The 57,671-nt window shown below is 32.1% G+C and carries 53 protein-coding genes (1 of these 53 running past the window's edge); 39 read left to right on the top strand and 14 right to left on the bottom strand.

What is annotated here, in order from left to right; translation table 11 throughout:
• From BMZ09_RS14890 to BMZ09_RS14880, 3 genes are all read right to left on the bottom strand, one after another.
• Positions 1-58, bottom strand: partial view of an L-threonylcarbamoyladenylate synthase gene (locus tag BMZ09_RS14890; protein WP_090842075.1) — the beginning only. It extends 563 nt beyond the left edge of the window; 58 of the gene's 621 nt are visible here — the first part of the coding sequence; it begins with the start codon at positions 56-58; its stop codon lies off the left edge, out of view.
• Positions 59-75: 17 nt separating this feature from the next.
• A complete protein-coding gene (locus BMZ09_RS14885) occupies positions 76-2,415 on the bottom strand; it encodes an ATP-dependent helicase (RefSeq protein WP_090842073.1) in 2,340 nt (779 codons plus the stop codon).
• 79 nt (positions 2,416-2,494) lie between these two features.
• Positions 2,495-4,063 (bottom strand): hypothetical protein, encoded by a 1,569-nt coding sequence (locus BMZ09_RS14880; RefSeq protein ID WP_143067836.1) that lies wholly within the window; start codon positions 4,061-4,063, stop codon positions 2,495-2,497.
• 206 nt (positions 4,064-4,269) lie between these two features.
• Here BMZ09_RS14880 and BMZ09_RS14875 point away from each other — a divergent pair, with 206 nt between their 5' ends.
• On the top strand, positions 4,270-5,823 hold the full coding sequence (locus tag BMZ09_RS14875; RefSeq protein ID WP_090842145.1) for an FMN-binding glutamate synthase family protein: 1,554 nt from the start codon (positions 4,270-4,272) through the stop codon (positions 5,821-5,823).
• Positions 5,824-6,075: 252 nt separating this feature from the next.
• Here BMZ09_RS14875 and BMZ09_RS14870 read toward each other — a convergent pair whose 3' ends face one another.
• On the bottom strand, positions 6,076-7,833 hold the full coding sequence (locus BMZ09_RS14870) for a carboxypeptidase-like regulatory domain-containing protein (RefSeq protein ID WP_090842069.1): 1,758 nt from the start codon (positions 7,831-7,833) through the stop codon (positions 6,076-6,078).
• Between the two features lie 303 nt (positions 7,834-8,136).
• On the opposite strand from BMZ09_RS14870, the gene BMZ09_RS14865 reads away from it, so the two are divergent.
• Complete coding sequence (locus tag BMZ09_RS14865; RefSeq protein ID WP_090842067.1) at positions 8,137-8,655, top strand: DUF7935 family protein; 519 nt, start codon at positions 8,137-8,139, stop codon at positions 8,653-8,655.
• Positions 8,656-8,742: 87 nt separating this feature from the next.
• On the opposite strand, the gene BMZ09_RS14860 is transcribed toward BMZ09_RS14865, so the two are convergent.
• Both BMZ09_RS14860 and BMZ09_RS14855 read right to left on the bottom strand, forming a co-directional pair.
• Positions 8,743-9,660 carry a patatin-like phospholipase family protein gene (locus BMZ09_RS14860; protein WP_090842065.1) on the bottom strand — a complete coding sequence of 306 codons (918 nt, stop codon included), beginning with the start codon at positions 9,658-9,660 and terminating at the stop codon, positions 8,743-8,745.
• A gap of 1 nt (position 9,661) precedes the next feature.
• Entirely contained in the window at positions 9,662-11,719 is a 2,058-nt protein-coding gene (locus tag BMZ09_RS14855; RefSeq protein WP_090842063.1) for a M1 family metallopeptidase, read from the bottom strand.
• Between the two features lie 791 nt (positions 11,720-12,510).
• On the opposite strand from BMZ09_RS14855, the gene recG reads away from it, so the two are divergent.
• The 18 genes from recG to BMZ09_RS14765 all read left to right on the top strand — a co-directional run bounded on the left by recG (position 12,511) and on the right by BMZ09_RS14765 (position 31,871).
• On the top strand, positions 12,511-14,613 hold the full coding sequence (recG, locus tag BMZ09_RS14850) for an ATP-dependent DNA helicase RecG (RefSeq protein ID WP_090842143.1): 2,103 nt from the start codon (positions 12,511-12,513) through the stop codon (positions 14,611-14,613).
• 4 nt (positions 14,614-14,617) lie between these two features.
• Positions 14,618-15,688 carry a flavin monoamine oxidase family protein gene (locus BMZ09_RS14845; RefSeq protein WP_090842060.1) on the top strand — a complete coding sequence of 357 codons (1,071 nt, stop codon included), beginning with the start codon at positions 14,618-14,620 and terminating at the stop codon, positions 15,686-15,688.
• 1,423 nt (positions 15,689-17,111) lie between these two features.
• Positions 17,112-17,693: a MiaE family protein gene (miaE, locus tag BMZ09_RS14840; protein ID WP_090842059.1), complete on the top strand. Its 582-nt coding sequence runs from the start codon at positions 17,112-17,114 to the stop codon at positions 17,691-17,693.
• A 70-nt stretch (positions 17,694-17,763) separates the two neighbouring features.
• Positions 17,764-18,417 (top strand): thiaminase II, encoded by a 654-nt coding sequence (tenA, locus tag BMZ09_RS14835; RefSeq protein WP_090842057.1) that lies wholly within the window; start codon positions 17,764-17,766, stop codon positions 18,415-18,417.
• Positions 18,405-19,217: a bifunctional hydroxymethylpyrimidine kinase/phosphomethylpyrimidine kinase gene (thiD, locus tag BMZ09_RS14830; protein ID WP_090842055.1), complete on the top strand. Its 813-nt coding sequence runs from the start codon at positions 18,405-18,407 to the stop codon at positions 19,215-19,217. The genes tenA and thiD overlap by 13 nt, the downstream gene beginning before the upstream one ends.
• A 134-nt stretch (positions 19,218-19,351) precedes the next feature.
• Positions 19,352-20,461, top strand: a complete 1,110-nt coding sequence (locus tag BMZ09_RS14825; protein WP_090842053.1) for a serine hydrolase domain-containing protein — start codon at positions 19,352-19,354, stop codon at positions 20,459-20,461.
• Positions 20,462-20,551: 90 nt separating this feature from the next.
• Positions 20,552-21,124, top strand: a complete 573-nt coding sequence (locus BMZ09_RS14820) for a hypothetical protein (RefSeq protein ID WP_090842051.1) — start codon at positions 20,552-20,554, stop codon at positions 21,122-21,124.
• Positions 21,125-21,252: 128 nt separating this feature from the next.
• Entirely contained in the window at positions 21,253-21,675 is a 423-nt protein-coding gene (locus BMZ09_RS14815) for a hypothetical protein (protein WP_090842049.1), read from the top strand.
• Between the two features lie 185 nt (positions 21,676-21,860).
• Positions 21,861-23,519: an erythromycin esterase family protein gene (locus tag BMZ09_RS14810; protein WP_177183549.1), complete on the top strand. Its 1,659-nt coding sequence runs from the start codon at positions 21,861-21,863 to the stop codon at positions 23,517-23,519.
• Positions 23,520-23,616: 97 nt separating this feature from the next.
• The gene (locus BMZ09_RS14805) at positions 23,617-23,994 is read left to right on the top strand and encodes a VF530 family protein (protein ID WP_090842046.1); all 378 of its coding nucleotides are present in this window, start codon (positions 23,617-23,619) and stop codon (positions 23,992-23,994) included.
• Between the two features lie 11 nt (positions 23,995-24,005).
• Positions 24,006-24,425 carry a hypothetical protein gene (locus BMZ09_RS14800; RefSeq protein ID WP_090842044.1) on the top strand — a complete coding sequence of 140 codons (420 nt, stop codon included), beginning with the start codon at positions 24,006-24,008 and terminating at the stop codon, positions 24,423-24,425.
• Between the two features lie 83 nt (positions 24,426-24,508).
• Complete coding sequence (locus BMZ09_RS14795) at positions 24,509-24,871, top strand: hypothetical protein (protein WP_090842042.1); 363 nt, start codon at positions 24,509-24,511, stop codon at positions 24,869-24,871.
• Positions 24,872-24,949: 78 nt separating this feature from the next.
• Complete coding sequence (locus BMZ09_RS14790; protein WP_090842040.1) at positions 24,950-26,176, top strand: autotransporter outer membrane beta-barrel domain-containing protein; 1,227 nt, start codon at positions 24,950-24,952, stop codon at positions 26,174-26,176.
• Positions 26,177-26,443: 267 nt separating this feature from the next.
• A complete protein-coding gene (locus BMZ09_RS14785) occupies positions 26,444-26,854 on the top strand; it encodes a hypothetical protein (protein WP_090842039.1) in 411 nt (136 codons plus the stop codon).
• 405 nt (positions 26,855-27,259) lie between these two features.
• Complete coding sequence (locus tag BMZ09_RS14780; protein WP_090842037.1) at positions 27,260-27,793, top strand: hypothetical protein; 534 nt, start codon at positions 27,260-27,262, stop codon at positions 27,791-27,793.
• Between the two features lie 130 nt (positions 27,794-27,923).
• The gene (locus BMZ09_RS14775; protein WP_090842035.1) at positions 27,924-28,862 is read left to right on the top strand and encodes a HamA C-terminal domain-containing protein; all 939 of its coding nucleotides are present in this window, start codon (positions 27,924-27,926) and stop codon (positions 28,860-28,862) included.
• A complete protein-coding gene (locus BMZ09_RS14770; RefSeq protein ID WP_090842033.1) occupies positions 28,859-31,105 on the top strand; it encodes a DEAD/DEAH box helicase in 2,247 nt (748 codons plus the stop codon). Before BMZ09_RS14775 ends, BMZ09_RS14770 begins: the two co-directional genes overlap by 4 nt.
• A gap of 121 nt (positions 31,106-31,226) precedes the next feature.
• Entirely contained in the window at positions 31,227-31,871 is a 645-nt protein-coding gene (locus tag BMZ09_RS14765) for an SLATT domain-containing protein (protein ID WP_090842031.1), read from the top strand.
• 83 nt (positions 31,872-31,954) lie between these two features.
• Here the strand turns inward: BMZ09_RS14765 and BMZ09_RS14760 are convergent, their stop codons facing one another.
• The 3 genes from BMZ09_RS14760 to BMZ09_RS14750 form a co-directional block, all read right to left on the bottom strand.
• Positions 31,955-33,163 carry a TlpA disulfide reductase family protein gene (locus tag BMZ09_RS14760; protein ID WP_090842141.1) on the bottom strand — a complete coding sequence of 403 codons (1,209 nt, stop codon included), beginning with the start codon at positions 33,161-33,163 and terminating at the stop codon, positions 31,955-31,957.
• A gap of 108 nt (positions 33,164-33,271) precedes the next feature.
• Positions 33,272-34,030: a hypothetical protein gene (locus BMZ09_RS14755; protein WP_090842029.1), complete on the bottom strand. Its 759-nt coding sequence runs from the start codon at positions 34,028-34,030 to the stop codon at positions 33,272-33,274.
• A gap of 1 nt (position 34,031) precedes the next feature.
• Entirely contained in the window at positions 34,032-34,235 is a 204-nt protein-coding gene (locus BMZ09_RS14750) for a hypothetical protein (RefSeq protein ID WP_090842027.1), read from the bottom strand.
• 252 nt (positions 34,236-34,487) lie between these two features.
• Here BMZ09_RS14750 and pheT point away from each other — a divergent pair, with 252 nt between their 5' ends.
• From pheT to BMZ09_RS14730, 4 genes are all read left to right on the top strand, one after another.
• Complete coding sequence (pheT, locus tag BMZ09_RS14745) at positions 34,488-36,917, top strand: phenylalanine--tRNA ligase subunit beta (protein ID WP_090842024.1); 2,430 nt, start codon at positions 34,488-34,490, stop codon at positions 36,915-36,917.
• Positions 36,918-36,919: 2 nt separating this feature from the next.
• Positions 36,920-37,129: a hypothetical protein gene (locus BMZ09_RS14740; RefSeq protein ID WP_090842022.1), complete on the top strand. Its 210-nt coding sequence runs from the start codon at positions 36,920-36,922 to the stop codon at positions 37,127-37,129.
• 12 nt (positions 37,130-37,141) lie between these two features.
• Positions 37,142-37,339, top strand: coding sequence for a hypothetical protein (locus BMZ09_RS14735; protein WP_090842020.1), 198 nt, complete (start codon positions 37,142-37,144; stop codon positions 37,337-37,339).
• A 166-nt stretch (positions 37,340-37,505) separates the two neighbouring features.
• Positions 37,506-37,730: a putative signal transducing protein gene (locus BMZ09_RS14730; RefSeq protein WP_090842018.1), complete on the top strand. Its 225-nt coding sequence runs from the start codon at positions 37,506-37,508 to the stop codon at positions 37,728-37,730.
• Between the two features lie 82 nt (positions 37,731-37,812).
• Here the strand turns inward: BMZ09_RS14730 and BMZ09_RS14725 are convergent, their stop codons facing one another.
• Entirely contained in the window at positions 37,813-39,435 is a 1,623-nt protein-coding gene (locus tag BMZ09_RS14725) for an ABC-F family ATP-binding cassette domain-containing protein (RefSeq protein ID WP_090842016.1), read from the bottom strand.
• Between the two features lie 225 nt (positions 39,436-39,660).
• Here BMZ09_RS14725 and BMZ09_RS14720 point away from each other — a divergent pair, with 225 nt between their 5' ends.
• Positions 39,661-41,016: a TlpA family protein disulfide reductase gene (locus BMZ09_RS14720; RefSeq protein WP_090842014.1), complete on the top strand. Its 1,356-nt coding sequence runs from the start codon at positions 39,661-39,663 to the stop codon at positions 41,014-41,016.
• 76 nt (positions 41,017-41,092) lie between these two features.
• Here BMZ09_RS14720 and BMZ09_RS14715 read toward each other — a convergent pair whose 3' ends face one another.
• From BMZ09_RS14715 to BMZ09_RS14700, 4 genes are all read right to left on the bottom strand, one after another.
• The gene (locus BMZ09_RS14715; RefSeq protein ID WP_090842012.1) at positions 41,093-41,449 is read right to left on the bottom strand and encodes a heavy-metal-associated domain-containing protein; all 357 of its coding nucleotides are present in this window, start codon (positions 41,447-41,449) and stop codon (positions 41,093-41,095) included.
• A 20-nt stretch (positions 41,450-41,469) separates the two neighbouring features.
• Positions 41,470-43,704, bottom strand: coding sequence for a TonB-dependent receptor (locus tag BMZ09_RS14710; RefSeq protein WP_090842010.1), 2,235 nt, complete (start codon positions 43,702-43,704; stop codon positions 41,470-41,472).
• Between the two features lie 2 nt (positions 43,705-43,706).
• Complete coding sequence (locus BMZ09_RS14705) at positions 43,707-44,426, bottom strand: heavy-metal-associated domain-containing protein (protein WP_090842008.1); 720 nt, start codon at positions 44,424-44,426, stop codon at positions 43,707-43,709.
• A gap of 70 nt (positions 44,427-44,496) precedes the next feature.
• Positions 44,497-44,907, bottom strand: coding sequence for an HYC_CC_PP family protein (locus BMZ09_RS14700; RefSeq protein ID WP_245741154.1), 411 nt, complete (start codon positions 44,905-44,907; stop codon positions 44,497-44,499).
• Between the two features lie 131 nt (positions 44,908-45,038).
• Between BMZ09_RS14700 and BMZ09_RS14695 the strand changes: the two genes are divergently transcribed.
• The 14 genes from BMZ09_RS14695 (at position 45,039) to BMZ09_RS14630 (ending at position 57,444) form a co-directional block, all read left to right on the top strand.
• Positions 45,039-45,830 (top strand): DUF3108 domain-containing protein, encoded by a 792-nt coding sequence (locus BMZ09_RS14695; RefSeq protein WP_090842005.1) that lies wholly within the window; start codon positions 45,039-45,041, stop codon positions 45,828-45,830.
• A 6-nt stretch (positions 45,831-45,836) separates the two neighbouring features.
• Complete coding sequence (locus tag BMZ09_RS14690) at positions 45,837-46,166, top strand: FUSC family protein (protein ID WP_090842003.1); 330 nt, start codon at positions 45,837-45,839, stop codon at positions 46,164-46,166.
• A gap of 127 nt (positions 46,167-46,293) precedes the next feature.
• Positions 46,294-47,853: a M28 family peptidase gene (locus tag BMZ09_RS14685; RefSeq protein ID WP_090842001.1), complete on the top strand. Its 1,560-nt coding sequence runs from the start codon at positions 46,294-46,296 to the stop codon at positions 47,851-47,853.
• Positions 47,854-47,885: 32 nt separating this feature from the next.
• The gene (locus BMZ09_RS14680) at positions 47,886-48,395 is read left to right on the top strand and encodes a DUF6896 domain-containing protein (RefSeq protein ID WP_090841999.1); all 510 of its coding nucleotides are present in this window, start codon (positions 47,886-47,888) and stop codon (positions 48,393-48,395) included.
• Positions 48,396-48,426: 31 nt separating this feature from the next.
• Entirely contained in the window at positions 48,427-48,744 is a 318-nt protein-coding gene (locus BMZ09_RS14675; protein WP_090841997.1) for a hypothetical protein, read from the top strand.
• A gap of 166 nt (positions 48,745-48,910) precedes the next feature.
• Positions 48,911-49,438 carry a hypothetical protein gene (locus BMZ09_RS14670; RefSeq protein WP_090841996.1) on the top strand — a complete coding sequence of 176 codons (528 nt, stop codon included), beginning with the start codon at positions 48,911-48,913 and terminating at the stop codon, positions 49,436-49,438.
• A 448-nt stretch (positions 49,439-49,886) separates the two neighbouring features.
• Positions 49,887-50,981, top strand: a complete 1,095-nt coding sequence (locus BMZ09_RS14665) for a hypothetical protein (RefSeq protein ID WP_090841994.1) — start codon at positions 49,887-49,889, stop codon at positions 50,979-50,981.
• Positions 50,982-51,376: 395 nt separating this feature from the next.
• Positions 51,377-52,408: a hypothetical protein gene (locus BMZ09_RS14660; RefSeq protein WP_090841992.1), complete on the top strand. Its 1,032-nt coding sequence runs from the start codon at positions 51,377-51,379 to the stop codon at positions 52,406-52,408.
• Between the two features lie 161 nt (positions 52,409-52,569).
• Positions 52,570-53,115 (top strand): hypothetical protein, encoded by a 546-nt coding sequence (locus BMZ09_RS14655; protein WP_090841990.1) that lies wholly within the window; start codon positions 52,570-52,572, stop codon positions 53,113-53,115.
• Positions 53,116-54,082: 967 nt separating this feature from the next.
• The gene (locus tag BMZ09_RS14650; RefSeq protein WP_090841988.1) at positions 54,083-54,589 is read left to right on the top strand and encodes a hypothetical protein; all 507 of its coding nucleotides are present in this window, start codon (positions 54,083-54,085) and stop codon (positions 54,587-54,589) included.
• Between the two features lie 161 nt (positions 54,590-54,750).
• Entirely contained in the window at positions 54,751-55,392 is a 642-nt protein-coding gene (locus tag BMZ09_RS14645; RefSeq protein ID WP_143067834.1) for a hypothetical protein, read from the top strand.
• Positions 55,393-55,529: 137 nt separating this feature from the next.
• On the top strand, positions 55,530-56,165 hold the full coding sequence (locus tag BMZ09_RS14640) for a hypothetical protein (RefSeq protein WP_090841984.1): 636 nt from the start codon (positions 55,530-55,532) through the stop codon (positions 56,163-56,165).
• A 116-nt stretch (positions 56,166-56,281) separates the two neighbouring features.
• Complete coding sequence (locus BMZ09_RS14635) at positions 56,282-56,809, top strand: hypothetical protein (RefSeq protein WP_090841982.1); 528 nt, start codon at positions 56,282-56,284, stop codon at positions 56,807-56,809.
• A gap of 176 nt (positions 56,810-56,985) precedes the next feature.
• Positions 56,986-57,444 (top strand): hypothetical protein, encoded by a 459-nt coding sequence (locus tag BMZ09_RS14630; protein ID WP_090841980.1) that lies wholly within the window; start codon positions 56,986-56,988, stop codon positions 57,442-57,444.
• Positions 57,445-57,671: the final 227 nt, after the last annotated feature.

The raw sequence follows: 57,671 nt of genomic DNA, 5'->3' as shown, positions 1-57,671 counted from the left end.
CCTTTTTAATCTCCTTTGGATTTGGGTTTTCTTCGTAAATCCTGATAAATTCTGCCATAATATTTAGTTTTATGTTTATCCTATAAGCTGAAGTTTTGCAAAACGTAATAATAATTTCTTTTTACCACCAAACTGAAAATTGATTTCTGCTTTAACATCCGCACCTTTGCCTTCAATGCTAAGGACATCGCCTCTACCAAATTTTAAGTGTTTTACTATATTACCTACTGCTAATTCTCCTTCAATTAAGTTAGCCTCTGCTGATGGAACTACTTCTGAAGCTTTTTTTAATTTTTTTGGTACACTAATTTCGAAATTTACTGGGTCTTTCTTCTTTGCCACTTTCTTTTGTAATTTAGGTTGTATTGCTTTTTTAAATCTAATTTTGTTTGGTGGTGTATCTCCAAAAATATCTGCTGATAACATTGGATTAATACGCCTTTCTTCTATTGGAGTAATTATGTCTAGAAACTGATCGTCTATTTCTTCAATAAAACGACTAGGTTCTGAGTCTACTAATTTTCCCCAACGGTATCTTGATAATGCATAAGTTAAATATGCTTTTTTCTCCGCTCTTGTTAATGCTACATAAAATAAACGACGTTCTTCTTCTAGTTCACTACGTGTATTCATACTCATAGCACTTGGAAACAAATCTTCTTCTAATCCAACGACAAAGACATTACTAAACTCTAATCCTTTAGACGAGTGAATAGTCATTAACGCCACGTGATCCGGATCTCCTTTATCGCCATCTAAATCTGTTGCTAAGGCTACATCTTCTAGAAACTCTGCTAAATCATCTTTTGAATCAGCAATTTCTAATTGGCCTTCAACAAAATCTTTAATACCGTTTAATAATTCTTCGACATTCTCCAAACGCGTCACGCCTTCAGGAGTACCATCTTTATTAAACTCTTTGATTAAACCACTTGTTTTAGTTACATATTCTGCTAAATCAAAAGCATTTGCTGTTTGATTCATTACTTGATAACTTTTAATAAGCGTTACAAAATCTCTAAGCTTATTTTTAGTTCCCGAATTTATATTTATGTCTACGGTGTCAATATTTTCTAATAAACCGAAAATAGTTTTACCACTCTCATTAGCAGCAACCATTAAACGATCAATAGTTGTTTGACCAATACCACGACCTGGATAATTAATAACACGTTTTAAAGCTTCCTCATCAGAAGAATTTAAAATCAAACGTAAATACGCGGTCACATCTTTTATTTCTTTTCTTTGATAAAAAGACAATCCTCCATAAATACGATACGGAATACTTCTTTTACGCAAAGCTTCTTCCATTGCACGAGATTGCGAATTGGTACGATATAAAATAGCAAAGTCACTGTTAGGTACGTGATCTGTCATTTTTGTTTCCCAAATAGCACTTGCTACAAAACGACCTTCGTCACCATCCGTTAAACTACGGTGCACTTGTACTTTTGGACCTTCATCATTTGCTGTCCAAACGATCTTTTCTAATTTTGTCTGGTTATGTTCTATTACTGAGTTTGCTGCACCAACAATGTTTTTTGTTGAACGGTAGTTTTGCTCTAAACGGTACATCTTAACATTATCATAATCCTTTTGGAAATTTAAGATATTACTGATGTTTGCCCCTCTAAACGCATAAATACTTTGCGCATCATCCCCTACGACACATATGTTTTGAAAACGGTCCGCTAACGCACGAACGATTAAATACTGACTATGGTTTGTATCTTGATACTCATCCACCAAAATGTATCTAAACTTATCTTGATATTGTGCTAAAACCTGAGGGAATCTTGTTAATAACTCATTGGTACGTAAAAGCAAATCATCAAAATCCATTGCTCCTGCTTTAAAGCAACGCTCTACATAAGCCTGATATATCTCTCCCATTTTTGGACGTCTAGACATCACGTCCGCCTCCATTAATTCTGGATTATTAAAATAAGCCTTGACAGTAATCAAACTGTTTTTGTAAGATGAAATCCTGCTGTAAACTTGTTTTGTTTTATATAAATCTTTGTCTAAGCCCATTTCCTTTATGATAGATCCCATCAATTTCTGAGAATCTTGGGTATCATAAATAGTAAAATTACTTGGATATCCTAAATGATGCCCTTCAAAACGAAGAATTTTAGCAAAAACGGAGTGAAATGTTCCCATCCATAAGTTTTTAGCCTCACTAGCTCCAACTATTTCTGCAATCCTACCTTTCATTTCCTTAGCCGCCTTATTGGTAAAGGTTAAGGCTAGAATATTAAATGAGTCAATACCTTTGCTCATTAAATAGGCTATCCTGTAGGTAAGTACACGTGTTTTACCCGATCCTGCACCTGCGATAATAATCATAGGTCCATCTACTTGAACGGTAGGCTCGTACTGTGCTTCGTTTAACTGACTTAGATACTTTTCCAAATTGCTTGTTTTTTTAAGGTTACAAAAATAGTTAATGTAACCGTTTTAACCCCTTGTATTTGTTAATAATTATAAACAATTACTCATCTTTTGTACCATCTCCTGCCATAGCAGAGATTAAACCTGCTTGTGTGTTTTTCCAAACAAAATTAAAAATAGACTTTGTACTATCTCTAGTCACTGTTTTAGTATCGCTATCTCTAAAGTTATCCGGCTGATTACTACTGTTTTTAGATACAAAAAGATTAATTATTCCGGAAAGCAGCTTGTTTTTCTCTTTCCCATTATCTTTAAGAATGATAATATCAAAATTAGTATACTTCGTCTTTAAATTTACTGTGGATGTGTTAGAATTTCCATCAATGGTGAAATAAGTCTTAATCAAATCACCTTCTAGCTTTAAATTTAAATTGGGTTGCATAAACGGATTTAAGTCGGCAGCTTTTAGTTTTCCCAATTCTGCTTTAAACACAAAATTGTCAGTTTTATTAGCAACATCAAAAGCCCAATTAACAGCAAGAGGAGTGCTTTCCATGAAAATACAATCTAAAGCAATTGTTGTTTGATTTGGCAACTGATAACCATTGCCTACGTTTTTTAATTGCCCATTAAAACGTTTAAAGTGCAATTGACCCGCATCATGATCCTGTTTTACTTTTTCTTCATAAATGATTGCACCATCTACTATATCCACTTGCTTGACTTGTAACTTAAAGTCCAAATCTCTTAACATTTTACTGTACAGCGGTTTTAGCGTCAAATCATCAACAACCAATTTATCACGGTAAATATTAAATACAGGCAAGTTAATAACTAATTTATCACTTGAAAACCCATTGATTTTTTTGTTTTCAAACGTAACCTTTTGGTTCTGAATTTCTATTTTTGGGATTCTCAAATCAAAATGATCACGTTCTGTTGTAATCACTTTAGACAATTCTTCTTTTGTATAATTCGTCTTTAGACTAAATCCTTCTATGCTAACATTGTTATTATCTAGTGTAAAGTCGTCCACAGTAATTGTTTCAAAAACACCTGCTTTATATTTTAAGTTAGTACCATTTAAAATTGAATTGTTAAATACAAAAGGTACTTTGGAGTCAGAGTTTGGGTCCATTACAAATTCTGTAATAGCAAAATCAAGTTTTTCTGCTTTAACAATTAACGAATCATTAGCGCGATCAAAAATGACTAGATTAGCATTACTTATGGTCAAATTATCTGCATGTAACACCTGCTTTAAATTATCCATTACAGATTGACCTCCTATCTCAGTACTCACTAAAGCATTATGATAATACGTGATTTTTGGATCTTTAAAATCAATAGTTTTAACCGCTATTTTATTGTTAATCATATAATCCCAATAACTAAACCCAGAAACAGAAAACGCCGTCATAGCAATTGTAGCATTGACTTTACCTGTTGTTTTTCCTGTAACTTTAAGACTAGGAGCTTCCAAATTAATATGCCCAGTTAAAAGGTTTAACTCTATATCCTGATAATCTAAAGCCATAGATTCTGGTAAATTAACGACAGCAGCTTTTATTTTGTTTTTTACTATTGCTTGCCCTACAAACAACAAAACTGTTGAAACTAAGATACAAAGGGCTATTATTAGTGTTATTTTCTTTCTTTTTTGACTCATATTATAAAGATAACCGATAGATCCTAAATACCAATTTTTTACAAATATCTTAACATCAGTAGTACCTACCGTCTACTTAAGGGATTATAATCCTCTAAAACCAGAGTAATAAAGTGTTAAAACAATGGTCCTTTACTATTTTATAAAACTAATTGGCTTGTAATTATAGATAATCCTTATTTTTGATGAAACCTTTGATTAAAAATATGGATACATTTATAAACTTAATTTCAAATATTTCTTGGTGGCTTTGGATAATTATAGCACTTGTTCTTGTTGCTGTACGAGACATTTTTCAGAAAAAACACACCATTAGTCATAACTTTCCAATAGTTGGTCATTTTAGATATATACTGGAAAAAATTGGTCCAGAATTAAGACAATATCTTGTTGCTAACAACAGGGAAGAGCTGCCATTTAACCGTATTGAACGTGGTTGGATTTATGCTTCTGCAAAAAAAGAAAACAACTATGAAGGTTTTGGTACAGACCGCGATATTTATGCACATCAACACATATTTATAAATAATGCCATGATGCCTTATAAGGTTGCAGACTCGCATCCACACGCTACAGATAAATCGTTTTTACCTTGTGCTAAAGTTATGGGAGAACATAGTAAACGTAAAAAACCGTTTAGACCGGGTTCTATAATTAATGTCTCAGCGATGAGTTTTGGCTCGCTTTCCGCGAAAGCGGTAGAATCTCTAAACAAAGGGGTTAAAATAGCAGGCGCTTACCATAATACTGGAGAAGGTGGTTTATCTCCTTATCACAGTCATGGTGGAGATGTCGTGTTTCATTTTGGAACAGGTTATTTTGGTGTTCGTGCAAAAGACGGTGGTTTTTCTATGGAGAAAATGGTAAAATTAGTCGAAGACAATCCTTTTGTTAGAGCTATAGAAGTTAAACTATCTCAAGGTGCAAAACCTGGAAAAGGTGGCGTATTACCTGGTGCCAAAATAACACCAGAAATTGCAAAAATTAGAGGTGTTGAAGTTGGAAAAGACGTCCTATCGCCTCCTAATCATAAAGCGTTTTCTAACGTACCTGAATTAGTAGATTTTATTGAAGCTATTGCAGAAAAAACAGGACTACCTGTTGGTATTAAAGCTGCTATTGGAAAGCTAGAACAATGGGAAGAATTAGCAGATATTATGGTTAAAACTGGAAAAGGTCCAGATTTTATTACCGTTGACGGTGGTGAAGGTGGTACTGGTGCTGCCCCTCCAAGTTTTGCCGATCATGTTAGTTTACCATGGGTGTATGGTTTTGGGGATTTATATAAATTATTTCAGAGTAAAGGCTTAAGCGAGCGTATTGTATTTATTGGTAGTGGTAAATTAGGTTTCCCTGCCAAAGCAGCAATGGCATTTGCAATGGGTGCCGATTGCATTAATGTAGCACGTGAAGCTATGATGAGTATTGGTTGTATCCAAGCGCAAGTTTGCCATACTAACACGTGTCCAAGTGGTGTTGCTACGCAAAGTAAATGGTTACAAAATGGTATTGATCCGACTTTAAAATCCGAACGTCTAGCACAATATTTTAGCACATTTAGAAAAGAGTTTGTCGAAATTACGCATGCTGCTGGATATGAGCATCCATGCGAATTTAAAATGACTGATATTGAAGTTAATGTAGATGATCACAATTTATCAAAAGAATTGGATAGTACTTATGGCTACACCAAAACAGTAGTTCCGTTTAACGGAATACAAAGTTTAAAAGATTGTAAATATTTAGGCGGAAAAGCTTAAATCAAACTATTACAAACTAAAAAAGAGGCTTCAACTGAAGCCTCTTTTTTTTTTACATAAATTTGAGTTTTATTTTTAATTTATCGACTATCCTTTTCTTAATTTATTTACAATTAGACTGTCATCTTAAAAACAGCCAAAGGGTTATTATGTTTAACTCTTTGAAAGGTTTCGACTACGCTCAACCTGACATTGCGGTTTTAATTTAATTATAATAATTATGTTATTATTAAATAAACTCAAACTATAACACTAATTATCTCTTAATACATGTATGGCTGCGGATAAAGATTTAACTAAGCCATTATTATCTGTATAACTTCCTGTAATTGTAATATCTATATACTGTCCTACTGTTCCAAAATTTGTAATTGTAGATGCTAATGTATTCGGCACACCGTGATCTATATTCAAACTGTTTAGCTCAATTCCAATATATGAAGGACCATTATCTGGATGCGTCCCTAAAGTAGTTGCACTTCCGCTTATTAAAATACTTTCTCCAATATCGTTCTGACCACCAATACTTACAGAAGTCGAACTCCAAGAATCTGCAGTAATATTACTTAAAAAGTAGTCTACAGGATCATTATCTACTTGAAGTGTAATATATTCTGACACTGCGTTACAAGCTATTATATTTCCAACATCGGCACTTCCAAAATTATACGAGATAGTATCCGTTTCTTGAAATGTATCGTAGTCTACACCTTCTAAACTAAAACTTGTTAAGGCAGCACACTGAATAACAGATAACGTAAAATCTCCATTAGTTACAGGTACCGATGCTAATTGATTGCCATAAATTATTGAGGCATAACCATTAGTTACATTTGTGTTTGCACAGTTAACTAAAGTACCACTAATTACAGTTGCTGTAACAGAAGGTAATACTAAACTATAATTAGTATCTGCTGCAAAAGAACCGATGTTAGACGAAAACACCTCAACACCACATGGATCAAATGCTTTTAAAGTAAAGGCTTCGTTTATTGGAACAAAACCACAAATATTACCATCGCCATTAGTAAAAGCCGTTCTTCCATTAACTGCATTACTTTCAATAAGTTTAATATCAAGATTAGCTAATGGATTATTATTAGCATCCACAGCGTTTATACATAAAATTACCGCAGGAAATGGCGCATCCCAGTTCCACCATGAAAAATGAGAAACTTCTCCTTGATACTTTCCGCCAACTAATGTTGCTTCTCCATCTTCCATCCAGACACCAGAAACCTCATCAAAATGCCATAATGGAATTGTTGCTGGTGCTACTCCGTTTTGTGCAGGATTTATAGGTAACTCTATTTGTGCCACACTTCCATCTGCAATATTCAATTTTTCCCCTGAAGCCCCTTTTAATTCAACATTTAACATCCCGTAAGACACTAAAACACGTTCTTCCCCATTAGCATTTTCAGCTTGCAAGTTTCCTGGCATAATTGCTTCGATCGCAGGGTTAGACGTTTCTAAGTGATACATATAAACATCTACATTTCCTGAATAAGCATTCCCGTTTTCATCTTTAAAAGCACCATCAAAACTCACTTTAGCGCCATTACTTAATGTAACCTCACTACTACTACCCGATGCTACTGTGCTTACTAGAGTTTCTGCTACAAGCATAATATTAATCATATTGGTTCCCGAAGTTGGCACTACAGATCGCATTCCTTTTAAATAACCAGGTTTTTGCGCGGTAATAAATCCCAATCGCTCTTTAACAGAAACATCATTAATTACAAACATTCCATTATTATCTGTAATTGCTGTTTTATTACCTATTGTAATATTTACATTATCTAAAGGTATAGAAGACTGATCTACAATACGTCCCATAAAATCTCGTTGAATATTAGAACCAAAATCTATTTGAGAATTCCCTGACGTACCTTCTGGCACTTCTGGCATATCAACAGATTCGTTAGGATTACAAGATGTCAATACCATCATTAGCATGACCATTACACCAAGTATTAATTTAAAGTTTGCGTTTAAAGTTTTCATAATTTAAAGTTTTAACTGTTTAGAATTTATCATTTATATAGTTATATAAACTGATATTGATTTCTGTTACCCCTTGAGACCATGTTTTTATGATTTATTTTAAAATAAGCACCTAGACCTAACAGCTAACCTATTGTAAAACAGAAACAACAATTCAAAAATAGCTGACAATACTTTTTTTAAACCCTGCTAATTTATTATCGACCGTCTTCATTCCATTAAAAACAGTTTTGATTCCATTATCTGTTTTCTTGTACAATAATTTAAAAGACATTATGTTTGTTATACTAAACCAAACAACTTATGGAAGAACAATTATTAAACGTCGTCATGTATTCTGTCCCTTCAATCATCACAGGGGTTATAGCTTATCTTTTTTTTAGAGAACACATGCAGAACGAAGAGGAACGTCGTAAATTTAATATTGTAAAAACCCTTAGTAAAGAGTCTTTACCGGTAAGACTTCAGGCTTATGAGCGTTTAGCATTATTTTTAGAACGTATATCTCCAAACAAATTATTACTACGTGTGGCACCACTGTCATCAGACAAACAAGCATATGAAGATTTACTAATAAAAAGTATCGAGCAAGAATTTGAACACAACCTATCACAACAAATTTATTTAAGCGACGACTGCTGGACTATAGTAACCGCATCTAAAAGTGCAACTATACAATTAATTAGAAAAGTAAGTATGAGCGAAAAAATAGACTCTGCAAGTAAACTTAGAGAAGCTATTTTAAACGAAATGCTTGACAAAGCAGCACCAAGTAATGCCGGTTTACATTATATTAAAAAGGAAGTTGCGGAAATCTGGTAACCAAATTTTACAAAAAAATAAAAAAGCCCTATCAAACTATAGGGCTTTTTTTATGTACATAGTGCATCAATACAATGCATTTACACTTTATTTTATAGGTACAGTAGAGCTATACTCATCATGATTTTCATATTTACCTTGCGCATACAAATACCCTTGTAACCACCACTCTTCCATCAGTTTCTTATTAAAAATCAATGAGTTTTCTGTTAACTTAGTTGGTGTATAATATAGGTTTAGCTTCACATTTCTGTGTTTTGCAGCCAATTTTCCAATTGCAATATCCCCTTTTTCTACTTGATCTAATAAATGCCCAAATAGGTTAATCATTAACGAAAACGGGTTTTTGCCCAACACCTTGTTGTATTCCAAATTTTCGCTTTCTAAAACTATAGCATCCACTTCTGTAGCGCCACGCAAAATAGCTTCTCTTATTGGTATTACACAACCTAAACCACCATCTGCATACTCAAAACCATCTTTTATTGCCAATGACATAAACGGAATATAATTGCACGAAATCCAAACCCACTCGCAAAACTCCTCGTAGCTATAATCGTTAATAGACTTATACTCCACTCGGTTTTTAGATAAATTAGTAACCGTAACCACAACATCTTCTTTAGTGGCTTTAATTGTATCATATTCAGCTTTAGTAAAATGCTCTTTAATATGTTTTTTTAGGTTTTTACTTTCTCCAAAAGTTCGTTTTCGTTTAATAAATTGTAACGCCGTATTAAAATAGTTAATCGACACATACTCTCTATCGCCTTTTTTCTTAACCACAAATGGATTAATACTAAAAATCGAATTCTGATTAACATGTGTATAAATATCGTAAAGCTTACCAATATTGCCGGTAGCCAAATGCGGAATTAACAAACTTCCTGTAGATGTTCCCAAAAACATATCATACTGTTTTCCTTCTTGTTCAATTAAATGTTGCGCAACACCACCTGCAAATGCACCTTTACTTCCTCCTCCAGATATGACTAATGCTTTCAAATTATTGTTTTTGGTTATCCTGCAAATTACTAATTATAGATTTATATTTTTCATTTTCAGATAACAAATCTACAAGTTGCTTAGCAAAACTCTTGAAACGCCAATTATGGTGCTTCGTCGCCTCTACAAGATTTGTCAAAGCAGCGGGATTAAACACACCCAAGCTAGACAAAGTTTCAAAAGCATTTTGTCGTCTTGAAAAGGGTTGCGTAGGATTTGTATAACCTACTAATTCATTAAAAAAAGCTTCCGTTTTATCTTGCTCATACTCTGGTGTAGCAATAGCTAGAGCCAACCATAAGATTCTAATATTATAATTATTAAAACCGTAAATCGTCTTTGTTTGCTCTAAATATAGGTTTCGCTTACGCGGAAAATTGGCCCATAGGTTATACAATGCTGCTTCAATGGTAATATAAGAAGCATCATTAAGCAACCCTTCATACTGCTTTTGATATTTTAAAGGAACCGTTCTCAAGCCTAAAGCCAAAGTTTGTCTTAACTGAATTTGGTCCGAATTAAATGCCTCTAAAATTAAATCGTCAGAAGTAGGATACTCTGGTTTTGATAACGCTTCCTCTAAAACCGAAACCTGAATAGCATGAAACCCTTCAGGCAAAGTTGTAATTAAGCTAAACGGAATGTAATTATCATCCGCATCAGTCCTGTAACTTAAATATGGATTAGTCTGCTTGGTTATTAAAAACGAAGCGGTTTCATTGTCTTCTAAACTGGCTATCATTTGTCCCTCCAACAATACAGGCGATTTTAACCAACGGTCCACAAATAACGTTAAGTCTTTTCCCGATTGTTTTTCTACTTCAGTTATAAAACTAGAAGTCTCAACATTTTTAAACGCATAACGGGTTAAGTAATCCTCTACAGCCTTTTTAAAGGCTCTGTCACCCACTTTTTCTCGTAAAACATGTAAAGCCCAAGCACCCTTTTTGTAAAACGTTGTACTGCTAGATTTTGGATTTAATAGCGCAGTACCATCTCCTGCTTCATCTTGTGCTTTTAATTCTACATAATACTCATAAAGCCTATTGTAGTAATACGCGTCTCCAAATAGATCTCGTTCTGCCAAAAGGGCGTAATACGTTGCAAAACCCTCCTGCAACCAATGGTGCGACCCCGAAGTTTCCGTAACCAAATCTCCAAACCATTGGTGCGCCAATTCATGCGCATTAACATTAACGTAGTTTTTATCTATAAAACTAGTGTTGTCAATCATAAAATCGTCACTAAAAATAGTGCAACTCGTATTTTCCATTCCTGAATACAAAAAATCTTTTACCGGTACTTGCTTATAGTTTTGCCAAGGATAAGGTACACCAATTTCGTTTTCTAAAAAATCAAACATTTGTTTGGTATAGCGGTATGTCGGCTCAATTTTAGCAGAATCTTCTGGATAATAATACAATTGTATAGGTATTCCGCTTTGAGATGTAATTACCTTTTGTTCATATTTGCCAATAGCCAACGCGACAAGATAACTTGACATTGGTTTTTGCATGTCGTAGTGCCAAGTGGTTGTTGAGTCGTTACTAATTTTATCGATTAATGCACCGTTAGCAATAACCTGATAGTCTTTATCATAAGTAATTGACAAGTCAAATTCGATTTTATCATTCATATCATCAATACTAGGTAACCAATGACTTGTGTACTTACCTTGTCCCTGGGTCCAAATTTGATGAGAGTTTTCTTTTTCAGTAAAGTAGAGCGCTTTTTTAGGCTTTACTGTATACTCGATATTTAACTCATGATACGAATTAGCTTCAAATTGTGGTTTATATATAATTTGCTTTCCGTCATACTCAAAATCAAGATCGTAATGGTCATCATAAAAATTGGTGATTTCAATGTTTACAGCGTCAATCATTAAAGAATCAAACGGCTTCAAGGCTTTATAAATATATTTAGCTTTCCCTTTAACAGTATTGTCTTTTTCAAAACTAACTTCAGCTTTAATAGATATAAAATCAATAAATTCAGTTTGTTGCGCTTTCGCGGAAAGACATAAAAACGTAATAAATAGCACTAAAAAGTATCTCATAAATAAATTTAAACAAGGATTAGACCAAAATACAATTTTTTGTAACGTGTTAACTCCTCTTTCTTTTGATTTCCTTTAAAGAGGAAACAAAATTCATTCATCTCTTTACAAAAAGAAGAAAATTGATTTGCAGCAAGATCTTTATTGTATTCATTGATCTTGTCCTCTTTTTTTGAAAACAACCATCAGTTCGAGTGCCTTGACGAAGGAAAGGTGTATCGAGAACTCTACTTTCTTACAAATACTTCTCGATACAATTTGCTCATGCTTCACAAATCACTCGAAGTGACGCTACGCAGTAAAACACACAATAACAAGCACAAGACGTCAGTTCGAGTGCCTTGACGAAGGAAAGGTGTATCGAGAACTCTACTTTCTTATAAATACTTCTCGATACAATTTGCTCATGCTTCACAAATCACTCGAAGTGACGAGACGCAGTAAAACACGCAATAAAATAAGCATAACACAAAGCACAACGCGTCAGTTCGAGTGCCTTGACGAAGGAAAGGTGTATCGAGAACTATACTTTCTTATAAATACTTCTCGATACAATTTGCTCATGCTTCACAAATCACTCGAAATGACGCTACGAAATAAAATAAGCATAGCAATAAAAAGCACAACGCGTCAGTTCGAGTGCCTTGACACAGGAAAGGTGTGTCGAGAACCAAACACTTTCTAAACTTTTATAAAAACCAACAATTCCTTAAACCAAAATCAACTAAAGCAAGACAATGCCAATCGATTTAACTTTCTCTTTAAATCAAAATGCATTAATTTCGTTGTCTATGAGTACTAACTTACAAACTCCAATAGATTACCTAAAAGGCGTCGGACCAAATCGTGCAGATTTATTGCGCAAGGAGTTGGGTATTCACACCTATCAAGATTTAATAAATCTGTTTCCAAACAGATATTTAGATCGTACAAAATATTACAAAATCAACCAATTATTACCCAATGCTGCCGAGGTGCAAATTATTGGTAAAATCACAAAATTTGAAGAGATTGCTCAGAAAAGAGGCAAGCGATTAGTTGCTACTTTTAAGGACGAAACTGGCACCATGGAATTGGTATGGTTTAGAGGTCAAAAATGGATTAAGGAAGCTTTAAAATTAAACGCAACTTATGTCATTTTTGGAAAAACAAACTTGTTTGCAAACAAGTATAATATGCCGCATCCTGACATCGAATTACTAACCGAACATCAGGCAAATTTGCGAAGTGCAATGCAAGCCATTTACCCTTCAACTGAGAAGTTATCTAACAGAGGAATTAGCAATCGCGTGATGACAAAAATCATGCAAAATTTATTCCTTGAAACCAAAGGAAGATTTGTTGAAACCTTGTCCGAAAAACTACTTTCAGAAAACAAATTAATTTCGAAATCTGAAGCCCTTTTAAATGTTCATTTTCCGAAGGATCAAACAGCACTTTCTAAAGCCGAATTCAGACTAAAATTTGAAGAGTTATTTTACATACAATTACAATTAATTCTTAAAAATTTAATTCATAAAACTAAGATTAAAGGATTTCCTTTTGAAACCGTTGGCGCACATTTTAATACGTTTTTCAAAAACCATTTACCGTTTGAATTAACCAATGCGCAGAAGCGTGTATTAAAAGAAATCAGAGCAGATTTAGGTAGTAATGCACAAATGAACCGTCTTTTACAAGGTGATGTTGGCTCCGGAAAGACCATAGTGGCATTAATGTCAATGCTAATAGCGGTTGACAACGGTTTTCAAGCTTGCTTAATGGCACCGACTGAAATTTTGTCAGTACAACACTATAATGGATTATTAGAACTATGTAACAATTTAGAAATCAGTATTAAACTGCTTACAGGTTCAAGTAAAACTTCAGAACGAAGAGAGATACACAAAATGTTAGAAAGCGGCGAATTAGACATCCTAATAGGTACACATGCTGTTTTAGAAGACAAGGTTAAATTTAACAATTTAGGACTTGCAATTATTGACGAGCAACACCGTTTTGGAGTCAAGCAACGATCTAAGCTTTGGAAAAAAAACACTCTTCCTCCTCACGTTTTGGTCATGACAGCAACTCCAATTCCAAGAACTTTAGCGATGTCTGTTTATGGTGATTTAGACATCTCTGTAATTGACGAATTACCACCCGGAAGACAACCCATAAAAACGGTCCATAGATACGACTCAAATCGCCTAAAAGTATTTCGTTTTATTCGGGACGAAATTGCTAAAAAAAGACAGGTATATATCGTCTATCCTTTGATACAAGAAAGTGCTCAAATGGACTACAAAGATTTGATGGATGGTTACGAAAGTTTGGTGCGCGATTTCCCGATGCCAGAGTATCAAATTTCCATCGTTCATGGTAAAATGAAACCCGCAGATAAGGAGTTTGAAATGCAACGATTTGTTAAAGGCGAAACACAAATTATGGTGGCAACAACGGTTATAGAAGTTGGGGTAAATGTACCCAATGCTTCGGTCATGGTAATTGAAAGTGCAGAGCGTTTTGGACTAGCACAATTACACCAATTAAGAGGTCGTGTTGGACGTGGTGCAGAGCAAAGTTATTGCATCCTAATGACCAGTCATAAATTGTCAGAAAACAGTAAAACACGTGTCCAAACCATGACCAGTACAAATGATGGTTTTGAGATTGCAGAAGTGGATTTACGACTTCGTGGACCAGGAGATATTATGGGGACCCAACAAAGCGGAATTTTAAATTTACGCATTGCAGATATTGTAAAAGATAACGACATTTTGCAACATGCACGCTATTGGGCAAAAGACCTTTTAACTAAAGATCCAAGCTTAAGTAGTCCTGATAATGCAATTATATTAGAGACCTACCGACAAATGAGTAAATACAAAAACATCTGGAACTACATTAGCTAAGTTTATGACTACAAAAAACACTGACGTACTTATTATTGGCGCTGGATTAACAGGCTTAACACTCGCCTATTTACTTAAATCGCTAAACTTAAAGACAACTATAATCGAAGCTAATACACGTATTGGTGGGCGCATTGTAACCAAACGTAATACCAATGAAGCACCAATAGATCTTGGAGCAACATGGCTAGTACCTCAGCAAACAAACGTTTTAAACCTACTAAAATCATTACAAATTGATGTTTTTGAGCAGTTTTACGGTTCGACCGCTATTTACCAACCAGACCCCAGTAAGCAAGCACAATTAGTGTCTTTGCCTAATAATGACTCCGTAAGTTACCGCATCAAAAATGGGACACAAACACTAATTGAAACCTTAACAGATCAATTATACCAAACAAGCGTACACACCGACACTAGCGCTATTTCAATTCAGCTTAAAGCGGAATACCTCGAAGTAAAAACAAATAAGCAGACCTACCATGCAACCTATGTGGTTTCGACCTTACCTCCTGCCTTATTTAACCAAAACATTAGCCTAACACCAGAATTACCGGAAGTTATCACAGACACCTTATCCAAAACACATACTTGGATGCACAACTCAATTAGAGTCGGTTTTACCTATAAAACTCCTTTTTGGAAACACCCACAAAGCAGCGGAACGATTTATGCTAATTCAGGACCTTTACAAGAGTTTTACGACCATTCTAATGCTGAGCAATCTGTTTATGCGTTAAGTGGGTTTATGAGCTCTAATTTGAGCGATTTAAACAAAGAGCAACGTAAAAATCTAGCTTTAGAACAATTACAAGGCTATTATGGTGACCAAGCGTTAGCGTATTTGAATTACGAAGAATGCGTTTGGATTGATCAAAAACATACGATTAAACCAGAGAACACCTTTTTAATGCCACAGCAAAATAATGGGCACCTGCTTTATCAAGAACGCTATTTAAATGAAAAACTTTTTATAGCCGGAGCAGAAACCAGTACTGTGTTTTCTGGAAAAATGGAAGCTGCGGTTAGTAGCGCAATGCATGTTTTTGATTCGCTTAAAGCGGAAATTAATTAATATTTAATTACTTCTCGATACAATTTGTTCATGCTTCTCAAATCACTCGAAGTGACGTAACCGCAACAAAACCTGCATAACAGAAATCATACAATAGCAAGCACATCGCGTCAATTCGAGTACGGCACCTTAGGAGACGTGCATCGAGAACTCTTTTTAAAATAAGCTTCTCGATACAATTTGTTCATGCTTCTCAAATCACTCGAAGTGACGTGACTCAACATAACCTGCATAACAGAAATCACACAATAGCAAGCACATCGCGTCAGTTCGAGTGCGGCAACCTTAGGAGACGTGTATCGAGAACTCTTTTTAAATACACTTCTCGATACTATTTGCTCATGCTTCACAAATCACTCGAAGTGACGTGACGCAACAAAACCTGCATAACAGAAATCACATAACAGCAAACACATCGCGTCAGTTCGAGTGCGGCGACCTTAGGAGACGTGTATCGAGAACTCTTTTTAAATACACTTCTCGATACTATTTGCTCATGCTTCACAAATCACTCGAAGTGACGTGACGCAACATAACCTGCATAACAGAAATCACACAATAGCAAGCACATCGCGTCAGCTCGAGTGCAGCGACCTTAGGAGACGTGTATCGAGAATTCTTTTTAAAATAAGCTTCTCGATACAATTTGTTCATGCTTCTCAAATCACTCGAAGTGACGTGACGCAACAAAACCTGCATAACAGAAATCACATAACAGCAAGCACATCGCGTCAGTTCGAGTGCGGCGACCTTAGGAGACGTGTATCGAGAACTCTGTTTAAAATAAGCTTCTCGATACAATTTGCTCGTGCTTTACAAATCACTCGAAGTGACGTGACGCAACATAACCTGCATAACAGAAATCACACAATAGCAAGCACATCGCGTCAGCTCGAGTGCAGCGACCTTAGGAGACGTGTATCGAGAATTCTTTTTAAAAAGAGTTCTCGATACAATTTGTTCATGCTTCTCAAATCACTCGAAGTGACGTGACGCAACAAAACCTGCATAACAGAAATCACACAATAGCAAGTACATCGCGTCAGTTCGAGTGCGGCGACCTTAGGAGACGTGTATCGAGAACTCTTTTTAAATACACTTCTCGATACAATTTGTTCATGCTTCTCAAATCACTCGAAGTGACGTGACGCAACAAAATCTGCATAAAAGAAATCACACAATAGCAAGCACATCGCGTCAGTTCGAGTGCGGCGACCTTAGGAGACGTGTCGAGAACTTCTTAGCAAATAAACTTCTCGATACTATTTGCTCATGCTTCACAAATCACTCGAAGTGACGCGATGCAATAAAACACGCACAACTTTAATCAACTTAAGTGACATTACCTTAAAAGTATAAATTATAATTATCTTTGTGTAACCTATAAAGGCACAATGCCAAAACCTAAAAGCGCACTACAATTATGCTTCACCTTAAATTAGAAACCGATCCACGTTGGGTCACTATCGCCGAGTCTAACATAGAAGAAATCTTGACTGACCACGCCTGGTGCGAGCAAAAAGCAGCGACTAATGCGATTACCATTATTACGCATAACTCGGAAAAAGTAGATTTAGTTACAGAACTTTTAGAGCTAGCTAAAGAAGAATTGGAACACTTTCAGATGGTTCATGAAATTATTAAAAAGCGAGGCTACACATTAGGTCGCGAGCGCAAAGACCATTATGTTAACGAGCTGTATAAGTTTATGAACAAAGGCGGTAGCAGATTGCAGTCTATGGTGGATCGTTTATTATTCTCCGCAATGATAGAAGCACGTAGTTGCGAGCGTTTTAAGCTATTGTCAGAACGCATTAACGACGAAGAGCTTTCTAAATTTTACTACGACTTAATGGTTAGCGAAGCTGGACACTACACAACGTTTATCACTTTTGCTAGAAAATACGGTCAGGATATTGACGTGGATAAACGCTGGCAAGAATTGGTTGAGTTTGAAGGCGAGCTTATAAAAAGCTATGGGAAAAGTGAAGGTATTCATGGGTAAACCTTATCCAAGTCCTTACTTAAGTTTTCATTTTACAAACCAAATAAACTCGTAAACTAAAAGAATCCCTATGTCAAATTGGTACAACCAAGTTAACCACAAAACAGCACCAATACTTGAAGCGATAAAACAACAACCATTTATAAAACAATTAATGGATGGAACTTTACCACAATCCGTTTTTGAGTTTTATATTAATCAAGACGCTTTATATTTAGCCGAATACAAAAAAAATCTTGCTACTATCGGTGTCAAGTGTTCTGACAGTAATGAGACTCAGTTTTTTTTAGACGCTGCCACAGGAATTATTGCTGTTGAAAACGCATTACATCACGTTTTCATGAAATCAGTTACGTTTAACAACGTCCCCTCTCCTACGTGCGAGCTTTACACAAGTTACCTAACACGCATCATTAACAACCAAACATTAGAAGAAGGCTTGGCTGCTATCCTACCCTGTTTTACTATTTATAAAGCTATTGGAGATTATATTTTAGAGCACCAAACCAACAAACAAAACAATCCGTATCAAGATTGGATCAATACTTATGGCGGAGCCGCTTTTGAAGCATCAGTAAATCAAGCAATAGCTATAGTTAATAAATACGCTGAATCTGCAAATAAAGACGTTTTACATAAAATGGAAGTAACCTTTACAAAAGCCTCTAAATTAGAATGGCTATTCTGGGATAGTGCCTATAACAAAGAACAATGGAAAATATAACTTCTAAATACAACACTGTCTTAACCATTGCAGGAAGTGATTCTGGTGGTTGCGCAGGCATACAAGCCGATATAAAAAGCATTAGCGCTTGCGGTGGATTTGCTACATCTGTCATAACAGCATCAACAGCACAAAACACAACAGGCGTTACCGATATACATCCTATGCCCATTGCACATATCAACAAACAGTTAGATGCTGTTTTAAGCGATATACAATGTCACGCAGCAAAAATAGGCATGTTACATTCTTCAGAAGTTATTAAAGCAGTAAGTAAAAAATTAGACTTTTATAATATTAAAAACATCGTTATTGACCCAGTAATGATTGCAACTTCTGGTGACAAATTAATCACTGACACTGCCATCAATGATTTAAAACAGTTTTTATCCAAAGCAACGTTAATAACGCCAAACATACCGGAAGCAGAACTACTAATAGGTCACCCTATCCAATTACAAAATTTAGAAGCCACAGCTAAAACTATTGGACAAACATTCCAAACCTCAGTTTTACTTAAAGGAGGCCATTTAGATAATACTACAGATGTCATTACTGATGTTTTATATGTATTAGACAAGGACGATACTGTAATTATCACCAATCCTTGGTATAAAACCAAAAACACGCATGGGACTGGCTGTAGCTTATCGTCAAGCATTGCAACATATTTAAGCTTAAATAATGATTTAGAAACTGCAGTAAAAAAGGGATGTCATTATGTAAATCAAGCTATTTTTAATGGGCAACATAAAGTTTTAGGTCAAGGTAATGGGCCAATAAATCACTTTGGATTATAGTAAGTTTAAATCACACAACAGTGTAATACAGTTAAATGACTATCAACTGAGTGTAAAATCATTCAGTATTTTGGAGAATATATTTTATATTCACAAACGCAATACGTGACCCCAAAACAAAACCAACCTCATAAATGAAAATAGCACTTTATATCATATTAGGACTTGTGCTAATAATAGTCAGTTTCATTCTTTGGTTTAAAGTTTTTTATCTTCAAGTGCCTAAATTAAACATCCCTAAAAATACTAGTCAAAAAGAAAAAACAGTATTGATTGATCAATGGATACAGGTATTACAATCTAAAAGAAAATTTAATGGCGGTATATTAATTCTCAAAGAACACAGACCCCTTTTAGCTAAAACCTATGGCTTTACAAATTTTAGTAAATCGAAACATCTAGACAACAATTCTGCGTTTAGATTAGCTTCACTATCAAAACAATTTACAGCAAGTGGCATCATGCTTCTAAAATCAAAAACGCTGATAAATTACGATGATCTAGTGTCAAAGTACATTCCAAACTTTCCGTATCAAAATGTAACTATAAGACATTTACTAAACCAGACATCAGGAATACCCGATTCTTATATTGATTTAGCCAAAAAAACAAAAAAGGATATCGGAATACTAACTAATAAGAAAGCTGTAGAACTAATTCTAAAACACAATCCAAAACCTAATTTTTCGCCAAACGATAAATACGAATATTCCAACACAAACTATATAATTTTAGCACGACTAATTGAATTAGTTTCAAAGCAATCTTTTGAGCACTTTATGAAAGCTAATATTTTCATCCCTTTAGGCATGAATAACACTAGGGTTTGGAATCTAATTTCTGAAGACAAAACCTTTCAAGGTAAAACGGAAGGCTTTGAAGATTTTGCTAATGAAATTAGAGAAATAAAACCCGGTTTTATAGATGGAGTTGCAGGTGATGGTGGCGTTTTTAGTAGTATTAATGATTTTGTAATTTGGGATCAGTTTTGGTACAAAAACAAACTAATTAGTGTCAATAATCTACAAGAAGCATTTAAAAAACCGACACTTAATAATGGCACAAAATCTAACTATGGTTTTGGTTGGGTAATTTTATCTGACAATACAGCTATGCACAATGGTAACTGGCTGGCAGCAAACACTTATTATGTAAGAAACACTAAAAAGAAAACGGGTCTCGTACTTTTGGATAATTCTTCAAATATGCTTTTTGACAAGATTATTAAAAATCTAATTAACTAATTTACTTAATAAGTAAGTATGTATTATTTTTTTTGTAATTTAAAGTAAACAAAAGCACGCTAGCGCTTCTATTTAATAACACCATTAATTATGAAAAACATAATATACATCTTATTCTTAAGCTTAATCTGCGCATGTAACACGGATGACAACACGGTAACTCCTGAACAAACCAATAAAGTCCTATTACTAAAAGTCGACTTTTTAACTCACCAATTTGAAGGCGGAAAAGAGCTTACATTTTCAGAATCAGATAGCTTTACCATTTCATCAACATATAATCCACCAGGAGATTTTGGAGACATACAATTGTATTATAGTGAGTTGAATGAAAAGATTTTTGATGGAACCATTATTTGGTTAGGACTTGGCGAAAGAGCTTACCCAGACACATTAAACACAACCGAAACCTTTACTACCACCACTCAAACTTTGGACTTACCAGAACTTGACTTATTTGAAATAGTAGCCTACGATCCATCGGCATTTTATCCAGAAACTATAGCTTACTCTAATATCTGGAATGCTATCAGTAATTTAGAAGCTGTAACAAACTTCAGAAACTCCAATCCTCAAGGTAAGATTAATCTATTTCTGTACACACCAAGTGTTGGTATCGGAAACCCTGAACAATGGGACTGGTATGTCTATATTAAAAACTAAAATGACAAACAATATAAAATACAGAAGTACTTCTTCAACATCTTACACGATAGATTTTTTTTAAATTTTGTGTAACAAAATGTAAGTTTTCTCTTCTAATAAAATAAGAACAGAATACATTTAAATAAATGAAGCCAATACACTTTGAAAATAATAAAAACTGGCTGTGGATTACCGTTTTAGTGCTATCCCTAATATTTATTCTTGTTGGTACATTTGAGTTAATAAAATTTGAAAACCCAAAGACAAATAACACTATAAATCTAATCGGATATTGTCTGCAAATACTATATTACAGTAACCATTTTTGGAGAAAAAACTATGTCCAATGGAATAAAGCAAACATGATGATAAGGATTAACTCTTGGACAGGAAATAACATCCGTTTTAACACAATAGAAACAACCCAATTTATCGATAAAAAGCTAATTATAACCAAAGATAACGGAGACAAAGTCACTTTTGACATGACTAAAATACAAGAAGCTGACACGCAAAAACTACTAGATATAATCCTTAAAAACACTAGTATTAAGACGGTTAAAAAATAATTTAATAGCTGAGTCAAATAAACCAATGTCCAACTTGCTATTTATTTATTAAATTAGTAACCAAAACACACCTCTACAAAAACGCAATACTACTAGTAATTATGAGAACCATCGCAATAATAGCATCACTATTAATTACAAATTTAATTTTTAGTCAAGAAAACAAGTCTACGTTATGTTTACCTATGTTTAATTCTAATTCGTTTAGCTTTGAACTCGACACATTAGAAAGTTCAGAATCTGATGTATCATACTTAATTGACAAAAATTACCAAATAGATCTAGACGAAACTCAATTTATTGATGGGAAAAAAAGCGTTGGTATAACAGGCTTAAATCAAGATTCTAAAACTTATGCCACACTATCTTTAACAGTCCCAATAAAAATTAAAAAAAACGCTCATATTGTATTGTCCGTTTGGGTAAAAACAGATTCTTTATACGGCGTAAATTCTATTGCAATGCTAAGATTAATGGGGCATCGAGATAAAGACACAGGAACATTCCCATTATTTAAATTTGGTGAAAAAACACTTAAAGGAAGCGAAGACTGGACTCAAATAACACTTGCTGCTGTTGTAAAAACTGACGAAAATTTTATTGTTTTAAGCGGATTGATGCAAGGAAAAGGCAAAGCTTGGTTTGACAATTTTGAGTTAAAAATTGATGGTGAAGACATAAAAAACGTGTCTTTTTTTAAGGACAATAACCAATTAAATACAGTTACTAATACCTTAAGTAAATACATAACTAAAATAGAAGACAATAATTTAGAGCAGGTTTCCAATTTTATTTCCAATCAAAATTCAAAAGTAAGAATAATAGGCTTAGGCGAAGCCACACATGGTACAAGCGAAATTTACAGTTATAAATCAGACCTAATTAAAACTCTAATAAAAAATAACAATGTAACAAAAATAGCTCTAGAGGCTTATTATACAAATACTGAAGATTTAAATACATATATACTAAAAGGAGAAGGAAACTTAAAAAAGATATTAGCAAATATAGGTTTTTGGAGCTATTATACAATTGAGTTTAAAGAACTTGTTATATGGCTAAAGAATTATAACAAAAAAACTAATAATAAAATTATAATTGTTGGGGTAGATTCTCAATCAGGTGGAAATGCACTTAAAATACTAACTGAAAGAACAAAACGAAACACGCATATTTCTACAATATTAAAAGAATTAAAAAAAGATAGTACAGAAATATCTGATAAAATTAGAATTTCAAACTCTATACTTCAAGAATTAATAAAAACGAACCAAGACAAAAACATTATAATGAATGCTAGAGAACTATCTCAATCGTATTTTGTAAATCAATATAAAGGCTTGAAATACACTAGTGTTCGTGATAGTCTACAAGCTTTTAATATAGGGAATGTTGAAAAAGAATTAGCTTCAGATGAAAAAATGATTTATTGGGCTCACGACCAGCACATTCGAAAAAAACCTAATAGCGCAGGTGGTTTTTTAAATGAAAAATATAAGGATCGCTATGTAAATGTAGGATTCCTTTTGGAAAACGGAAAGTATTCCGCAGTTGACAAAGACACTAAAAAACTTGACTCAGATAATGATTTGAAACTTGTTAAATGTACCTCATTAGAAAATTTGATGGGTAAGTACAATTATCCAACAATTTTATTAAATAGTAAGTCTGCGCTAACTGATCCTTATTTGAAAAATAATTTATTTAATAAACTACTAGTCAAAAGATCGATTGGAGCATTAGAAACAAATTATCAATTTATATCTTTAAATAATGATCCTAATACTTTTTTTGATCTACTTATCTATATTAAAGATTCAAACCCTTCACAGCTTATTAAATAAAAAAAACAAAAGCACACACTACTACTAACACATCTTACCAAACCTAAATTAAAAAAATCCGTAGTCAAAAACTTGGCGCAAAAAAGCATAGACCGTAATGGATATAAAAAACGATCAACAAAACAAGCTAACAGACATAAATAAGCCTTCTGAGCAACCCAACAACACAAGTTTAAATCCTGCTAATAGTAAGGAGTCAAATCAAGAAAAACCGGCTAAACGTATAAGACGACAAGCTACGGAGGCACAATTAAACCATCCATTACATGGCGTAAAGCTAGCTCAGGTTTTAGAGCGTCTAGTAGCGCATTATGGTTGGGAATATCTAGGCGATCGTACCAATATTAATTGTTTTATCTACAACCCTACCATGAAATCAAGTTTAGGCTTTCTACGAAGAACCGCTTGGGCTAGAGAGCATGTAGAGGACTTGTATATGGATATGGTAGAAGAGCGCCAACAGAATAACTCTTAAACAAATAATCAATGACCAAAATTATTATAGAAAGACACTCTGAATGGAATAATAAAGCACGTGAAATCGGAATTTATATAGATAACAAAAAGGTTGGAGTTATAAACGATGGTGACACACAAGAATACCCAACAGAAACCGGAACACACGAGGTTTTCGCAAAAATAGACTGGTGTCGAAGTCAAAAAATAGAAATAAATCTAAACCAAGACGAAACTAAGATGCTAACCTTAAGTGGATTTAAATACGGCACTTGGATTATGCCAATATTGCTTGGGCTACTACTTCTTTATTATATTTTGACCTACGTGCTTAATATAAACGCTCCCTTTTTTATGGGACTACCAGCAATTGCTTTTTTATACCCAATGTATTACATAACATTAGGAAAAAACAGATATCTAACCTTAACCGAGAAAAAACAGAACTAAGTTACAACCTATCAAGTTCTAAGTATTTTGACAAAAAGGGTAACAAAAAGAAGAAATTCGACACTAACAGAAAAAGATAAACAATGAAAAAGATAACCTTAGTCCTAATCGGAATTTTAATACTAAGTTGTTCTAAAGAATCAAACACAAAATATGTTACAGATGCTGATAAAGTATTTTTAGTAATCACTGAAAATACAACAGAAAGTGAATTGATAAAAATAGCTTCAGAGTTTAAAACAGTAAAAAACATAAAAGTCGATTTTTCAAAAACGGAATTTTCGGAAAACGGAAAAATTAAAAAACTAAATTTAGAAGTGGATTGCAACGATGGATTTAAAGGAAATGCCATTAGTACTGGCGCCATTTTAAAAAGTAAAAACTCAGGGTTTTCAAGAGACTATTCAGAAAATGCTAAAGTCCCGTTTGTTATTGGAGCCATGTAATTTAGATAAAACCTTGCCCTAATAACATTTTAATAAATAAAATTAAAACAAAAAACCTATTTACAAATAAAAACAATAATGAAAAAACAATTTTTACTTCTATTAATAACATTTATAACCTTTAATTGCTACTCGCAAATTGCTTTTGAAAAAGGTTATTATATCGATAGCACCAATCAAAAGACTAATTGTCTTATCAAGAATATTGCGTGGAAAAACAATCCAACTGAAATTGAATATAAACTATCAGAAAATAGCCAACCAAAAAAGCTAACCATTGCTTCAATTAAAGCGTTTGGTATTGATAATATTTCAAAATATGTACGAAGCACTGTAAATATTGACAGATCTAGCCAGGTTGTCCATAATTTAAGTGAGGACAAAAATCCTATATTTGAAGAAGAAGTACTTTTTTTAAAAGTTTTAGTTGAAGGTAAAGCTATTTTATATCAGTATGTTGACAGCAACTTAAACAGATACTTTTATAGTAAAGATGGTTCTAATATTGAACAATTAATCTACAAAAGATATAAAATCACTGACAATAATAATATAGGCACAAATAATAGATATAAACAACAGTTACTAGTTGATCTGAAGTGCCCTCTGATTACACTAAGTAAAATTGAAAATGTAGAATACAAAAAAAATGAATTGGTCCGCTTATTTGTAAAATATAATAGCTGTAATAATCAAGAGTTTATCAATTTTGAACAAAAACAAAAAAGAGATTTCTTTAATTTAACAATCAGGCCTCGTTTAAATAGTTCGTCTTTATCAATACAAAATTCCACATCCGATACCTACAACACTGATTTTGGAAACAAAATAAGTCTAGGTTTTGGAATAGAAGCAGAATACATTTTACCATTTAATAAAAACAAATGGGCAATAGCAATTGAGCCAACCTACCAAAGTTACAAATCAGAAAAAAGAACCAAACAAAATGAGTTTTTAGCGGGCACATTAATAGCAAATGTAAAATACAGTTCAATTGAAGTCCCTTTTACTATTAGACATTATTTCTTTTTAAACAATAATTCAAAATTATTCGTAAATGCGTCCTATATTATTGATTTAAGTTCTAAATCAACAATTGACTTTGTTAGAGACAATGGTACAAACGAAAGTTCCATAGATATTAAAACAAGAGGTAATGCAGCTATAGGGATAGGTTACAAACAAAATGATAAATATAGCTTAGAGATAAGATATCAAGCCAACCGTGATTTTTTGAAAGACTCTTTAATATGGGAATCTAAATATAATCCATTATCAATAGTATTTGGGTATTCATTATTCTAAAAACTAACATATAAAAACAACTATTTAAACGTCATATTGGCAAAACATAAAACCAATAATAACAATCTGACTAATGCGACAGATAATAATTTTACTAATTATTTTTAATATGTTTTCTTGTCAAAAGGGAACATTAATAAAAAATAAAAACTAAAAAAAATAGTGTCAGATAAATTACAGCTCAGCAATTACTTTACAAAATAGTATTAAAATAGACATCTACTTAATATTGATTATCTTAAGTTTATTATTGCTAAAAAAACAAAAATGAATTTAAAAAACAAAACGATCACAACCGGATTTATTATTGCTGGATTAATGAATAGTTCTGTGTTAATATTTTCAAGATTCTTTACAAATACGACAATACCTGAATTTGACGCTCAAGTAATGTCTAATTTTGGATTGTTAATGATTTTTATTTGGGGATTAGCCTATATTTCTGTTTCAAAAAAGTATAAAAATGTAAAATACTTAATTGCCATATTTTCTATTGAAAAATTCATTTATGGCTTTGTTTGGATTAATTGGATCCTTAACAATAGTATTTCAGATGTTTTTGAAAAAGATGTCATGGCTGGAATATTTTATTCCATTTATGGCATAAATGATTGGTTATTTTTTCTATTTTTCACCTATGTCTTTATTGGTTTAATAAAAAACAAAAATAGTGCGTAAGCCTATAGAACAAGCTAGACTATCAATAAAAAAAACTGAACTCCCATTTTACAATTACAAGTTAATCCAAGTTCTAAGAAACCCCTAACGCCTATTGTTTATAAAACGGGCATTATTTGTTAATAAGTGACCCAAATTTAAATTTAATATCATTCGGTTTTTGAATTTAAAAAATTAACTTCGTGTCAAACAACCAAACCAAATAATTACACTTTTTATTTAAGGTTAGTATTTGTTTACTGCATGTATCCTAAACGCAAATAGACGACCGCAATACTTTATATTAATAGCTATAATAAAACAACTTGTAAAGTTGTTATACAAGATAAAGGTTGCTACAACTATTTAATAAAAAGAATATGAGTAATTGTAAAAATAATTGAGACCGTTTAAACTAAAAATAACATGAAAAAATTAAATTTTGCCTTTTTATTTATAATTCTAGGATTATTATCATGTAATAATTCCGATAAGAAAGACGCCTTATTAGAGAAAGAAAAAGAACTGCTACAAAAAGAACTTAACCTTACTAAAAAAGAGTTAAAATTAAAAGAAAATATTACAGCTGAATATAAAAAAATTGAAGAAAAGCAAAATTTAATTGAATTAGAATCCGCAGTCCGCAGGAATTTAATTCATTGTGAGAATAAAAAATTTATTATTAAAATTGACCAATTAAAAAATGATGATCTACGATACATTTCATGGAATAAACCAAAGTCTACATCTGAAAAACCTGATTTAATTATTTATAACGGAATAACGGAAAGACAAGGAACAGGAGGTGGATATCACTACATTTTTAAAAATGGTGAATGGAAATATATTATCGAGAATAGTTTTATGGGAGAAACAATCGAATCGATGGGTATTTTTCTGAAATTAGTAAAAAGTGGAGAGCAAAAACTTTATACGAAAATGATAGATTTGAAAAACTAAAACATCATACAATAGTAAGTATAATAAATTACTGATTAAATCTTTATTAAAAACTTACATGCAGATTTTCTATCTTTAATTTACTTATTAATCTAAATACTCCGATCCGTAACCAATCACAAACAAACTTATGAGCACACCATTTAACTCAGAAAAAATAATTGTTCATAAAATAAATGAATCTGAATTAAGCACCTTTTTAGTCGGTTTTGACATTGATAACAATGGAGAATCAAAATATCGAATCAAACCTTTAATAAATAAACTTTCTGATGTAATCTATGAATTTGCATTTGGGTTCCATGAAGGAGAAGAAACGTCAAATAATGAAATCTTAGCCAGATTAACAGAGGCTGCACAATCCATCTATAAAATTGATGTTTTTCAAAAAGTAAAAGATATTTACGATAATGATGGTTCAATCACTGATGACTTAAAGGATAAATATTTGAGAAGAGGGGAATTCGGAGAATTGATTTTACACTTACTATTAAGAGATTTCCACAATACAATCCCGCTATTATCTAAAATATACTTTAAAGATTCTTTTGGGGCTGTTGTGCACGGATTTGACGCAGTTCATATAGAACCAAACACAAAAACTTTATGGTTAGGAGAATCAAAGTTGTATAAAAATGGAAAAATAGGAATTAAGGCGTTAATACAAGATATAGAAGAGCATTTTCAAAGTGATTATCTCAATAATGAATTTTTAATCGTCTCAAAAAAGCTAAAACACTTCGATAATATACCTGAAAAGGATTATTGGATAGATTTAATGAGTAAATCAACAAAATTAATAGACCAACTAGATTCTATAAATATCCCCCTATTATGCACTTTCGATTCTAATTTATTTACAAACCATTCTGATGAAAATGACCAAACTTTTATAAATGAATATTTATCTGAAATGAAAGAATTAAAGAAATATTTTGATGACAATAATAATCATCCATTAAAAACTAAATTGAATATTATTTTAGTTCTATTACCAGTTCAGAATAAGATTGAATTAGTTAAAGGTTTGCATAATAAATTATCATTACTTCAAAAACTAGGAGAATGATTGAAGAAATACTAATAGAAATTCAAAACAAACAATCTTTTGATTTTGAGGAAACTTTTGATATTTACAAAAAATGTTCTCAATTAATTATTACAAATGAGACATCTGCTCAAAAAATCATTGTAAATATTCTTGAAGATAAAGGCAAATTCGAGCCTTCTCTAAACAATGTATTAACAGACTTGATAGAAGCAGTAGGCTTTTATCCATATTTAGCTAAAGAAAATTTACAATTAGATTCAACGGATTCGTTAATACGTCAAGTTTATCATTATTCTGATAATTTAGATAAATATCTCCACGAAGACCAAAAACATCTTTTGTCGCTTTTAAATTCAAATAAAAATGTTGTAGTTAGTGCGCCTACAAGTTTTGGAAAAAGTCTATTGATAGAAGAATTTGTAGCATCAAATAAATTCAAGAATTTAATAATTATACAACCTACTTTAGCTTTACTTGATGAAACTAGACGTAAATTGAGGAAATACGATGAGAACTACAAAATAATTGTCCGAACTTCACAAGAACCATCATTAGAAAAAGGAAATATCTATTTATTTACTGCTGAAAGAGTTAATGAATACAAAGGGTTTCCAAATATAGAATTTATAATAATTGATGAGTTTTATAAACTAAGTTCGCAAAGAGATGATGAAAGAGCTGATTCATTAAATAATGCGTTTCATTATATTCTTAAAACTTTCAATAGTAAATTCTATTTGCTAGGTCCAAATATTGATAATATTTCAGAAGGATTTGTAGAGAAATACAATGCAATTTTCTACAAAACTAAATCTTCACTTGTTGATGTTAAAACAATTGATATATACTCTGAACATAAAGAAAAATTTAACAGACCAATAAAATTCAAAGAATATAAAGAAGAAATTTTATTTAATTTACTTTTAAGTAACAAACAAAATCAATCTATAATATATTGTTCATCACCTAGAAGAGTTCGGTATCTTTCCAGCAAGTTCTGCGAGTTTCTAATAAATAAAATTGAAGACACACTTATTGAAGACCTTGACATTATTGAATGGATAACAGAAAATATATCTAAAGACTGGAGTTTAATTAAACTATTGCAAAATAAAATTGGAATACACGATGGAGCATTACAAAAACATATAACATCCTCTGTCATTGACTACTTTAATAACGGAAATTTAAATTATCTTTTTTGTACCACAACTATTATTGAAGGTGTAAATACTAGTGCTAAAAACATAATATTTTTTGATAAAACAAAAGGCCATAATACACTAATTGATTATTTCGATTACTCTAATATAAAAGGTCGCGCTGGAAGGTTGATGATTCATTACACTGGAACAATATTCAATTTCAACCCTGTTCCCCCAAATGAGCAAGTAATCATTGATATTCCCTTTTTTGAACAAAATCCAATTTCTGATGAAGTTTTAATTAATCTAGAAGAAGCAGAAATAAAAGACACAAGATCAGAGCAATATAATAGAATCAAACAAATACCTCAAAATGAAAAAGAAGTAATCAAAAAAAATGGAGTTCAAGTCAATGGTCAAAGAAATATTATTGAAACCATAAGAGAGGATATTGTTTCCGATTATAATTTAATAACTTGGACAACAACCCCTAGTTATGAACAGTTAAAGTATTGTCTAAATCTTGGTTGGAAATTCTTAATGAAAAAAGGAGAATCAAAATCACTTGGTATTGGTAAATTAGTTCATAAAACATTCAATTATGGTTTACATCAAAATCTAAGACGTCTAATAAACTCTGATATTCAAAATATAATAGAATGTGTAGAATATTACAACTTACACAAAAACAATGACAGCAATGATTTAGTTAAATATAAAATGTCTTTAGGGAAGCGTTATAGAACTAAAAATGAATTAGAAATTATGGAGGAAGTCATAATGACCAATTTTCAAATACAAAAACACTGGTTTCAATATAAAATTCCGAAATGGTTATCTGTGATTAATTCTATTCAAGAATTTGTATGCAATGAAAAGGGACTTAGAGCTGGAAATTATAATTACTACACCAATTTAATTGAAAATGAATTTCTAAGAGAAAACCTTGCAATCTTATCAGAATTCGGGATCCCGAGTTCTGCAATTAGAAAATTAGAGAAATTAATTCCATCTAGTATGCAACAAGATGAAATAATTAAATCAATTAGAGAAAATAAATTATATGAAAATTCTAGCTTTATTGAATATGAAAGAAATAAATTGAGGGAAACTTAAAAACGTTGCTAAGCACTATAAATAATTAATCTCTAGTCTTAACCGGAATGAACAAATCCCCTCAGGTTTAACACTAATATTTAATTTAATAAACTAGATTTCTAAAATAAACAAGCTACCATTGGAAAACAAAAAATCATTTAAAGACTATTTAGACAAAACATTCCTTGAAGAATTAAATTATAAGGTCTGGTCAACAAAAGGGAGCAGATTTAATGCAAACAAAAGACTCTTAAAAATTGCGGAATTATCGAACTTATGCCAAAGCATGCTATCCGTTTATTTGATTGCAGTTGGCTTATTATCCGTTTATAATATTTATTCCACAAACAATATTGATGAAAATCTAATTGCTTATTCGATAACCTGTCTTTCTATCTTGCTTCTTGTTTTCGGACAAATTGAAAATGCTAAAGATTTTAGTACAAAATCAAAACAATTTCATAATTGTGGTCTTGAGCTTTCAAATTTATATAATGATTTGAGAATTTTTAAAACCTTAACGGATAAACCAAATTTAAAAGATAAAAGGAAATTCGCTGAAAAAATTTCAGGAAAATATGAAAGAATTTTAGAACGACATGAAAACCATCAACCAATTGACCATAATATGTTTAAAGCATCAAAAGCGGAATATCACGAATTAAACAAATTTGACGTTTATAAAATAAAAACAGACTATTATTTGAAGACAGGAGCTATTTATCATTTGCTAATAATTATTCCACCAATAATTATAATTGGATTATTAATAAAAAATATTTAGTAATTTCATTAATAACAATAAGTTACTATTTACAAACATGATATAAACCAAAGTCAACAAACCAAAAACAAACTATTAATCCCCTACTCTGCTAATAACAAATCCATAAACGCAGTAAACTCCGTTTTAAACTGTGTAAATTTTTCGCCTGTTGCCGGTCCATTAAAACCGGTATGTATTTTACGTACTTTTCCTTTTTTGTCAATAAATATTGAGGTTGGGTAACTTAATACATGGTTTAACATTGGTAGTTTCTCATTAGCTTTAGACTTACTTGTTGTCCCTGTTTGCGCTAATAGTATTGGGTAGGTAATATTTAATCGGTCTTGTAAACGTTTAATAAAACTAAAGGCTTTAGCTTCGGTTTTAGCGTACTCAAACGCCAAAGCTACAAATTGTATGTCCTTTGATTTATTAGCGTTATAATACTGTGTGTAGTACTTACTTTCGTCTAAACAATTAGGACACCACGTCCCCATTATTTGTACAACGGTTACTTTATTTTTAAACTGATTATCTGTTAATGAGATGGTGTTTCCATCTGCATCAGGAAAACTAAAGGCTAGCGTATCATAACCGTCTTTTAAATAGGTTAAAGCTTCGGCACTTTGCAACTGGTAATTAGCATTACGTTTGGCAGTAAAAGGTTCTTTCCAGTGGTTTCCAGAATAAAAATATCCATTTATAGTACTATCTGTAACGGTTCCGGTAAATAAAAAGGCATGTGCACCATCAAAGGTAGACAGTTGTAATTGGTTACCATTTACAACACCTTCTAGGTAACGGTAATCACCAGTTTCAGTCAAAAAAGTACCTGTTACTATATTATTCTCTTGTTTAAAAACGCCTTTTGCGACGTATGTATCTGCTTCAGTATCTGGACTAAATACCGTTTGCCAGTTTCCAGTAATATTAGTTTCCGCTTTAGCGTTACTATCAAATCTGGTTTTATTTTTAGAAGCTGTAAAGGCTTGTTGACGCCCTTTTTCTGCTACAACAAAACGTCCGTTTAAAGTTTGATCTTTAATTTTTGCTATTAACTGTCCTTCAAAAACAGGTAGTTTGATATAAACTGAGTCGTTTTTATACTGGATCTCATCCACTTCAATAACTTCTTCCGCATTATAAATCTCCAAAGTATTAGCATCTTTTACTTTAAAGGTAAAAGGTAACGTTTCTGTATCACTAACGGTTAACTCTGCTCTGTAGGTTCCAAAAGTCAGGAATTCGGTATCATTTTTATCGCAAGAAAAAAGGGAAATAGCAATCAATAAAAGAGAAATATAACGCATGGTAATCTTTATGTTTTTTTTTATAATAATCGTAATATCGCCAAAATACTTACAAAAAAAAAGACATTGCGTTAACAATGTCTTTTTAAATATTATTTGGTGTAAAAATTACTCTTTTACTGTCTCTAACTTAGAGATTGTTGCTTTTCTTTTTTCAATCTGCTCTTTAGTACTTTTAACAGCTGCATCATGCTTTGTTAATTTAGCTTCTATTCTTTTAAATAGGGCTTCACGTTTTGCAATTTGCTCTTCAGACACTTTACCTTCTGCTTTTTGCTGCTCTAATTTAGCTTTTGCTTGTGTTAATCTTGCTTTTCCTTCTACAATTAACGCGTCACTTCTATTAAGTTTAGCATTGCTTTTATCCATTTTGGCTTTAACCTGCTCTAAACGTTGCTTTTTATAGGCTTCTTTATCACCTTTAAAAGCTTCACGCTCTGCTTTTAGTGCTTCTCTTTTTTTGATTACACTAACACGTTTTGCCATGTTTTGCTCTTTCATTGCGCCTTTAAGTTCTGCTTTTTCTTCAGCAGTAGCGTTTTTCATTTCATCTTTTAACGCGTTACGTTTGTCTTTCAATTCGCTTTTAAGTTCAGTTCTTTCTTCTTTTAAAGCCTCACGTTTATCATTTAATTCCGCTTTACCAGCTGTCATTTCTTCTTTACGTGCTTTCATTTCGGCTTTAGCCTCAGATTTCCCCGCCTTCATTTCGGCTTTACGCGCGTCTTTTTTGGCTTTCATTTCGGCCTTTTTACCGTTTGCCTTTTGCTCTAACTTATCCTTAGTTACTTCTTGCGCTACTAAAGTATCTTGAGCACCAAACATAAATAATCCGGCACATATTACTATTACTTTTAAATGTTTCATTTTAATCTTCGTTTTCAAGTTGATCTAATTCGTGTTCTAAATCTTCAGCATCTTGATCTAATTTATCTACAATGCTATCTGTTTCTACTTCAATAGTTTCTATTTGCTCTGTTGCTTTAATAGTCGCTTCATCCTTTTTTGTGTCTCTACAAGAGGTTACTGAAAATAGCAGAACTACTAATGCTATTTTAAAAATAGTTTTCATAATACGTTTTGATTTAATGATTTATAACTTTATAATGATACGTACAAACGCACACAATTAGATTAGACCACCTAGCACTAACGGACTAATAATAGACAAAATACATATTTATAAGTTGTAATGCGTAATAATTTAAACTTTTTGTCTGAAAGCCCTAAATAAATCCTTGTTTAAAAAATGAAATAAAAGCCCGTTTTTAAAATGTAAAAACTACTAAGTATTGTTATATTTGTGGTCTTAATTAGTAGATAAATGAAGATTTCTTACAACTGGATTAAACAATTTATTAAAACCGATTGGTCTCCAGAACAAACTAGCGAATTACTTACAGATTTAGGACTTGAAGTAGAAGGTTTAGACCTATACCAAAGTGTAAAAGGTGGCTTAGAAGGTGTTGTTGTTGGCGAGGTATTAACTTGCGTGCAACATAGCAATGCAGACAAGCTTAAAGTTACCACTGTTAACATTGGACAAGAGCAACCAATACAAATTGTATGTGGTGCACCAAATGTTGCTGCTGGACAAAAAGTACCTGTTGCTACTATCGGAACGACTTTATATACTGAAGAAGGTGAAGCTTGGACCATTAAAAAAGGTAAGATTAGAGGTGAAGAAAGTCACGGAATGATTTGTGCTGAGGACGAGTTAGGTCTTGGTAAATCTCATGACGGTATCCTTGTATTACCAGAAGACACTATTATTGGTACACCTTGTGCAGATTTATTTGATGTAGAAAATGATCAGGTATTTGAAATTGGTTTAACTCCAAACCGTGCCGATGCGATGAGTCATTTTGGTACTGCCAGAGATCTAAAAGCCGGTTTACAACAAAAAGGAATTAATGTGGAATTGATTACGCCAAGCGTTAGTGCATTTCATGTAGATAGCAGAACATTAAAAATTGATGTTGACGTCCTTAATAAAGAGTTAGCCCCAAGATATTGCGGTGTCACAATTTCTGGTTTAAAAGTAGACGAGTCTCCAGAGTGGTTAAAAAATAGAATTAAAGCGATTGGATTGTCTCCAATAAATAACGTGGTAGATGCTACTAATTATGTATTGCATGATTTAGGGCAACCGTTACATGCTTTTGATGCTAATAAAGTTACCGGAAATAAAATTGAGGTAAAAACAGTATCTACAGGTACAAAATTTACAACATTAGATGGTGTGGAGCGTGAGTTACACGAAGACGATTTAATGATTTGTAATGCTGAAAAACCAATGTGTATTGCAGGTGTTTTTGGAGGAATTGATTCTGGTGTAACAGAACATACTACAAATATATTTTTAGAAAGTGCTTATTTTAATCCTGTTAGCGTGCGTAAAACTGCGAAACGTCATGGTTTAAATACAGATGCTTCTTTTAGATTTGAACGAGGTATTGATCCAAAAATTACAGAATACGCTTTAAAACGTGCGGCTTTATTAATACAAGAAATTGCTGGAGGAGAAATTACTAGCGATATTGTAGATGTATACCCGAATAAAATTGAAGATTTTCAGGTTAGATTAAGTTTTGATAAGGTGACTAAACTAATTGGTCAAGAAATCCCTACCGAAACTATAAAATCTATTCTAACCTCTTTAGATATAAAAATAAACAGCGTTACAGAAACAGGTTTAGGATTAACTATTCCTGCGTTTAGAAACGATGTAACAAGAGAAGCAGATGTTATTGAAGAAATATTAAGAGTTTTTGGATATAATAATATCGAAACAAGCTCTAAATTAAATGCTTCAATCTCTAACGCATCTAGATTTGAAGATTACAAATTACAAAACGTAGTTGGTAATCAATTAGCTGCTCAAGGTTGGTTTGAGATCATGGCAAACTCTTTAACAAGTGCTAATTACTTAGCGTTATCTGATGAGTTAAAAACGGAACATAACGTAGAAATGCTAAACCCGTTAAGTCAGGATTTAGGTGTTATGCGTCAAAGTTTATTATTTTCTGGATTAGAAGCTTTAAGTCATAATATTAATAGACGTCAGTCTAATTTAAAGTTTTTCGAATTTGGAAAAACGTATCACGATTACAATGGTACGCGTGAAGAATACAAACATTTATCCTTATTTATTACTGGTTTTAAAACCGAAGAAAGCTGGTCTAATGTACCACAGGCAAAAACAAATTTCTTTTTATTAAAAGGAAGCATTGCTAGTTTGCTAGAACGTTTAGGTATTACACGATACCAAGAAAGTGCTACAAAAAGCGATGTGTTTTCTGAAGGCTTACAATTAAGTATTGGTAGAGATACGCTAGTTAATTTTGGTGTATTAAAATCTAAAATAGCGAAGCATTTTGACATTACACAAGAAGTGTTTTATGCAGATTTTAAATGGGACACTATTATTGAAGTTGCTAAACGTAATAAAATTAAGTTTACAGCTATTCCAAAATACCCAGAAGTAAGACGTGATTTTGCGTTACTTTTAGATGATAACGTTACGTTTGAAAGTTTACAAGCTATTGCTAAAAAAACAGAAAAGCAATTACTTAAAAGTGTTAATTTGTTTGATGTGTATCAAGGTAAAAACTTACCAAACGGTAAGAAAAGTTATGCCTTAAGCTTTACGTTTATGGACGAGCGTCAAACATTAACAGATAAAGTAGTTGACAAAATAATGAATAAATTACAGAATAATTTTGAACGTCAGCTTGGAGCAGAATTAAGATAATTATGGCATCTATTTTTAAAAAGAATATCACTAATTTAATATCTGGTATTATATTTTTAGCCTTTGGCTTTTATAGACTGTATCAATATCTAACATTAGGTACTGAAGCAGCGTCCAGTCCAATAAGGCTTGTAATAGCTTTAGTGTTTTTTGGATATGGTATTTATGCCATTTATACGTATTTTAAAAAATTAAAAGAAGAACAAGCGTAAATACTCTAAATTATGGAATCATTAAGAAATAATAAATACTACAATTTATTTACAGGCCTTTTACTATTAGGTTTTGGAGGTTTTAGACTGTATCAACATTATACCGCTAATCCAACCTTAAACACGTTTAGATTAGTAATCGCATTTGCGTCTATTGGTTATGGTATTTATGCGCTCTATAATTTTACACAATTAAAAAAACAAGAGTAAGACAATAATACAACACTTTTAAAAAGCCTTCTACTTACATGGAAGGCTTTTTTGTTTTACAAACATTTATTAGCAAACGTTACTTTTTAACAAAATCATAGCTTTTATTTATTCTAATAGTATTTGAAATAGTTGTATATTTAAGTAACCACTTAAATTATAAGCTATGACAGACTACGTAAAAATATTTGAAGGCAATTTTATTATTGTACAATTAATAAAAACCCGATTAGAAGACATAGGTATCAATCCCGTAATTAAAGATGAAAACGAATCTGGTAGATTAAGCGGATTTGCAGGTGCTAGATTACCGGAGGTTTTTGTTCACGAAAGTGAAGTAGACAAAGCTTTACCTATTATTGAATCTATAAATAACGAAACAGAAGCTTAAGACATACTGTTTTGATATAAAAAAGCCTTCCATTTTCATGGAAGGCTTTTTTTATGCGTGTTGTACTTAAATAACTTGTAAACTATACCGTATACATTTTATCACGTAACTCTTTGATTTTTTTGTCTTGCATATAATCGTCAAAAGTAGAATATCTATCAATAACTCCGTTTGGTGTTAACTCTACTACTCTATTTGCAACAGTTTGTGCAAACTCGTGATCATGTGTTGTAAATAACATGGTCCCTTTAAAGTTTTTTAAAGAGTTGTTAAACGCTGTAATACTTTCTAAATCTAAGTGATTGGTAGGCTCGTCTAATTGTAAAACGTTAGCTCTAGTCATCATCATTCTAGATAACATACAACGTACTTTTTCTCCTCCAGATAATACGTTACATTTTTTAAGGGCTTCTTCACCACTAAAAATCATTTTACCTAAAAAGCCTCTAATATGTACTTCTTCTCTTTCTTCTTCCGTTTGTGCCCATTGACGTAACCAATCTACTAAGGTCAAATCTGAGTTTTCAAAAAAGGTACTGTTATCTAATGGCAAGTAAGACTGCGTTGTTGTAACACCCCAATCAAACTTTCCTGCGTCAGCTTTTAAATTATTATTTAAAATTTCATAAAAAGCAGTTGTTGCTCTAGAGTCTCTAGAAAATAAAACAACCTTATCACCTTTTTGCAAGTTTAAATCAATGTCTTTAAACAAGGGTTCGCCTTCTAATGTATAAGATAATCCTTCAACATTTAAAATTTGATCTCCAGCTTCTCTATCACGATCAAAAATAATAGCAGGGTAACGACGACTTGTACGTCTAATATCTTCGATATTAAGCTTATCAATCATCTTTTTTCTACTGGTAGCTTGTTTACTTTTTGCTACGTTGGCAGAAAAACGACGGATAAAATCTTCTAATTCCTTTTTCTTCTCTTCTGCTTTCTTATTTTGTTGTGCATGTTGTCTAGCTGCTAATTGAGATGACTCATACCAAAATGTATAGTTACCAGAAAAGTGGTTTATTTTTCCAAAATCGATATCACTAATATGCGTACAAACGGCATCTAAAAAGTGTCTATCGTGAGAGACTACAATAACACAATTGTCATAATTAGCTAAAAAGTTCTCTAACCAAGCAATTGTTTCGTAATCCAAATCATTGGTAGGCTCATCCATAATAAGAACATCAGGATTTCCAAAAAGCGCTTGTGCTAATAACACACGTACTTTTTGCTTACCATCTAAATCGCCCATTAATGTGTAATGGTACTCTTCTTTGATCCCTAAGTTAGATAACATTGCTGCAGCATCACTATCTGCATTCCAACCGTTCATTTCTTCAAATCTTACTTGAAGTTCTCCTATTCTTTCTGCGTTTTCGTCTGTATAGTCTGCATATAAGGCATCTATTTCTGTCTTAATTTTATACAGTGCTTTATTTCCTTTTAAAATCGTTTCTAAAACAGTATCCGCATCATGCTTGTTGTGATCCTGAGTTAAAACAGACATACGCTTTCCTGCTTCTAAATGTACTTGACCAGAAGTTGGATCTTGTTGTCCAGAAATAATTTTTAAAAATGTTGACTTCCCAGCTCCATTAGCTCCAATAATTCCGTAGCAGTTTCCATTATTAAAAGTGGTACTTACTTCATCAAAAAGCACGCGCTTACCGAATTGAACTGATAAATTTGATACTGATAACATATTCTTTGTTTTAATTTTGTGCAAAAGTAGAAAATTAACACGAAATAGAAGCTATAGTTTACTCTTTAATAAGTTTTAACAACGCCTTAACACGAGAACTCTGATGCAAGGCATATTTTTGTTTTAATATGATTTGCCCTTATAAACTAATATATGTCTTTTAGACCCATAATTTATACAATACTTTGCTTTAGCGTTTTCTTTTCTTGTAAGAAGGATAAGGACATGTCAGACGATAACACTGCTTTTTTTGGAGGCGAAATCATTAACCCTAGCAGCAAGTATATTGTACTTTATAAATCGTCCACCATTATTGACACGGTTTATTTAGACAAAAAAAATAGATTTAAATATAGCTTCAATAATTTTGAACCTGGTTTATTTAGTTTTTATGATGGTAAAGAATCTCAATCTTTATTAGTACAACCAGGCGATAGTATTATGGTACGTGTAAATACTATGGAATTTGATGAGTCCTTAGTTTTTAGCGGAATTGGTGCCAAAGAAAACAACTACTTAATGGATTTGTTTTTAGAAACTGAAAAGCAAGAACAAGAAGTTTTGGAGATTAGCCAATTAGAACCTAAAGTCTTTGACAAAAAACTATGCGACATCCGACGTAATAAATTAGATAAACTAAAAACGTTTTCTATAAAATACAATACGTCTGAGTTATTTAACACGTTTGCAAAAGCGAACATAGACTACAACTATTTTTACAGTAAAGAAGCGTATCCTTTTATAAACTACGGTAAAAATGAAAGTGATATTTTTAAAACCTTACCGGATAACTTTTTTGATTTTAGAAAAGAAATAAACTACAACAACAGCACTTTAAAGGACTACAGACCATACGTGTCTTTTTTAAGATTTCATTTTAACAATATAGCATTACAAGAGCATTTTAAGCATTCCGAAGACGATACTTATAACAATCAGTCACTAGATTACAATTTAGATAAGCTAACGTTAATAGACGCTAAAATAAATGACACGTTTATTAAAAATAGACTGCTATATTATAACATGATTAAGTTTATTAATGTGTCTAAAAGTGTAGACGATTATGATACACTTTTAGCTTCTTTTGAAAAAAAGAGTACTAATAAGGAACAAAAATTTAATGCAACTAGTTTAGTAAATTCATACAAACTATTAAAACCTGGACATGTAATTCCTGATTTAATGGTTTTAGATAATAATGAGCAAGTACAGCATTTAAGAGCTATCATTAAAAAGCCTACGTTAATTTATTTTTGGGATGTTACGGACCGTTACCATTTAAAGGTTTGCCATGAGCGTGCTAAAGACTTAGAGAAAAAGTATCCTGAGTTTGATTTTTTAGCCATTAGCATTAACCGTATTAGTGGTAAAGAGCAAACAGAAGTATTAAAACGCAACCATTTAGGATTTACTAACGAGTATCATTTTGAAGATGCGCCAAAAGCTATTGAGCAATTATCTATAAGACCAATTAATAAGGTGTTTATTGTAGATAAAGACGCTAAGATTATTAATCCAAAAGCGAATATGTTTGACATTACTATTGAAAGCGAAATGTTATCTTTAATTAATAAGTAAGCTAATATTACCAGATAAAACATAAAAAAAAGGACTGCAATTTGCAGTCCTTTTTTTTGTTATAAAGTGTTTTAGTTTAGTCTTTTTTATGATCATCTTGCACCTCTTCATCTCTGTATTTACAACAGTCATGTACAGATCCATAAGCTTCGTCTGTAGCCTTTAATGCTTTTGTGTCATGTCCAACATTAGCAACGTTTTGCTCTATGGAAGCCAGGTCCGTTTTGTTTTCGTCAAAAATCAATTTTAACTCATGTGTATCTACACTCCAAATAGCACTTTTTACTCCTTTAGTTTTATAACATGCTTTTTCGATTCTTGATTTACACATCATGCAAACTCCATCAACCTCTAAGCTAGCTCTTTTATTTTTGTCTTGTGCAAAAGTTACTGTGGTTGCAATCATTAATAATACTAATACTAGTTTTTTCATCTTATTGGGTTTTATTGTCTTTATTTAATTTTATATCTTAATCCTGCGTAATACATACTTCCAAAAATTGGGCCATATACAAAGTTAGTATCAAAACTTGAGCCAAACGGATTGTCTGCGCTTACAATTGGATTGCTTTGTCTAACATTTGTAATGTTTTCGCCACCTAAATATACTTCAAATTTTGGAGAAAATACTCGTGTCATTTGTGCATTTAAGGTTCCTATTGTCCCTGAATACTCATCTAATTGATATTGAACTGGGTTATTAAGTGTTGACGGGAAACGTTGCTGACTTAACCAATTATAGGTTACATCAAATTTCCAATTACTATTATTTTTAATTTCAGTCTCATAAGACGCATTTGCAAACACACGGTGTTTTGGTGTCAATGGTTTGGTAAGTTTACCCGTTTGGTATTGCGTTTTAACATCGTAATACTTGTAAGCCGTTCTAATATTTAAATGTTCCAACAGATTATAATTTAACTCTACCTGAAAACTATTAGCATAGCTACTACCTTCTAAATTATAAAAACTAACCTCTTGTGGGTTTTCTAAATCTACCACAACTTGATTCTGAAAATCTGTACGGTAAAAATCAAACGTAACATCGGCAGCCCTTCCAAACAGGTTAAATCCTTGTAAGTAAGACACACCATAATTCCATGCAATTTCAGGATCTAAACCATAAATATTTCCAGTAGTATTTAAAATTGAAATATTACGCGATGATGCAAATAAGTTCTGGTTTTCAGCAAAAATATTGGCACTACGCTTACCACGACCTACGGAAGCTCTAAAAGCTGATTTACTCCAAGGAGAGTAACGCATGTGCAGTCTTGGTGTAATAAATTCGCCTAATAAATTATGAGAATCCACACGTAATCCAGCGGTTAGCGTAAACATTTCTAAATTATCAAAAGAATACTCAAAAAACCCTCCAAAACTACGTTCCGTTCTTGCAAAACCTTGACCGATAGCAAACTCGTCATAATCATCATAGGTATAATTTACACCCGTTTTAATTTTGTGTCTAGAATCGTCAATAATAGAGTTATAAATAACATTAGAATAAATACTGGTATGATCAATATTATATTGGTTTAAACCAAAATAAGAGTCTTGTTTATGATTACTAAACGCAAATTGGAGACCCACACTTTGCCAAGGTATTTCTGGGTTTACATAGCCTAACTTAGCAGATAACTCGTAACGCTCCGTATCAATCTCACTTCCCCAAGCATTTGTAGTAAGCTTGTCTGTGTTAGGATCAAAATCTAATTGTCCCGATTGTTTTTGGTCATTTAAATAGCGTAAGTTAATAAAACTAACAAACCCTTTTTCTGGATTTGTATATTGCCAACGGTTCATGACATTAACCTGATTGTATAAAGGCATATCCATAAAACCATCGTTATTTACATCATGCTTTTCTTGGTGCGTATTACCATGTAAGTACACTCCTGTACTCCACTTATCACTAACGTTTGTATTAAAATGTGTGTTTAACTCTAAACGCGTACTGCTAGCGCCATAAAGATTTACAAAAAAGGCATTATCCGTTGTTGGCTTAACTAGCTCTGCATTAATCTGCCCAGCAATACTCTCAAAACCATTAACAACACTACCCGCGCCTTTTGTAATCTGAATACTTTCCACCCAAGTCCCTGGAATAAAACTTAATCCAAATGCCTGAGAAGCACCTCTGATAGACGGTATATTTTCTGTAGCAATTAAAATATAAGGACTAGATAAACCTAACATTTTTATTTGTTTGGTTCCTGTTACCGCATCGCTAAAATTAACGTCTATGGACGGATTAGTTTCAAAGCTTTCTGATAAATTACAGCATGCTGCTTTTAATAACTCGTCACTACTTACCAACAATGTATTTTGGGCTCTTAAATAAGACCTTGATGTTGCTTTTTTTCTTGACTGTACAACGACTTCATCCAAATCGCTTGTTGGGTTTAAATAATGTGTAATTGCTTTTGCAGAAGTTATAGTAAGCGTATCCGATTTAAAACCAACATAACTAATTACTAGTTGCTTATATTCTGTAGTGTATGGTAACGTAAATTGCCCATTAATATCTGTAGATGTCCCCACACTTGTGCCTAACCAAATTAGGTTAGCGCCAAATAACGGTTGCTGTTTGGTATCTGGATTAGCCTCGTGTATTACACCTGTCAATTGGGTTTGACTTACCATTATAAATGGTAAAAAGCTAAATAAAATGAATAGTTTTTTCATAATTAATTATACATTTTAATTAGCATCCAAACTGCCATGATTAACATGATGGTATTTTCTATAAATGTGGCTTTGGTCATTGGTAATTTTAAAGCTGTACCCAAACAGGCACATTGTATTGCTTTTTTATCTAAAAGTGCTTTGGTAACGCCTATTGTGGTGATTCCTAAAATTAAAATTGTTGCGCCTAATGCAAATGGTAATTGCATGCGTGTTAAAAATAGTAATCCTAAAGCTAGCTCCAAAAAAGGATAAATAAGTCCGTACTGCGGAATTGCTTTAGCTAACGGATCGTACATTTTAAAGCTTGTGGAAAACCCTTTTAAATCTAAGAATTTAAAAAAGCTAAAAACAATATAAAATAGCCCCATAAAATCTAGCATAAAACTAGCGGTATTCCAGGGTTTATAATTTAATAATACGGCTGCTGCCGAAATATAGCCGAAGATTAAAAACAAAGGAAACAGTTGCTTCCATTGGCTTTTTACTTCAACCGAAGCTAATACGTTTGGCGCTGCTTCCGTTTTACTAATTGTAAATTTTGAAGGCAACCCATCCTGAAGTTGCTGTATTGTAATAGGTTTTGACAAGTCAATCTGTGCTTCGGCTTGTTCTAAATTTACCGAAACAGCTGTAACATGTTCTATGGATTGTAATGCTTTTTCAACAGAAGCCTTACATCCATTACAGGTCATGCCTGTAACATTGTATGTGTGTGTCATTATATATATTATTTAATAAATAGTACCATTATAAAGGTTCCGCGTAAGCGAAACTAATAAAAGCACAATATCAAATAATATAAACATCGTGAAGGACCTGATAATCTAATATCAGATTGGGTGGTGCATAATTTTTATGCGGAATGCTTTGCTTTGGTAAACTTTTAAATAAATGTAAGTAACTATAAACAAAGGTTGTAATTATGTATTGTGTGCTAAAATCTAGATCACTAAACGTGTTAAGTTTTAATTGATCCTGTCCTTTAATAACTTGTACGGTATCACTACAACACGATTTAGTTTTTGTAGGAGTAATAGTAGTATCCGCATCTACGCCACATTTTTTAGCTTTAGTAAAAACAGCGGTATCCACTAAATGATCGCCACAGTAATGACTCTCTATGGTAAAAGATAATGTTGAAAACAACACCACTAATGCCATAACAAAAGATACCCCTTTATATATTACTGTTTTTATCACGGTACAAAAGTACAAAATAGTTTAATTAGTACTAGAGTTTTAAAAAAGGTTTAACATGTATTTTAAAACTACACAATAATTTCGGCACAATTAATGTTAAGTTATATCTTTGACAATTAAATACGGATTTTATGAAATTTAAATTAACCATATTAGTAACGCTTATAGCCTTAACATTTAGTTTTGGGCAAGACAACAATGCCTTTAAAAGTGGCGAAAAGCTAGTGTTTTCTGCTTCTTACAACATGTCTGGTATTTTAACTGATATTGCAGAAGTTAAAATGGAAGCTAATGAGATGAAAACAAGTGCTTCCACTCTATTGCATTTAAAATGTACCGCAACAACATATAGTAACTTTGATAGCTTTTTTAAAATTAGAGATTTATATGAAAGTTATGTTAGCCCAAGAACGGTAACACCATATTTATATAACAGAGAGATTAATGAAGGTGGTTATTATAAATACGTAAAGTATAAGTACAACCATAAGGCTAATTTAGTGGAGAGCTTAATTAGAAAAAAGTCAAAAAACTTTGCTTCTGGATTTTGGGATAGAAATGAAAAAGTAAAAATAAATAATGGTACAAGAGATATTGTAGCTACTATTTATAAAATTAGAACTTTGGATATTAAAAAAGCGCCTATTGGTGCTTCGGACACGTTTACTGTATTGTTTGATAATAAATTGACTAAATTCAGTTTTAAATTATTAGCTAAAGAAACTATAAATACTGCTTTGGGTAAAAAAGAATGTTACAAACTAGCTATTGGTGCTGCAGGTACTAACGTACTAAAAGGTAATAACTCTAATATTTTATGGTTAACTGCAGACGAAAACAAAATACCTGTATATGCTAAGTTTAAAGTAGCTGTTGGTAGTGGTGAATTAAAAATTAAATCTGCAACTGGTTTAAAAAACTAATATATTATGAGAAAAACAAGTATTATTTTAGGATTGATTTTTGCTGTTCTTGCTGTAGTTTTAGCCGTATTACCGTTATATAAATTAGCATTTATCCCTGCTGTTTTGGCTTTTATTTTTGGAATTATAGCCTTTTTAAAATCAAAAAAGGAAGCAAAACCAACACATGTTATTCAGGTTATATTTTTGCTAACTATTATTAGTTTAGGATTAGCAACTTACAAAACAATCTTTACTGTATCCGAAGTTGGCGACACTAAAGACTTGCAACAAACAGAAGATAAATTAAACGAAGAAGCTAAAGAAGAATTAGACGATCTTATAATTATTGACTAAGAAACGCTTACCGTTTTATTTATAGATTTATAGGGCTTTTTAAGCCTATGTTAAAATGAAAAAATAAGTTGGAAACAACTTATTTTTTCTTGTATTTTTGAAAGTATAACTTTATAAATACTTTTAAATGAAATCCTTACTTTCAATAGCCTCTTTAAGTCTATTATTTATTGCTTGTGGAAGCTCTCAAAAAAGCAAAACAACCAATACAAAAGTGGCCGACCCAAGTGTGTACGCTGCGACTATTACACAAGACGATTTAAAAACGGCTTTGTACACCTTTGCTTCTGATGCATTTGAAGGTAGAGAAACTGGTGCCGAAGGGCAAAAAAAAGCTATCAACTTTTTAAAAGAACATTATATCCAATATGGTGTTCCTGCTGCTAAAAAAGATGGGAATTACTTTCAAAATGTCCCTTTACAATTACAATCTAAACCAGATGTTGCTTTAACCATAAACGGTAAAGCATTAAAAAATCTTGAAGATTTTGTATCTATAAACCCAATGGAAACTAGCCAACTTCAGGCTGGGGAGATTGTAAATCTTGGTTACGGAATCCAAGATGATGCTTTTTCTAACTACGGTACTATTGATATTAAAGACAAAGTCGTGTTTTTTATTAATGGCGAACCTAAAAACGCGGACGGTACTTATGTTATCTCTGGAACTAAAGCGGCTTCTAAATGGTCAAATTTTAGAGAAGAATTTGCTTTAAAAAGAGATTTAGCACTAGAAAAAGGCGCTAAAGCTGTATTATACTACAATCCTGATGTTTTTGCTATGGCTGCCTTACGTTATGGTACTTCTAGCGGTAGAATGAGTTTGGTAAGTACTGATAAAAACATGTTTTACTTTTTAGTAAACACACAGACCGTAAAAGCATTGTTTAACAAAGACATTACTAGTTATGATACGTCTTTTAAAAACGAAACTATTACCACTACTCTAGATTTAGATTACACTAACAATTCTAAAGCATTAGCGTCAGAAAACGTTGCTGCAATTATTAGAGGAAGCGAAAAACCAGACGAATACGTCATTGTTTCTGCACATTTAGATCATGAAGGTGTTAAAAATGGCGAAGTATATAATGGTGCTGACGATGATGGATCTGGTACAGTTGCTGTTTTAGAAATTGCTGAAGCATTTGCAAAAGCTAAAAAGGATGGTCATGGTCCAAAAAGATCAATGGTATTTTTAAATGTAACTGGAGAAGAAAAAGGATTATTAGGAAGTAGACATTATACGGACAACGATCCTATTTTTCCATTAGCTAATACCGTTGCTAACCTTAACATAGATATGATTGGACGTATTGATCCTAAACGTAAAGAAGGTGACCGTAACTACATCTATTTAATAGGAAGTGATAAATTAAGTACAGAACTGCACGAGATATCTGAAAAGGTAAACACAAAGTATACTAACGTTGAGTTAGACTATACTTATAACGACGATAACGATCCTAATCGTTTTTACTACAGATCAGACCACTATAACTTTGCTAAAAACAATATCCCAGTAATATTCTATTTTAATGGTACACATGACGACTATCACAGACCAAGTGATACACCAGACAAAATTGAGTACGATTTATTAGAAAACAGAGCACGTTTAGTCTTTTACACTGCATGGGAATTAGCCAATCGTGATGAAAGAATAAAAGTTGATAAAGGAGAATAAAACTTCCTCATATCCCGTAATATTTACGGGATATGAGGAACAAAAGTAATCATATAACTAGTTGTAAAACATTTGAAAAACTGAACTCACTAGAAAATATAATTTTAGAAGAAATCATTAAGTTCGATTCAAAAGCGAACGAATTAATAAATATTCTCGGAACTGAATTTGACCTTGACTTATCAAAAGAGCATCCTTTTGGAAAGTTAATTACGCGACAAAATGATTTATGGAAAGGTTCTTTACCTGATAATTGGATTTATCAATTTCACGGAAGTCATTGTCGATTTGAAAATAAGATTAATAACCAAATTTTAGACATAACAATAAATGGCGGAATAAATTATGGGATTTTTAATGAGTCAACTTTACTATGGTTTATAGAAACCACTAAAGAGTTGAATGATATTTACGAAAAGATTAAAGCTAGTGAGGTTTTGTCTGAATGCTTAAATACCTTAGAACAAGAAAATTATATAATTGATATTGGAGATTTCGGATATAAATCATTAATCCTTAATAATGAGCGGCCTGATGAATAAAAAATGTTGAAGGATTTTTGAACAAACTGAAATGAAACATACAATATTACTCTTATTTATATTTTTATTGAGTTGCGGAAATAATACCAAAGCGGAAAAATTTGATGAAGTAAAATGGAGAAACGGAAGTCAAATTGAACGTGGAAATATGTCGACTGATTTAGTTGAGAGTAAAATACTAATCGGAAAATCCAAATCTGAAGTGATAGAAAAAATCGGATATCCGAAAGATAGCACTAAAACTAATTTTTACTATTTAATAGATTTCGGATATATGACACCATTTCATTTAGATGTAAATTTTGACTCAATCGATTTAAAAGTAAAAGATGCCACTTTAACTGATTAAAAAAAACGTTTTACAACAATGTATAAAAATAATTGCGGTTTAGTGCTAAAACAAAGGTAGTTGCGGGTTTGCTACATCTGATTTTCCTGCGGAAAATCCTCGCACGCAAACCCGCAACTATTCTTATACTAGACCGTTACCTGCAAGCTGAAAACCAACATAGAGAATGCCTAAAATTATATTCATTTTATTAACACCATTTCTTCTTTCGTGTGACTCGGAACCAGATATTAACGATCTAAAACAATGGACTTATGAAATTGATTCTGAATATGAACCCACTATTAAACCGCTGAACGATACAATAAAACCAATAGGATTAATTAAATTCATAAGAACGGAATCAATTAAAGACAAACAAAGGGAAGAAATTTATTTGGAAGATTGGTTTCCATCAATATATTTTGAAATATATGACAAAACCGAATTAGAGCATTGCAAAAAAATATCAAAAACGATTAAAATGTTTTCGAGTTGTGAAAAAGCAAATGTTGGTGGAGACTTAATTCTGGTGAAAAATTATGTTTTTGTAAATCGTGGATACTGTTTGAATTGTGTTCAATCAGAAGTTGAAACTGATTATTGTCGACCAATATTGGATTTAATATTTTCCGAACTGAATTTGAATGGAAGTCGAGATTTACAAGAAATAAATGAAAAAATTGGAATGAAAATAAATAAAGCCAGCAGGTAACACCGTATATAATTTATTGCTGGTTCTAGCCTACTTACGAAAATCCTCGCGGATTTTCTATTCGGTTTTTATTTACTAACTTTAGTGCTTAAACCACGCAACAAACCATATACAAACACGATGGTGAACATTCGGCGAAAAGGCCGACCCAATTTGCTTCGTTGTTCGCTGCGCTACCAACTCCCGCCCATTGGGAAATGTTCACCATCGCAGGGCTAAACCAAATCAATTTTAGCCGTAGGATAAGAGACCTATCCGCCAGAAACGGCCTTCTACCGCACATCGAGTGAAAACGTTACACCATCATCAGCTAAAAGTAATTTGGTCAGGCTCTATTGTCTTTTTTTCTTTTTATGTATCTTCGATACACAACATCAAAAAAATCCAGAGCCTAACTACGTTTAGCCCTGCGTTAGCTGTAAGTTGAAAACCCAACCAAGAATAAAGAATGTCAATAAAAATTAAGCAAGCACTTACTGAATCTTTAATTAAGATTGAAAAGAAAGATTTTGATGAAGGAACAATCCGAACCTTGCTAATAGTTTCTAGAGAATATTTAAAATATGATGGATTAGTTAAAGAATTAGCTCATTTCATTGCTCATCCAAAAAGAAACAGAGGGATTTTTCATAAAAAAGTTAACTCAAGATATGCCAAATTTAAATTATTAGATGAACAGCTTCTAAAAAAGCAACCTGAAATAAAAACTGAAGAAGAACTAAGTGATTATATGTTGGGTGGAATTGATTTAGAAAAAGTTGAATCTAAGTTGTTTAATATCCTGTATTTTGACGGACTTGATGATTTACCAGAAAGTCATTTAATAAAATATACTGGATTCACAAAAGCACAAGCTGAAAAAACTCTAAAAGAAAATTACACAAAAAAGGAAAATTTCTATTACTTAAATACGCTCAGAACTAAAAAAATGATTTCTCTTCTTCAAGAGTTACCTAATATTAATGAGGATAAAGAAATTCAAAAATCTATTTTACAAGGTCAAGAATTAATTAGAAAGGTAAATTCAAGTATTGATTCTTTGCAAAAAGTAATAAGAGGTGCAATACATTTTCATTCTGTATTTGATACTAATTCACTAACTTCTGACTTTGAGAATAATTTCAAGAAAATATTAAACGAATTTAATATTGACTCTAAATACACAAACATCATTACAGATAATATTCAAGAAATTTTAATCTGTCTAATGACATTAATACACGACTCGATTTTTGAATTTTATGATAAAAATACAGCTAGAGTATATTTATGTGCATATTTGGAGAATAATGAGATTAAAGAAAGAGAATCTATTTCTCAAAAAGAAATACTTTATGAAAATGGTGTTTTAGCTTTATATACAAACTATAAATTTGAAAGTAAATCAAACTCATTTCCGTTGTTCGTTTCCGAAATAAAATTGAAAAATCATATTGATAAAGAAGATTTTATGAATAAAAATATTGACCGTTCAATTAGCGAAATTCCTTGGATAAGTGCTAAACGAGAAAATGAGAAACTGAAATTAAAAACCTACAGCTAACACCGTGTATAATTCATTGCTAGTTAGAGCCTACTTACGAAAGTCCTCGCGGACTTTCTATCTGTGATTTATTTGCTAACTTTAGTGCTTAAACCACACAACGAAATCATACACAACAACGTTGCCTACAATTGCAAGGCTCAATTCAAAACGTGTAAAACCGAATATAAAAATCACTGATTTTAAGCTAACTTTATTAGTCTTTAGCTAGTTAAAAGTGTACAGTTAACCAATCCAGAGTTTTAGCCTGATAATGTAAAAAAAATACGATCTTCCGATATTCACTCAGACGCAATAGTTACGCACACCGAATTAGCTTGTTGCTCAAAAAAGTAAAATTTAAAAACTGTAGGCAACACAGCATATAAAAAATTGTTTACTTTAGTGTCTAAATTATGGAAGTTGTCTATTTACTTACTGCTGAAATTCCTTCGGAATTTCATTGCGCGCAAATCACAACTTTCCATATCCAACACGTTGGCAACTATATGGAGAAACAATTTTACATTCCTTTCAAAAACTCGGAATTTAACACAGAAAATTGCTTTCTATGTGGTCATAAGATTGAAGGAAAAATAACTCGTGAACACGTCTTTCCAAAATGGCTACAAAAAGAATTTGATTTATGGGATAAAACTATCTCAATAACTAACGAAACAACTATTCAATATAAAAACCTTACTGTTCCATGTTGCTCGAAATGTAATAATGAACATTTATCCATTTTAGAAAGCAATTTCCAAAAATTAATGCAAAAAGGATTTAAAGAATTGACTTCTTTTGACGAACAAGTTGTTTTTGATTGGTGTGGTAAAATATTATATGCAACAAGGCACAAAGAATTATCATTACTTTATGACAGACAAAAACCTGAGTTGGGTTCAATAATATCTGATGAAGAATTTCAAAGCTATTCGTGTTTTCAACTTTTTCTACAATCAATTCGCTACGAAACTACTTGGAATGTTAAACCTTGGAGTCTATTCTTTTTTGAATCCGAAACAGAAAGTTTCTTCTACCAGACAAGAGTTAGCTTTCCATGTTTATCAATTAAGCTTGGAAAACACATAGTTATTGTTCTTTTCGAGGATAATAACGCCATAGAAAATCATTTTGAAAATTTTAAACAAATAAGGTTTACACCTCTTAGTTTCGTTCAACAAATTGAGATTACCGCTTATCTTTTTTATTCGGCTTCTATAAAAGCAAAAATCCCATACTATCATTCTCATTTTTTCAATGGTCATTTGACTGTAAATAGTTCTAGTGACATCTATAGCAAAGAATTTGATTATGATGATTTTGCTCTCTATTATAGAATGATGTTATTCGAAGTAGGAATTGAATTTAAAGAAAAAATTCACACAGGAAACGGAATGATAAACACTAGTCTAATTGATAAAAATAATGAGCCTTTAATTAAATAAAATACAGTTGCCAACACCGTATATAATTTATTGCTAGTTCTAGCCTACTTACGAAAATCCTCGCGGATTTTCTATTCGGTTTTTATTTACTAAATTAGGTGCTTAAACCACGCAACAAACCATATACAAACACGTTACCCAACATTAAAAAAACCAAGAAGATGAAAAACAACTTTAAAATATTACTTCTCATTTTATTAGTTACATCTTGCAAAGTAGAAGACAGATATTATGATTTGAGTCAAGAAGGTAAAGAGTTATTAGCCTATGAAACAGGTGAGACTTTTCAACTCAAAAACATAGAAACTGATGAAATTGTATCTTTTTTTGTTGAATCGAAAACTATAGAATATGTTGAAGATGGTCCTAATGAGTCATCATTTATATTTGGATCTTCTTCAGAAGAATTTATAGAAATTGGAAGAATTTTGTTTACGGATAATTCGAATTGCTATAATGGTGAAATTCAAGTAAAAGGAGATAGAGATAATGGTTTTGAATTTACAGCTTATCTTTATGATTGTTTTGGAGATGACTTCTATTATTTTCAAAACGAATTTATTAACTCAACTAATGTAGAAGGAGTTGAATACTCAAATGCTTATTTACTCAGAAATTATCCGAAAACTCTTTATTATTCAAAAGAAAAAGGAATTTTAAAAATTGTTGATTTCGATGAAAACACATTGTTTAGTCTTATAGAATAAAACGTTGGGTAACACCGTATATAATTTATTGCTAGTTCTAGCTTGCTTACGAAAATCCTCGCGGATTTTCTATTCGGTTTATATTTGCTAAATTAGGTGCTGAAACACGCAACAAACCATATACAAAACCGTTGCCTACAATTGCAACGCTCAATTCAAAACGTGTAATACCGAATATAAAAACCACTGATATTAAGCTAACTTTAATAGTTTTTAGCTAACGTAAAGTACACAGTTAACCAATTCAGAATTTTAGCCTGATAATGCAAAAAATACGATCTTCCGATATTCACTCACACGTAACAACGACGTAAACCGAATTAGCTTGTTACTCAAAAAAAGTAAAATTTAAAAACTGTAGGCAACACAGCATATAAAAAATTGTTTACTTTAGTGCTTAAGTTATGGAAGTTGTTTATTTTCTTACTGCTGAAATTCCTTCGGAATTTCATTGCTCGTAAACACAACTTTCCATATGCAACACGTTGCCTACAATTGCAAAACTCAATACAAAACTTGTAAAACAGAATATAAAAACCACTGATTTTAAGCTAGCTATAATTGTCTTTAGCTAACGTAAAGCACACAGTTAACCTATTTAGAATTTTAGCCAGATTGTGGATCTAAAACACCGATTAAAAGCCTGTTATTTTTTAGCGATTTTTTTTTTAGAATTTTAAGTTAGTAAAAACAAAAAAGCAAGTAATACAGATTTCCACTCAGACGTAACAACGACGTAAACCGAATTAGCTTGTTGCTCAAAAAAATAAAAATTAAAAACTGTAGGCAACACAGCATATAAAAAATTGTTTACTTTAGTACTTAAGTTATGGAAGTTGCTTATTTACTTACTGCTGAAATTCCTTCGGAATTTCATTGCGCGCAAATCACAACTTTCCATATCCAACAACGTTAGCATACATTAAAACCGAATCGTAATCGAGAACCAAAATTGAAATATTAAAAAGTGGAAAAAGAAGAAATTAGAATTGCTTTTAATGAAATTAAAGGATTTCTCGATAAATATTTTCCTGACAATTATAACGAATCAGAAGAATATGAGGAATGTTACCACATTAATGTTTACTCCCAAGACGAAGAAGATTCATCAGTTTGGTTTGAATTTGATATTGGAAATTCGGAATTAATTGTTGGTTATGGAATTAGTCATATTCATTATGGTAAACAATACGGAATAGAAATATCAGAAGGACTAAATCGACTTTTAGATTTTTTTACCACAAAAATGAAAAGGACTGATTATTATAAAGGCAAGGTGAATTTTAAGAATGTGTATGAAATGAAAAGAGAAAATGGAACTTATGAAAATTTAGGAACAAGTTCTATGCTATTTCTCTATCCTTTTTGGAAAGAAACTACTAAAAAAGTGACTGAACATTCTGAATTAATAAAAGACGAAAATATTAAAACGGAACTTGGAAAAATAAGAGACCGAATAAATAACGTATGCTAACACCGTATATAAAAAATTGCTGGTGTTGGGCTTAAATAAAGGTCGTTGCACGTTTGCTACGTCTGAATTTCCTTCGGAAATTCCTCGCACGCAAACCCGCAACTTTCCATATACAACACGTTGTAAGTAATCTGAGAAACCCAATGTTCACGAGAAAAAAAATGAAATATGCGGAATTAAAACCAGGAGATAGAATTCGAAAGTTAGTCGAAGAATTCGTTCAACCTGAACTTACTTCGCTTGGATTTAAACTTCTCAAATCAGAACTGACTTTTAAAAGAAAAATAGGCGATTTTACTCAAGAAATCTACTTTGCTAAAAATCAGCGAAATTTTGGAAATACTATTGTTTGTTTTTGGACAATTTTGTCTGTTAAATCAAACTACTATGTGAAATGGCACGAAAAAAAATACGGATTTAAACCAATGAATGAATTTGTTGAATCTTGGTATGATAACCATATAAAGACTTGGAATACCGATTTTTGGAATGCAGGACATTATGACTTAACCGAATTTGATAATGTCAAACTAATGAACGATTTGACAAAAAACATTTTAACAATTGGATTACCCATATTGGATAAAGTTTCTGATTGGGAAGGTGCAGCAGACAGTTTAATGGAAAGACAACGTTTTGGGTTTATTTCAAAAATATTTGACTTTTATATTTTGGCTGGAAAAGAGGAAAAAGCAATTGAATCTCTAAAAACAGCGGAAGATTATTTCAACAGTGTTGAGGATGTTCCGAGTGAGAGATTTGAGGAAATAAAATTAAAAAAGACTACTTACAACATTGTATAAAAATAATGCGGTGGTAAGTGCTTAATCAAAGGTTAGTGCATTTTTGTTACGTCTGATTTTCCTTCGGAAAATCCTCGCACACAAAACCGCACTATTCTTATACGTAACCGTTGTGTACAATAGTGACATAGAGAAAAATGAAATTCAGTAAACCAGCATATCCAACAGTTTATTTTAGTGAAGAGATTTGGGTTAAGTGTCCAAAGTGCTCTGAACCGGCTTTGGTTAAAACCGAATTACCGAAATATACAATACCGTTTCCAACAGGACATAAATCTGTATGTAATTGTAAATCTTGTGGATTTCAAGACTCTGAAAATGATAAATGGTCAGGATATGTACAAGGTTTTATAAACCGAGCCTGTGGAAATTGTGGAAGTGGAATATCCCATACGACAGAACCCACAAGAAAACCTTATGAATTATCTGAATTAACTTGTGGAGTTTGTAAGACCAAAAGAGAATATGAAATTCAATGGTTCCAGTATCGTAATGACAAGGCAACTGACCCGTACTTTGGATTTGACCTATGGCTTCAAACCAGCATAAAAGACAATGTACTTTGGTTGTATAATATTGACCATTTAGATTATCTAAAAGAATATGTTGAAGCTAAGCTGAGAGAAGATGATGGAAGGCACAAATACTCTATGATAACAAATTTGCCTCAGTGGGTTAAGTCAAGTAAGAACCGTGATGTGATAGTCAAAAAACTAAATAAACTAAAACACGAATTTGAAAAGAAAACTGTACACAACACCGTGTATAATTAATTGCTAGGTCACTGCCGACTTACGAACATTCCTGCGGAATATTCTATCTGTGATTTATTTGCTAAATTAGTTGCTTAACCACGCAACTAACCATACACAAGACCGTTGTAAGTAATATGAAAAAAACATTCAGCATAATATTAACCTTTATTGGAATCTCATTCTGTCTTGCTCAAAACGGAGTAATTAAAGGAAAAATAATCGCGGAAATTCCAGAAGAAGTGGAATTGATTGCCGGAAAGACAAAAGTAATTCTTGAGATTAAAGGAATTGAAATAAGCACAATTGTAGATGAAAATCTTAATTTTTCATTTTATAATCTTGAATCTGACTCAATCCGAATTAGAACAGAACCAGATTATTATGGAAGAAAAAGAACCGGAATAGGATTTATCAAACCTAATGATACTATCGAATTTAAAATCCCTCTAGCTTTATCCTGTAAATATGACCAATCAAAAGAAAACAAAACTTGTCCAGTTTGTAAAAAAGAAGACCAAGTTATTCCAATTTCATATGGACTTATTGCAGAAATAACCAGAAAAGGTGAAAAGAAAAAAGAAAAGGAATATAAATCTGGTGGATGTGTAACGACTGGATGCGATCCAAATTGGTATTGCAAAAGGGATGATATAAACTTTTGACAAAATACTACTTACAACAACGTGTATAGTCAATTGCTTGATGGTGTTTAATGATTACCACGGAAATTCTGCCGAATTTCCTCTACGCTGTTTCTTTTTGCTATCTTAGTGCTCACAGCAACTAACCATACACAAACTCGTTGTAATGCATTTGAGAAAAACAGGAATTGACAATAATGAAAGAAGTATTATTAACTAATAAAGAGAAAACAGATCTTGAAAATAAACTTCAAAATTATAAATCTCACAGAAACAAACAACTTAAAGAATTTTTAATAATAATTGTAATTGGTACAATAATTGGCGGATTCTCAGCTTATCTAAATAACGATAATGTGAAACTTTTATCTGGACTGTTAGGAATCATGATTGTTTTGTTAATCCCTCTGACAATTGCATTTTTGACTTCTAAAAAAGGAATCAATAATCTTATGTCTGATTTAAAAATTGGAAAAAAAACAGAAGGAAAAGCGACAATAAAATCAATAAATATTTTCAATAGAAAAATTAGTTTATCAAACGGAATTAAGGTGTTTGAGCCAAACGAATATTATGAAACATTTAAAAAAGGAGATTTGATTAAATATAAGATAAGTCCGAGTAACGAATTTATTTTTTATTGTAAAAAAGAATAAAAACGCATTACAACACCGTGTATAATTAATTGCTTGGTCACTTCCGACTTACGAACATTCCTGCGGAATATTCTATCTGTGATTTATTTGCTAAATTCGGTGCTTAACCACGCAACTAACCATACACAAATTCGTTGTGCTTAATGCCGAAAAAACCGAATGCCAAAAATCGAAAACATAAAACAGTTTGCACTTTTAGAGGAATTTGAAACCTCTGACAAGTTGAT

It is taken from the genome of Olleya namhaensis, from assembly GCF_900114005.1.
In the GTDB taxonomy this organism is placed as follows: domain Bacteria; phylum Bacteroidota; class Bacteroidia; order Flavobacteriales; family Flavobacteriaceae; genus Olleya; species Olleya namhaensis.
The sequence above is the reverse complement of the archived record's forward strand: the minus strand, read 5'-3'. Positions and strand labels throughout refer to the sequence as shown.

What these genes read in the sequence shown, in the direction of transcription:
- BMZ09_RS14880 (WP_143067836.1), bottom strand. Translation starts at nt 4,063, where the DNA reads ATGAGTCAAAAAAGAAAGAAAATAACACTAATAATAGCCCTTTGTATC.
- BMZ09_RS14875 (WP_090842145.1), top strand. Translation starts at nt 4,270, where the DNA reads ATGGATACATTTATAAACTTAATTTCAAATATTTCTTGGTGGCTTTGG.
- BMZ09_RS14870 (WP_090842069.1), bottom strand. Translation starts at nt 7,833, where the DNA reads ATGAAAACTTTAAACGCAAACTTTAAATTAATACTTGGTGTAATGGTC.
- BMZ09_RS14865 (WP_090842067.1), top strand. Translation starts at nt 8,137, where the DNA reads ATGGAAGAACAATTATTAAACGTCGTCATGTATTCTGTCCCTTCAATC.
- BMZ09_RS14855 (WP_090842063.1), bottom strand. Translation starts at nt 11,719, where the DNA reads ATGAGATACTTTTTAGTGCTATTTATTACGTTTTTATGTCTTTCCGCG.
- recG (WP_090842143.1), top strand. Translation starts at nt 12,511, where the DNA reads ATGAGTACTAACTTACAAACTCCAATAGATTACCTAAAAGGCGTCGGA.
- BMZ09_RS14845 (WP_090842060.1), top strand. Translation starts at nt 14,618, where the DNA reads ATGACTACAAAAAACACTGACGTACTTATTATTGGCGCTGGATTAACA.
- miaE (WP_090842059.1), top strand. Translation starts at nt 17,112, where the DNA reads ATGCTTCACCTTAAATTAGAAACCGATCCACGTTGGGTCACTATCGCC.
- tenA (WP_090842057.1), top strand. Translation starts at nt 17,764, where the DNA reads ATGTCAAATTGGTACAACCAAGTTAACCACAAAACAGCACCAATACTT.
- thiD (WP_090842055.1), top strand. Translation starts at nt 18,405, where the DNA reads ATGGAAAATATAACTTCTAAATACAACACTGTCTTAACCATTGCAGGA.
- BMZ09_RS14825 (WP_090842053.1), top strand. Translation starts at nt 19,352, where the DNA reads ATGAAAATAGCACTTTATATCATATTAGGACTTGTGCTAATAATAGTC.
- BMZ09_RS14820 (WP_090842051.1), top strand. Translation starts at nt 20,552, where the DNA reads ATGAAAAACATAATATACATCTTATTCTTAAGCTTAATCTGCGCATGT.
- BMZ09_RS14815 (WP_090842049.1), top strand. Translation starts at nt 21,253, where the DNA reads ATGAAGCCAATACACTTTGAAAATAATAAAAACTGGCTGTGGATTACC.
- BMZ09_RS14810 (WP_177183549.1), top strand. Translation starts at nt 21,861, where the DNA reads ATGTTTAATTCTAATTCGTTTAGCTTTGAACTCGACACATTAGAAAGT.
- BMZ09_RS14805 (WP_090842046.1), top strand. Translation starts at nt 23,617, where the DNA reads ATGGATATAAAAAACGATCAACAAAACAAGCTAACAGACATAAATAAG.
- BMZ09_RS14800 (WP_090842044.1), top strand. Translation starts at nt 24,006, where the DNA reads ATGACCAAAATTATTATAGAAAGACACTCTGAATGGAATAATAAAGCA.
- BMZ09_RS14795 (WP_090842042.1), top strand. Translation starts at nt 24,509, where the DNA reads ATGAAAAAGATAACCTTAGTCCTAATCGGAATTTTAATACTAAGTTGT.
- BMZ09_RS14790 (WP_090842040.1), top strand. Translation starts at nt 24,950, where the DNA reads ATGAAAAAACAATTTTTACTTCTATTAATAACATTTATAACCTTTAAT.
- BMZ09_RS14785 (WP_090842039.1), top strand. Translation starts at nt 26,444, where the DNA reads ATGAATTTAAAAAACAAAACGATCACAACCGGATTTATTATTGCTGGA.
- BMZ09_RS14780 (WP_090842037.1), top strand. Translation starts at nt 27,260, where the DNA reads ATGAAAAAATTAAATTTTGCCTTTTTATTTATAATTCTAGGATTATTA.
- BMZ09_RS14775 (WP_090842035.1), top strand. Translation starts at nt 27,924, where the DNA reads ATGAGCACACCATTTAACTCAGAAAAAATAATTGTTCATAAAATAAAT.
- BMZ09_RS14770 (WP_090842033.1), top strand. Translation starts at nt 28,859, where the DNA reads ATGATTGAAGAAATACTAATAGAAATTCAAAACAAACAATCTTTTGAT.
- BMZ09_RS14760 (WP_090842141.1), bottom strand. Translation starts at nt 33,163, where the DNA reads ATGCGTTATATTTCTCTTTTATTGATTGCTATTTCCCTTTTTTCTTGC.
- BMZ09_RS14755 (WP_090842029.1), bottom strand. Translation starts at nt 34,030, where the DNA reads ATGAAACATTTAAAAGTAATAGTAATATGTGCCGGATTATTTATGTTT.
- BMZ09_RS14750 (WP_090842027.1), bottom strand. Translation starts at nt 34,235, where the DNA reads ATGAAAACTATTTTTAAAATAGCATTAGTAGTTCTGCTATTTTCAGTA.
- pheT (WP_090842024.1), top strand. Translation starts at nt 34,488, where the DNA reads ATGAAGATTTCTTACAACTGGATTAAACAATTTATTAAAACCGATTGG.
- BMZ09_RS14740 (WP_090842022.1), top strand. Translation starts at nt 36,920, where the DNA reads ATGGCATCTATTTTTAAAAAGAATATCACTAATTTAATATCTGGTATT.
- BMZ09_RS14735 (WP_090842020.1), top strand. Translation starts at nt 37,142, where the DNA reads ATGGAATCATTAAGAAATAATAAATACTACAATTTATTTACAGGCCTT.
- BMZ09_RS14730 (WP_090842018.1), top strand. Translation starts at nt 37,506, where the DNA reads ATGACAGACTACGTAAAAATATTTGAAGGCAATTTTATTATTGTACAA.
- BMZ09_RS14725 (WP_090842016.1), bottom strand. Translation starts at nt 39,435, where the DNA reads ATGTTATCAGTATCAAATTTATCAGTTCAATTCGGTAAGCGCGTGCTT.
- BMZ09_RS14720 (WP_090842014.1), top strand. Translation starts at nt 39,661, where the DNA reads ATGTCAGACGATAACACTGCTTTTTTTGGAGGCGAAATCATTAACCCT.
- BMZ09_RS14715 (WP_090842012.1), bottom strand. Translation starts at nt 41,449, where the DNA reads ATGAAAAAACTAGTATTAGTATTATTAATGATTGCAACCACAGTAACT.
- BMZ09_RS14710 (WP_090842010.1), bottom strand. Translation starts at nt 43,704, where the DNA reads ATGAAAAAACTATTCATTTTATTTAGCTTTTTACCATTTATAATGGTA.
- BMZ09_RS14705 (WP_090842008.1), bottom strand. Translation starts at nt 44,426, where the DNA reads ATGACACACACATACAATGTTACAGGCATGACCTGTAATGGATGTAAG.
- BMZ09_RS14695 (WP_090842005.1), top strand. Translation starts at nt 45,039, where the DNA reads ATGAAATTTAAATTAACCATATTAGTAACGCTTATAGCCTTAACATTT.
- BMZ09_RS14690 (WP_090842003.1), top strand. Translation starts at nt 45,837, where the DNA reads ATGAGAAAAACAAGTATTATTTTAGGATTGATTTTTGCTGTTCTTGCT.
- BMZ09_RS14685 (WP_090842001.1), top strand. Translation starts at nt 46,294, where the DNA reads ATGAAATCCTTACTTTCAATAGCCTCTTTAAGTCTATTATTTATTGCT.
- BMZ09_RS14680 (WP_090841999.1), top strand. Translation starts at nt 47,886, where the DNA reads ATGAGGAACAAAAGTAATCATATAACTAGTTGTAAAACATTTGAAAAA.
- BMZ09_RS14675 (WP_090841997.1), top strand. Translation starts at nt 48,427, where the DNA reads ATGAAACATACAATATTACTCTTATTTATATTTTTATTGAGTTGCGGA.
- BMZ09_RS14670 (WP_090841996.1), top strand. Translation starts at nt 48,911, where the DNA reads ATGCCTAAAATTATATTCATTTTATTAACACCATTTCTTCTTTCGTGT.
- BMZ09_RS14665 (WP_090841994.1), top strand. Translation starts at nt 49,887, where the DNA reads ATGTCAATAAAAATTAAGCAAGCACTTACTGAATCTTTAATTAAGATT.
- BMZ09_RS14660 (WP_090841992.1), top strand. Translation starts at nt 51,377, where the DNA reads ATGGAAGTTGTCTATTTACTTACTGCTGAAATTCCTTCGGAATTTCAT.
- BMZ09_RS14655 (WP_090841990.1), top strand. Translation starts at nt 52,570, where the DNA reads ATGAAAAACAACTTTAAAATATTACTTCTCATTTTATTAGTTACATCT.
- BMZ09_RS14645 (WP_143067834.1), top strand. Translation starts at nt 54,751, where the DNA reads ATGAAATATGCGGAATTAAAACCAGGAGATAGAATTCGAAAGTTAGTC.
- BMZ09_RS14640 (WP_090841984.1), top strand. Translation starts at nt 55,530, where the DNA reads ATGAAATTCAGTAAACCAGCATATCCAACAGTTTATTTTAGTGAAGAG.
- BMZ09_RS14635 (WP_090841982.1), top strand. Translation starts at nt 56,282, where the DNA reads ATGAAAAAAACATTCAGCATAATATTAACCTTTATTGGAATCTCATTC.
- BMZ09_RS14630 (WP_090841980.1), top strand. Translation starts at nt 56,986, where the DNA reads ATGAAAGAAGTATTATTAACTAATAAAGAGAAAACAGATCTTGAAAAT.